54 protein-coding genes (2 of these 54 running past the window's edge) are annotated in these 54,813 nt (G+C 72.1%); 13 read left to right on the top strand and 41 right to left on the bottom strand.

Features of this window, described 5'->3' with window-relative positions:
* Positions 1-1,411, top strand: partial view of a signal peptide peptidase SppA gene (gene sppA / locus ACYU7H_RS10495; protein WP_460814534.1) — the 3' portion only. 467 nt of this gene lie to the left of the window's left edge; the window shows 1,411 of its 1,878 coding nt (coding positions 468-1,878); the start codon falls outside the window, past its left edge; the stop codon is at positions 1,409-1,411.
* Between the two features lie 136 nt (positions 1,412-1,547).
* Here the strand turns inward: sppA and ACYU7H_RS10490 are convergent, their stop codons facing one another.
* A complete protein-coding gene (locus ACYU7H_RS10490; RefSeq protein ID WP_460814532.1) occupies positions 1,548-1,820 on the bottom strand; it encodes a hypothetical protein in 273 nt (90 codons plus the stop codon).
* Positions 1,821-1,911: 91 nt separating this feature from the next.
* On the opposite strand from ACYU7H_RS10490, the gene ACYU7H_RS10485 reads away from it, so the two are divergent.
* Positions 1,912-2,688, top strand: a complete 777-nt coding sequence (locus ACYU7H_RS10485) for an SDR family oxidoreductase (protein ID WP_460814531.1) — start codon at positions 1,912-1,914, stop codon at positions 2,686-2,688.
* A gap of 19 nt (positions 2,689-2,707) precedes the next feature.
* On the opposite strand, the gene ACYU7H_RS10480 is transcribed toward ACYU7H_RS10485, so the two are convergent.
* From ACYU7H_RS10480 to ACYU7H_RS10470, 3 genes are read right to left on the bottom strand one after another with little or no spacing between them, the layout of a single operon-like run.
* Positions 2,708-3,202 carry a hypothetical protein gene (locus ACYU7H_RS10480; RefSeq protein WP_460814529.1) on the bottom strand — a complete coding sequence of 165 codons (495 nt, stop codon included), beginning with the start codon at positions 3,200-3,202 and terminating at the stop codon, positions 2,708-2,710.
* Positions 3,199-3,591, bottom strand: coding sequence for a YkvA family protein (locus ACYU7H_RS10475; protein WP_460814528.1), 393 nt, complete (start codon positions 3,589-3,591; stop codon positions 3,199-3,201). The genes ACYU7H_RS10480 and ACYU7H_RS10475 overlap by 4 nt, the downstream gene beginning before the upstream one ends.
* Before the next feature lie 5 nt (positions 3,592-3,596).
* Complete coding sequence (locus tag ACYU7H_RS10470; protein ID WP_460814526.1) at positions 3,597-4,217, bottom strand: DUF1294 domain-containing protein; 621 nt, start codon at positions 4,215-4,217, stop codon at positions 3,597-3,599.
* 271 nt (positions 4,218-4,488) lie between these two features.
* Here ACYU7H_RS10470 and ACYU7H_RS10465 point away from each other — a divergent pair, with 271 nt between their 5' ends.
* On the top strand, positions 4,489-4,875 hold the full coding sequence (locus ACYU7H_RS10465) for a VOC family protein (protein ID WP_460814525.1): 387 nt from the start codon (positions 4,489-4,491) through the stop codon (positions 4,873-4,875).
* A 31-nt stretch (positions 4,876-4,906) separates the two neighbouring features.
* On the opposite strand, the gene ACYU7H_RS10460 is transcribed toward ACYU7H_RS10465, so the two are convergent.
* The 12 genes from ACYU7H_RS10460 to ACYU7H_RS10405 form a co-directional block, all read right to left on the bottom strand.
* Complete coding sequence (locus tag ACYU7H_RS10460; protein WP_460815041.1) at positions 4,907-5,215, bottom strand: HNH endonuclease; 309 nt, start codon at positions 5,213-5,215, stop codon at positions 4,907-4,909.
* A 1,390-nt stretch (positions 5,216-6,605) separates the two neighbouring features.
* On the bottom strand, positions 6,606-7,151 hold the full coding sequence (locus tag ACYU7H_RS10455) for a hypothetical protein (protein ID WP_460814524.1): 546 nt from the start codon (positions 7,149-7,151) through the stop codon (positions 6,606-6,608).
* A 69-nt stretch (positions 7,152-7,220) separates the two neighbouring features.
* A complete protein-coding gene (locus ACYU7H_RS10450; RefSeq protein ID WP_460814522.1) occupies positions 7,221-7,772 on the bottom strand; it encodes a hypothetical protein in 552 nt (183 codons plus the stop codon).
* Positions 7,773-7,832: 60 nt separating this feature from the next.
* Positions 7,833-8,447 carry a hypothetical protein gene (locus ACYU7H_RS10445; protein WP_460814521.1) on the bottom strand — a complete coding sequence of 205 codons (615 nt, stop codon included), beginning with the start codon at positions 8,445-8,447 and terminating at the stop codon, positions 7,833-7,835.
* Positions 8,448-8,792: 345 nt separating this feature from the next.
* The gene (locus ACYU7H_RS10440; protein WP_460814519.1) at positions 8,793-9,446 is read right to left on the bottom strand and encodes a DUF4124 domain-containing protein; all 654 of its coding nucleotides are present in this window, start codon (positions 9,444-9,446) and stop codon (positions 8,793-8,795) included.
* Positions 9,443-10,102: a DUF4124 domain-containing protein gene (locus tag ACYU7H_RS10435; protein ID WP_460814517.1), complete on the bottom strand. Its 660-nt coding sequence runs from the start codon at positions 10,100-10,102 to the stop codon at positions 9,443-9,445. Before ACYU7H_RS10435 ends, ACYU7H_RS10440 begins: the two co-directional genes overlap by 4 nt.
* Before the next feature lie 109 nt (positions 10,103-10,211).
* Positions 10,212-10,913 (bottom strand): DUF1579 domain-containing protein, encoded by a 702-nt coding sequence (locus ACYU7H_RS10430; protein ID WP_460814515.1) that lies wholly within the window; start codon positions 10,911-10,913, stop codon positions 10,212-10,214.
* A gap of 76 nt (positions 10,914-10,989) precedes the next feature.
* The gene (locus ACYU7H_RS10425) at positions 10,990-11,553 is read right to left on the bottom strand and encodes an L-threonylcarbamoyladenylate synthase (protein WP_460814513.1); all 564 of its coding nucleotides are present in this window, start codon (positions 11,551-11,553) and stop codon (positions 10,990-10,992) included.
* Positions 11,554-11,571: 18 nt separating this feature from the next.
* A complete protein-coding gene (locus ACYU7H_RS10420; RefSeq protein WP_460814512.1) occupies positions 11,572-14,145 on the bottom strand; it encodes a DNA topoisomerase I in 2,574 nt (857 codons plus the stop codon).
* A 229-nt stretch (positions 14,146-14,374) separates the two neighbouring features.
* Positions 14,375-14,866: a DUF494 family protein gene (locus tag ACYU7H_RS10415; RefSeq protein ID WP_460814510.1), complete on the bottom strand. Its 492-nt coding sequence runs from the start codon at positions 14,864-14,866 to the stop codon at positions 14,375-14,377.
* Between the two features lie 36 nt (positions 14,867-14,902).
* Positions 14,903-16,087 carry a DNA-processing protein DprA gene (gene dprA, locus ACYU7H_RS10410; protein ID WP_460814508.1) on the bottom strand — a complete coding sequence of 395 codons (1,185 nt, stop codon included), beginning with the start codon at positions 16,085-16,087 and terminating at the stop codon, positions 14,903-14,905.
* 73 nt (positions 16,088-16,160) lie between these two features.
* Positions 16,161-17,321 carry a LysM peptidoglycan-binding domain-containing protein gene (locus tag ACYU7H_RS10405; protein WP_460815039.1) on the bottom strand — a complete coding sequence of 387 codons (1,161 nt, stop codon included), beginning with the start codon at positions 17,319-17,321 and terminating at the stop codon, positions 16,161-16,163.
* A gap of 202 nt (positions 17,322-17,523) precedes the next feature.
* On the opposite strand from ACYU7H_RS10405, the gene def reads away from it, so the two are divergent.
* From def to ACYU7H_RS10370, 7 genes are all read left to right on the top strand, one after another.
* Entirely contained in the window at positions 17,524-18,036 is a 513-nt protein-coding gene (gene def / locus ACYU7H_RS10400) for a peptide deformylase (RefSeq protein ID WP_460814506.1), read from the top strand.
* Positions 18,037-18,058: 22 nt separating this feature from the next.
* The gene (gene fmt / locus ACYU7H_RS10395; RefSeq protein WP_460814504.1) at positions 18,059-18,973 is read left to right on the top strand and encodes a methionyl-tRNA formyltransferase; all 915 of its coding nucleotides are present in this window, start codon (positions 18,059-18,061) and stop codon (positions 18,971-18,973) included.
* A gap of 557 nt (positions 18,974-19,530) precedes the next feature.
* A complete protein-coding gene (gene rsmB, locus ACYU7H_RS10390; protein WP_460814502.1) occupies positions 19,531-20,823 on the top strand; it encodes a 16S rRNA (cytosine(967)-C(5))-methyltransferase RsmB in 1,293 nt (430 codons plus the stop codon).
* Positions 20,816-22,507: a glycosyltransferase family 39 protein gene (locus tag ACYU7H_RS10385; RefSeq protein WP_460814500.1), complete on the top strand. Its 1,692-nt coding sequence runs from the start codon at positions 20,816-20,818 to the stop codon at positions 22,505-22,507. The genes rsmB and ACYU7H_RS10385 overlap by 8 nt, the downstream gene beginning before the upstream one ends.
* A gap of 31 nt (positions 22,508-22,538) precedes the next feature.
* A complete protein-coding gene (locus ACYU7H_RS10380) occupies positions 22,539-23,444 on the top strand; it encodes a polysaccharide pyruvyl transferase family protein (protein ID WP_460814498.1) in 906 nt (301 codons plus the stop codon).
* Between the two features lie 28 nt (positions 23,445-23,472).
* Positions 23,473-24,288: a glycosyltransferase family 2 protein gene (locus tag ACYU7H_RS10375; protein WP_460814496.1), complete on the top strand. Its 816-nt coding sequence runs from the start codon at positions 23,473-23,475 to the stop codon at positions 24,286-24,288.
* Positions 24,285-25,331: a CDP-glycerol glycerophosphotransferase family protein gene (locus ACYU7H_RS10370; protein WP_460814494.1), complete on the top strand. Its 1,047-nt coding sequence runs from the start codon at positions 24,285-24,287 to the stop codon at positions 25,329-25,331. The genes ACYU7H_RS10375 and ACYU7H_RS10370 overlap by 4 nt, the downstream gene beginning before the upstream one ends.
* A 12-nt stretch (positions 25,332-25,343) precedes the next feature.
* Here ACYU7H_RS10370 and ACYU7H_RS10365 read toward each other — a convergent pair whose 3' ends face one another.
* The 3 genes from ACYU7H_RS10365 to ACYU7H_RS10355 are packed head-to-tail and all read right to left on the bottom strand — an operon-like array spanning position 25,344 to position 28,328.
* Complete coding sequence (locus ACYU7H_RS10365) at positions 25,344-26,864, bottom strand: PH domain-containing protein (RefSeq protein WP_460814493.1); 1,521 nt, start codon at positions 26,862-26,864, stop codon at positions 25,344-25,346.
* Positions 26,848-27,384: a PH domain-containing protein gene (locus ACYU7H_RS10360; protein ID WP_460814491.1), complete on the bottom strand. Its 537-nt coding sequence runs from the start codon at positions 27,382-27,384 to the stop codon at positions 26,848-26,850. The genes ACYU7H_RS10365 and ACYU7H_RS10360 overlap by 17 nt, the downstream gene beginning before the upstream one ends.
* Entirely contained in the window at positions 27,381-28,328 is a 948-nt protein-coding gene (locus ACYU7H_RS10355; RefSeq protein WP_460814490.1) for a lauroyl acyltransferase, read from the bottom strand. The genes ACYU7H_RS10360 and ACYU7H_RS10355 overlap by 4 nt, the downstream gene beginning before the upstream one ends.
* A 539-nt stretch (positions 28,329-28,867) precedes the next feature.
* Between ACYU7H_RS10355 and dtd the strand changes: the two genes are divergently transcribed.
* Positions 28,868-29,305: a D-aminoacyl-tRNA deacylase gene (gene dtd / locus ACYU7H_RS10350; protein ID WP_460814488.1), complete on the top strand. Its 438-nt coding sequence runs from the start codon at positions 28,868-28,870 to the stop codon at positions 29,303-29,305.
* Between the two features lie 114 nt (positions 29,306-29,419).
* Complete coding sequence (rpoD, locus tag ACYU7H_RS10345; protein WP_460814486.1) at positions 29,420-31,300, top strand: RNA polymerase sigma factor RpoD; 1,881 nt, start codon at positions 29,420-29,422, stop codon at positions 31,298-31,300.
* A gap of 90 nt (positions 31,301-31,390) precedes the next feature.
* Here the strand turns inward: rpoD and ACYU7H_RS10340 are convergent, their stop codons facing one another.
* The 7 genes from ACYU7H_RS10340 to ACYU7H_RS10310 all read right to left on the bottom strand — a co-directional run bounded on the left by ACYU7H_RS10340 (position 31,391) and on the right by ACYU7H_RS10310 (position 41,069).
* Entirely contained in the window at positions 31,391-32,311 is a 921-nt protein-coding gene (locus tag ACYU7H_RS10340) for a sensor histidine kinase (protein ID WP_460814485.1), read from the bottom strand.
* 77 nt (positions 32,312-32,388) lie between these two features.
* Complete coding sequence (locus ACYU7H_RS10335; RefSeq protein ID WP_460814483.1) at positions 32,389-33,558, bottom strand: methyl-accepting chemotaxis protein; 1,170 nt, start codon at positions 33,556-33,558, stop codon at positions 32,389-32,391.
* A 54-nt stretch (positions 33,559-33,612) separates the two neighbouring features.
* Positions 33,613-34,674, bottom strand: coding sequence for a protein-glutamate methylesterase/protein-glutamine glutaminase (locus ACYU7H_RS10330; protein ID WP_460814482.1), 1,062 nt, complete (start codon positions 34,672-34,674; stop codon positions 33,613-33,615).
* A complete protein-coding gene (cheD, locus tag ACYU7H_RS10325) occupies positions 34,674-35,279 on the bottom strand; it encodes a chemoreceptor glutamine deamidase CheD (RefSeq protein ID WP_460814480.1) in 606 nt (201 codons plus the stop codon). Before cheD ends, ACYU7H_RS10330 begins: the two co-directional genes overlap by 1 nt.
* Positions 35,280-35,318: 39 nt before the next feature.
* Complete coding sequence (locus ACYU7H_RS10320) at positions 35,319-36,179, bottom strand: CheR family methyltransferase (RefSeq protein WP_460814479.1); 861 nt, start codon at positions 36,177-36,179, stop codon at positions 35,319-35,321.
* Complete coding sequence (locus ACYU7H_RS10315) at positions 36,172-38,313, bottom strand: putative bifunctional diguanylate cyclase/phosphodiesterase (protein WP_460814477.1); 2,142 nt, start codon at positions 38,311-38,313, stop codon at positions 36,172-36,174. Before ACYU7H_RS10315 ends, ACYU7H_RS10320 begins: the two co-directional genes overlap by 8 nt.
* A gap of 56 nt (positions 38,314-38,369) precedes the next feature.
* The gene (locus ACYU7H_RS10310) at positions 38,370-41,069 is read right to left on the bottom strand and encodes a methyl-accepting chemotaxis protein (RefSeq protein WP_460814475.1); all 2,700 of its coding nucleotides are present in this window, start codon (positions 41,067-41,069) and stop codon (positions 38,370-38,372) included.
* 210 nt (positions 41,070-41,279) lie between these two features.
* On the opposite strand from ACYU7H_RS10310, the gene ACYU7H_RS10305 reads away from it, so the two are divergent.
* Positions 41,280-41,588 carry an energy transducer TonB gene (locus tag ACYU7H_RS10305; protein WP_460814474.1) on the top strand — a complete coding sequence of 103 codons (309 nt, stop codon included), beginning with the start codon at positions 41,280-41,282 and terminating at the stop codon, positions 41,586-41,588.
* Positions 41,589-41,662: 74 nt separating this feature from the next.
* On the opposite strand, the gene ACYU7H_RS10300 is transcribed toward ACYU7H_RS10305, so the two are convergent.
* The 15 genes from ACYU7H_RS10300 to flhA form a co-directional block, all read right to left on the bottom strand.
* The gene (locus tag ACYU7H_RS10300) at positions 41,663-42,178 is read right to left on the bottom strand and encodes a chemotaxis protein CheW (protein WP_460814472.1); all 516 of its coding nucleotides are present in this window, start codon (positions 42,176-42,178) and stop codon (positions 41,663-41,665) included.
* Positions 42,179-42,197: 19 nt separating this feature from the next.
* Complete coding sequence (locus tag ACYU7H_RS10295; RefSeq protein WP_460814471.1) at positions 42,198-44,186, bottom strand: chemotaxis protein CheW; 1,989 nt, start codon at positions 44,184-44,186, stop codon at positions 42,198-42,200.
* Positions 44,187-44,199: 13 nt separating this feature from the next.
* Positions 44,200-44,565, bottom strand: coding sequence for a response regulator (locus tag ACYU7H_RS10290; RefSeq protein ID WP_460814469.1), 366 nt, complete (start codon positions 44,563-44,565; stop codon positions 44,200-44,202).
* Positions 44,562-44,852 carry an STAS domain-containing protein gene (locus ACYU7H_RS10285; RefSeq protein WP_460814467.1) on the bottom strand — a complete coding sequence of 97 codons (291 nt, stop codon included), beginning with the start codon at positions 44,850-44,852 and terminating at the stop codon, positions 44,562-44,564. The genes ACYU7H_RS10290 and ACYU7H_RS10285 overlap by 4 nt, the downstream gene beginning before the upstream one ends.
* Before the next feature lie 82 nt (positions 44,853-44,934).
* Positions 44,935-45,615, bottom strand: coding sequence for a chemotaxis protein CheW (locus ACYU7H_RS10280; protein ID WP_460814466.1), 681 nt, complete (start codon positions 45,613-45,615; stop codon positions 44,935-44,937).
* On the bottom strand, positions 45,612-46,388 hold the full coding sequence (locus ACYU7H_RS10275; RefSeq protein ID WP_460814464.1) for a ParA family protein: 777 nt from the start codon (positions 46,386-46,388) through the stop codon (positions 45,612-45,614). Before ACYU7H_RS10275 ends, ACYU7H_RS10280 begins: the two co-directional genes overlap by 4 nt.
* Positions 46,388-47,392, bottom strand: a complete 1,005-nt coding sequence (motD, locus tag ACYU7H_RS10270; protein WP_460814463.1) for a flagellar motor protein MotD — start codon at positions 47,390-47,392, stop codon at positions 46,388-46,390. Before motD ends, ACYU7H_RS10275 begins: the two co-directional genes overlap by 1 nt.
* 1 nt (position 47,393) lies before the next feature.
* A complete protein-coding gene (locus tag ACYU7H_RS10265; protein WP_460814462.1) occupies positions 47,394-48,134 on the bottom strand; it encodes a flagellar motor protein in 741 nt (246 codons plus the stop codon).
* 8 nt (positions 48,135-48,142) lie between these two features.
* The gene (locus ACYU7H_RS10260) at positions 48,143-49,948 is read right to left on the bottom strand and encodes a chemotaxis protein CheA (RefSeq protein WP_460814460.1); all 1,806 of its coding nucleotides are present in this window, start codon (positions 49,946-49,948) and stop codon (positions 48,143-48,145) included.
* Positions 49,949-49,950: 2 nt separating this feature from the next.
* A complete protein-coding gene (locus ACYU7H_RS10255; protein ID WP_460814459.1) occupies positions 49,951-50,553 on the bottom strand; it encodes a protein phosphatase CheZ in 603 nt (200 codons plus the stop codon).
* Positions 50,550-50,942, bottom strand: a complete 393-nt coding sequence (cheY, locus tag ACYU7H_RS10250) for a chemotaxis response regulator CheY (RefSeq protein ID WP_460814457.1) — start codon at positions 50,940-50,942, stop codon at positions 50,550-50,552. The genes ACYU7H_RS10255 and cheY overlap by 4 nt, the downstream gene beginning before the upstream one ends.
* Positions 50,943-51,016: 74 nt before the next feature.
* Positions 51,017-51,757, bottom strand: coding sequence for an RNA polymerase sigma factor FliA (locus tag ACYU7H_RS10245; RefSeq protein WP_460814456.1), 741 nt, complete (start codon positions 51,755-51,757; stop codon positions 51,017-51,019).
* Positions 51,754-52,641 carry a MinD/ParA family protein gene (locus ACYU7H_RS10240; RefSeq protein ID WP_460814454.1) on the bottom strand — a complete coding sequence of 296 codons (888 nt, stop codon included), beginning with the start codon at positions 52,639-52,641 and terminating at the stop codon, positions 51,754-51,756. The genes ACYU7H_RS10245 and ACYU7H_RS10240 overlap by 4 nt, the downstream gene beginning before the upstream one ends.
* Positions 52,628-54,310, bottom strand: coding sequence for a flagellar biosynthesis protein FlhF (flhF, locus tag ACYU7H_RS10235; protein WP_460814452.1), 1,683 nt, complete (start codon positions 54,308-54,310; stop codon positions 52,628-52,630). Before flhF ends, ACYU7H_RS10240 begins: the two co-directional genes overlap by 14 nt.
* A gap of 47 nt (positions 54,311-54,357) precedes the next feature.
* Positions 54,358-54,813: the 3' end of a flagellar biosynthesis protein FlhA gene (gene flhA, locus ACYU7H_RS10230; protein ID WP_460814451.1), read on the bottom strand. 1,629 nt of this gene lie beyond the right edge of the window; only the last 456 of its 2,085 coding nucleotides appear in the window; the start codon falls outside the window, past its right edge; its stop codon occupies positions 54,358-54,360.

Below are 54,813 nucleotides of genomic sequence, written 5' to 3'. Positions count from 1 at the left end.
CCTGCTCGCCGCGCAGGCCGACGAGGTCTACCTCGACCCGATGGGCGGCATGGTGCTCGAGGGCCTGTCGCGCTACCGCCAGTACTACCGCGAGGGGCTGGAGGACAAGCTCGGCGTGGACGTGCACCTGTTCAAGGTGGGCGAGTACAAGTCCGCCGCCGAGCCCTACGTGCTCGACGCCGCGTCCGACGAGGCAAAGGAAGCCGACCTGTTCTGGATGAACGACGTGTGGCAGCGGTACCTCGCCGACGTGGCCGCCGCGCGCGGGATCCGGCCGGCCGCGTTGCAGGCGGGCATCGCGAACATCGACCAGGGCGTGGCCGCGGCCGGCGGCGACCTGGCGAAGTTCGCGCTCGACCAGAAGCTGGTCGACGGGCTGAAGACGCTCGAGGAGATCGACGCGATGCTCGCCGAGCGTGGCACCGCCGACGAGGACGCGCCCGGCGGCTACCGCCAGGTCGACATGGGCGATTACCTGCTGCACCACGCGCGCCCGGTGGCGACCGACGTGCGCCCGCAGGTCGCGGTCGTCGTCGCCGAGGGCGCGATCACCTCCGGCGAGCAGCCGCCCGGCACCGTCGGCGGCGAGTCCACCTCGCAGCTGCTGCGCGAGGCGCGCGAGGACGAGCAGGTGAAGTCCGTCGTGCTGCGCGTGAACTCGCCCGGCGGCGAGGTGTTCCCGTCCGAGCAGATCCGCCGCGAGGTGGTCGCGCTGCAGGCGGCGGGCAAGCCCGTGGTCGTGTCGATGGGCGACGTCGCCGCGTCCGGCGGCTACTGGATCAGCATGGACGCCGACCGCATCTACGCCGACCCGTCGACGATCACCGGTTCGATCGGCATCTTCGGCCTGTTCCCGACCGTGCCGCGCGCGCTGGACAAGTTCGGCATCCACACCGACGGCGTGGGCACCACGCCCATTGCCGGCGCGTTCGACATCACCCGTCCGCTCGACCCGAAGGTGGGCAGCGTGGTGCAGAGCGCGATCGAGCATGGCTACCGCCAGTTCATCGGCAAGGTGGCGGACGCGCGCGAGCGCACGCCGGCGCAGGTGGACGAGGTCGGCCGCGGCCGCGTGTGGTCCGGTGCGCAGGCCGAGGAACGCGGGCTGGTCGACGCCATGGGCGGGCTGCGCACGGCGATCGCCGACGCCGCCGGCCGCGTGGAGCTGGAGGACGGCGACTACCGGGTGCGCTACATCGAGCGCGGCGGCACGCCGTTCGAGCGCTTCTTCATGCGCTTCGCCGAAAGCCGCGTGGGCGCGGCGTGGCTGCGCGAGTCGGGCCTCGCCCGCGGGCTGGTGGAAACGCTGGCGCCGCAGGCGCGCGACGACCTGAAGTTCCTCGAGCACGCGCTGTCGCGCGCGCCGGGCCGCCCGGTGACGTCGCTGGCGTACTGCTTCTGCGGGTTCTGAGGCGGCCGCTGGTCGCCTCCCGAATCGCGCGCGTAGGCGCGCTCCTGCAAACGGTTGTCGCTCCCCCCGTAGGAGCGCGCCTACGCGCGCGAAGCCCGCGAACCTCACCGCACCCGCGAACCACGCCCTCCGCGACTCACGGATCCGCCCCCGTCTGCGCCTCCACCTCGGCCCGCCGGCGCGCGGCCGCATCTTCCACCACGCCCTCGACGGCGCGGGCCCGGTCCTGCGGCGCCTGGATCGCATCGCGCAACCGCGTGTCGGGGTTCGGCCGCGCCGCCGCGTCCGTGGCCGCGTTGGCCACCGGTTCCGGCGGGTGTTCGGTCGGCGGCGGCTCCGGCTTGCGGCACCCCGCGAATCCCATCGCCACGACCACCAATACCGCCACGCCGGCACCGCGCCACGCCACGCCTGTCCGTCCGACCCGCATCACGCGCCTCCACGGCCCATGGGCACGGCGGCTATCCTACGCGCCGGACCGCACCGCACGCAGGCCACGCATGGATCCGCACCGCTGGCGACTCGACGGGCAACGGGCACTGGTGACCGGTGCCAGCGCCGGCATCGGCCGCGCCATCGCGCGCGAGCTGCTGGGCTTCGGCGCCGACGTCATGCTGGTGGCGCGCGAACCCAACGCGCTGGAATCCACCCGCGCCGAACTCGAGGACGAGTTCCCCGGTCGCACCGTCGCCGCGCTGGCCGCCGACGTGGCCGACGCCGAGGAGCGCCGGGAGATCCTCGACTGGGTGGAGGACCACGGCGACGGCCTGCACATCCTGGTCAACAACGCCGGCGGCAACCAGAGCAAGCCGGCGGTGGACTACACCGAGGACGAGTGGCGGTCGATCTTCGAGGTCAACCTGTTCAGTGCCTTCGAGCTCAGCCGCTACGCGCACCCGCTGCTCACCCGGCACCCGGCCTCGTGCGTGGTCAACGTGGGCAGCGTGTCCGGCCTCACCCACGTGCGCACCGGCGCGCCCTACGGCATGAGCAAGGCCGCGCTGCACCAGCTCACCCGCAACCTCGCCATCGAATGGGCCGAGGACGGCGTGCGCGTCAACGCGGTGGCGCCCTGGTACATCCGCACGCGCCGCACCTCCAGCAAGCTGGCCGACCCTGACTACCTGGACGAGGTGCTGCTGCGCACGCCGCTCGGCCGCGTGGGCGAGCCGGAGGAAGTGGCCGCGGCGGTGGCGTTCCTGTGCCTGCCGGCGTCGGGCTATGTCACCGGCGAGTGCATCGCCGTGGACGGCGGGTTCCTGCGCTACGGGTTCTGATACGCGACGCGCGCAAGGCTCAGCCGGCGAACGACAGCGCCGCCAGCACGATCGCCAGGCTCGCGCCGACGTAGGCCAGGTTCGACGCGGCGCGCACGGCCCACGGCCGGCCGGTGAGGTCGTGGCCGACCGCCTTGCCCAGCAACACGCCCAGGCCCATCACGAAGAACCACGGCGTGAACAGGAACGCGGGCGCACCGCGCGCGGCCATCGTCACCAGGTCGTGCAGCGCGCCGCAGGCGACGAACGTGGCGACCAGGGCCACCGGCGGGGGCATCCAGCGCTTGAGCGGCGCGAACACGTAGCGCCCCAGCGCATAACCGAACACCGGGTTCCAGTACCGCCAGAAACCGGCGAACGTGGGCGCGCCCAGCGACCGGTGCAGCATGTTGCGCAGGCTGCCCGGCGCGCCGGCCGGCAGCCCATTGCGCCGGCGGATGTACCGGCCCAGCGTGAGTTGGCGTTCCCCCTGTTGCATCGGTGCCCCGGTGTGGATCGTGCGCTGGAAGCTCACGCGCGGAACCAACCGTAGCCGACCCACGCCAGCCACGCGGCTGCCAGAAGCCACAGGACGACGATCACGACCGCGGCCGTGCGCGCCACCGGCAGGTCGACGGCTGCCGCCGCGCGCTCGCGTGATTCGCGGATCACCGCCTCGGGCAGCAACCGCACCACCAGCCACACGCCGAGCGGCACCAGCACCAGGTCGTCGAGGTAGCCGAGCACCGGGATGAAGTCGGGGATGAGGTCGATGGGGCTGATTGCGTAGGCGGCCACGCTCAGTGCCAGCACGCGCACGGCCCACGGCGTGCCTGGGTGGCGTGCGGCGTAGTAGACGGTGAGGGCGTCCTGCTTGAGGCGGCGGGCCCAGGTGCGGAGGTGGGTAACAGAAGCTCGCGGCACGCCAGTCAGCCGCCGAACACGTCTGCGAGACTCACCGCCTTGCCGGAAGCCACCAGATAGCCGACGGGGACGACATTCAAGATCACCGTGAACCAGAAGATCGTCTGGAAAGGCTGCTTGATGGTCTTGTGCCGGAATTGCTGCTGCGCGATGAGCGCGCCGGGCCAACCCGAGAGCAATGAGAGCAGGTGCAGGAAGTTCTCGGGCGTGCGCGACGCGCCGGTTCCTGCGGCAGCCTTGTCGGATCGATACGCGAGGAAAGTGACGGTGCTCATCGCGAAGTAGGCGACGGGTACGGGTGTCGGCAGCCAATCGCCTAGCCAGGCCACGACAAGCGCAGCAAGGGCCCCGATTCCAATGGCAGCCCGAGGGATGCGCGACGGCTCGCGACGAACCGCGATCTTCTGGCCGGCGTGCCGGATCTCCCGCGCTTGCAGTCGACCGCGCGCATCTGTCGCTGCAACGTAGGAGATCAGGTCGCCATCGACGGGGCGACGCGAGCCTCGTTGGAACGCATTGACGTGGACGAATGCGCGTGCGCCTCCTCCATTGGGAGTGACAAACCCAAATCCCTTCTCGTCATTCCAATCAACGACGCGGCCTGCGAGGCGAGTTGCAACTGTCATGGCTCCGAATCCGGCAAGATCGAGTACCAATTCCCATTCGGCAATGCCGCTGGACTCGCTGGCGAAACAACCTCAGGCGACATCAGCCCGACGGGGAGAATAGGGCAAGGCGGCACCTTGCGTGTCGGCTCAAGCGACGGGTCAGCATTGCCGAGGTACGACCCGCTGGTGGCGGCCGCCACCGCAGCCTAGACTGTGCGCCGGGCCCGAACGCTGGCCCGTTTGTCGCCGCCGGTCGCGACATGGCCGGTGTGAGTGGAGGACCGGAATCATGTTGTCCGACGCTTCGGTTACGACGATGCTTCCCGTGAAAGACATGGCGCGTGCTCGTGCCTTCTACGAAGGTGCACTCGGCCTGGAGCCACAGGGCTTCAAGCCTGATGGCAAGTTCGTGTACGTGGTGGGCGGATCGACATTGGCCTTGTTCCCAAGACCAGAGGGGACCAAGGCGGAGCACACTGCGATCAGCTTTCGTGTGCCCGACATTGAGGCAGCCATCCGCGTGCTTAAGGCGGCGGGCGTCACATTCGAGGACTACGACTTCCCCGACTTCAAGACGGTGAATCACGTCTGCGTGCTGGGGGCGGAGAAGGCGGCTTGGTTCAAGGATACGGAGGGGAACTTCCTCTGCATTCACGAGGACTTGCCGCAGGCTTGAGCTAGCGCGAGGGCGAGGCCTGCCGCCTGGGTCAAGTGGTGTCGCGAATCGGCGCCGGCTTGAAGGATTTGTTAGGCGTGCCTGCGGGTAAGCGCGAGTGCCATTTTCCGGCCCCGCAGCGCCGTCGCGCGTAAGCTCGAAACATGTCTGGGTCCGCAGGGACCCGAAGGCGGCCACGTCGCTGATTGCAGCACCAACACGCAGCGGCGATATTCTCCACGCGAAGGGTGCCCCCGAGCGACCGAGGCTGCAGGTGCTCAGCTGTGCATTGGAACTGGCGAGCTTGTTTTTCAGAAAGCAGATGACGTTGCGCGAACGCCGCGCAGTCGTCCTGCCACATGGGCTGGGCGCAGTAGCAACAGAGACCGCCTTGGGCCAGGAATGCGGCAGCGCGCTTCTTTGAAAGTCGAGTCATTGGCAGCTCCAAGTCATGAACGTGGAGCGCTCAGAAGCGACCCAAGACAGGAGCCAGCGACAACAATCGACTGGGCCGAGCCTCTAGAGAGGCTGGGCTTGCCCGGTGGCAACGAGGCAAATCTCGCATTGGGGCGGCACGCCGTCAAGCTTGGCTAAGCCTGCATTAAGGGTGCCGCGAAGCGGCATCCCCTTGAACGAATTGTTAGGTGGCGGCCGCGCCGCTACCGAAATGCAGCGGCTCAGCCGGATACTTTGCATGCTTCCAGATTGCCCTGCAAAGAAATTCAAGACTCCAACTGAACTGTGAAAGATCAACGAGGGGGTCTTGCCGCTGCTCAGATAGTGGTGTTTCGCTCAGAGGCTCCGCTAGCCTTATCTTGGATACGTTACCGAGAGAAGTCTGAGACTGTTCGATAATGAGTCCAGCTACCGACCTATTAGCACTCATGGGAATGCGATGCAGCATCTCATTACGAAGATGCCCCATCCTTCGTAACCATCGTGGAGCCGTCTTGGATCCAAGTGCATGGAGAAGGGCGTGAACCATGGGATTCGATCCATGACGCTGGTTCAGGGGCTTCTCAATCCACTCTTCAAGTCGCGACAAGCTGTCTATTCGATCCGGCGCTCCGATATGCATGGCAGCAATTACTGCAACGTGATCCCGAGCAGAGGAAAGCTCTGAAGCAAGGGAATGAAAGTCAGCATAGAGGTCTTGCAGAGCAGCATTGGAGAACCAGGTACCGGGAGCTCTTTTTTCAGCTAGCGCCCAGTTCAGTTGATCGTGGTAACCGTTGGAGACGTCTCGTAGGCGGAGCGCAGCTGCTTTTAAGCTCGCACTCACATATGACGCTGCTTCCGCGTATCTCGTGTCACCGGCTTTAGCCGCTTGATGTCCGATCGTCGCCCAAGAATCAGCTGCGCCCAATCCGTTCTGCGGGTCTCGCTGGCCAAACTCCCATACATCCATGGATGGCGAGTTGGTCCCTGATACGTACCTGATGCATGCACCTAAGTACCTGAGACCGCACTCTTTCGTGGCGAATGCAAGGTGATCCTGAGGCGTCTTAAAGACAATTGCATCTGAGTTCTTATTGTCAGATACGGGAAACAATGCCCATCCAAGACTGGTGGCTGTGCCTTTGAGGCCGCCCGAGAAGTGAACTTCCTCTGTTGCGTAAGACTTCCCAATTCTTACGCTTGAAATTTCTACGTCCATTACGCCTCTAGTCTGGCGAGCGCCCAAGATCTCACCCGCCATCTCACGGTTGAGTTAAGTAGTGCCGCGAAGCGGCTTCGGCTTGTATGGATTCTTAGAGGCCACTCCGCGGACTCTCCGCTCTGAGAGCAGCCTCCTTTGCTGATTTGATCGTGTAGTTTGGCAAGTTGACCTCGGGCAAGCCAAGAAGCTGCTGGAGATGAGTAAGAATCTGCCAAACAGCATCTACTGCTTGGGCGAGCCGCTTGCCGGTGATGTCGGCTTGGCGCCAGATTTCCTTAGGGTCAAGCACGCCGTCTGGATCAATGTGGAAATGCGTCTTGTCACGGATGAACTTTAGTTTTTGAGCAACGATCAGAAGCTCATCTAGATCAATGCCGGACTCCTTTGCGAAGTCCTTGACGCGCTTTTCGTGGGTCCGGTAGATGTACCAGAACGATGCTGACCCACTACTCAGGTCGAAAACCTTGAGGCAATGGGCGATGTAGTCGTTGAAAAGCCCGGTGTAAGCCGAGTGCAGAAAATAGTGATAGACCGGTTTGGCCTGCTCAATGCCTTGAAGTGACGTGCGGTGGATGATCGCCCATTGTAGTTCGGCAAGATTACGGCCAATGGCCTTCTTGTACTTGGGCGAATCCATTAGTCTCTCAGTGGCCTCTAACACCAGAAACTAAGTCGACCCGCGAAACGGGTCGGCTTGAATGATTCGTTAGATCTTAGCGACAGCATCGCGCAGCGGCTGCAGCGCCCTGAGGATCACGCGTGCAATGGCCATGAGTTGCCGGAGAGAGGCAGCATAACCGCCGATGGAGAGTGATGTCTCAAGATCATGAAGAGCCTTTTCCTTCTCTGATCGTGGCGCTCCAGCGTGAACGGCGCCGACAATGTTGGCCTCGAACAGAATGATATCTCGAACCGTTAGGGCATGGCCGTTAACAATTGTGACCAGCTTTTGGAAGAATTGGTCTCTTGAAAGGGTGACTCGTGGACGAAAAGGTGGCGAGGTTTCTGGGTCTAAGCCATCTTGTACGGACCAAACAACTGGCACCGCGCTATCAGCCCTTGGATCATCGTGATGGACTGTTTGGAAAAAGATCTTGATGCGGTGTTCTTTGTTAATACGATCCACTAATGGATGATCGTCAAGGAACAGCTTGCGTAGCAGGCCGGAGATTAGAAGGATCTCGTAAGGATCTGTCTCGCGTAGGCGGCGCTCGAGATCAGCGAGAGTTTTTAGAAACAGGGTCTCGTTGTCGATCATTCCAAGGGCTAGCGCCTGAGTTAAGGGTTGCCGCGAAGCGGCATCCCCTTGAACGAATTGTTAGCCCTTGCCGAGGTGTTCGCGCATCTCTGCTTCGATGCCCGCCGCAGCAAGAGCCATGCGATTACTGAAGTCGTTGTCCTTCGATTTGGGGGAAGCCGATACGGTGCTGCGTATCTGCTTGCCAAAAGCCGGGTCGGTGCGGAACGAGTCACCGCCGTGCGCCTTGTCATCTATAAGCTCACCGATTGCGACGAAAAGCTCCGTCACCATTTTGCGCAAGACATCCGTCTTGTTTCGAATATTTGCACCCCACAGCGCCTCAGCCTCCAACGCTTGGGTGTCGAACTCAAGTGCGGCGTCTTTCACCGGCTCCCAGCGATTCTGGTAGACGTGGGCCCAAGCCTTAGCTTTTTCTTGCGCGTCCGGGGTACGCGACTCGTTAAACCCATCAGGGAACTCATTGCCTGTCACCAACGGCGACCTGCAAGAAGCAATTTCGTCACGGAGTCGGTAAGTAGCCCTGGTGAGCGCGCGCGCAGCGTCAAATGCCGCTTTGCCGGTCAACTCCGTGTGCCACTTGTTGATGCCGCGGACTGCGACAAAAGCCGTCGCCGCTGCTGCCACGGCGAGAACAATGTCTTTGATTGCGGTGATGATCTGGCTGGAGTCCACAGGGGCTAACTACTTTTCGACCCCAGAGTTGGGGGTAAGGGCGGAGTCTGTTCGGTGGGCAGGGGTGGGTCAAGCCGCTGACCCATTGAGCGAAGGGCATTCGCTGCAGGCAACGCGTTGCCTCGGAAACCCGCCTAAGACGGTCGCATCGCCTCGATAACGATTGGCGCGGCAACCTTACTCTGGCTGCGGGGGGCCGGCGCCACACGCGGCGGTTGGGGCGACCGTCTTGTTTCCGGACTCGATTCCTTCGCGATCGGCGAAGTTGGCAGCGCAGGCCAATCACGCCACCCCGGTATCCGCCGGGCCGCATCGCAGCCCCACACCCCGCGTTATCGGGGCCACCTACCCCTTGTCGCAGGTGCTGTTCGCCAAAATCGCCGCCCATTTCTCGTACTCAACCCGGCGGTCGTCGTCGCGGGCGCCCGCGAACTTCCAGCGGAACTCCGCCTCGTCGACGCGGCGGCGCCATGAGCGGCAGAGGTTCTCTTCCGGGATGGCGGCGCAGGTGTCCACGCGCTTCTCGCAGGCGCCGGCACTGCCGCGGAGCGGGCGGCCGTCCAGGCCCACCAGCTGGAGCGGGGCGCAGCGTTCGGTGGGGGTGGTGCTGTCGGTGAGGTAGGTCTCGTCGTCCCAGGTGCGGCACTGGTACAGCGGCGGCGGGGGCGTGCGTTCGCCCTCGGGCACCGGGGCGGGCACCTCGTCCTCGAGGCGGGCTTCAAGCGCCGCGTCGCGCGCGGCCTGCTCGACGGCCACGATGTCGGGCATGCGTTCGATGCGCGGCACGTAGGCCGGCAGCGCGGGCGGCGGGTCGATCACCTGCACGGTCTGCCGCGCGCCCTTCGGGCAGGGCGTGTCGTTCTGGATCGTCACCGCGCCGGTGGCGTCGGTGCAGCGGTAGATGCGGATGCCGGCCTGCGCGTGGGGCGCACCGCCGGGGGCGAGCAACAACAGCAGGGCGAGCGTGGCGGCGGCGGCCGCGGCGGTCGGTCGGGTCATCGGCAGTCGTTGTCCCTGCGCGCCTCGAGTGCGCGGCGTTCGTCGCGCAGCACGTCGCGCTCGGACGGCATCGCGGCGATGAAGCGGCGGTTGATCTCCGCCAGGCGGTCGTCCAGCCGCGCGCACACCTCGGCCTGCGGCAGCCGGTAGCAGCGGTCGCGCACCCAGGTGCCGCCCGGCGCGCCATGCACCACGGCGATCGGCGGGTCGCCCGGGCGCGCGGGCGGGGCGCCCACGCGGTCGCCCAGTGGGTTGCGCGGAATCACCACCGGGTAGCCCAGCGTCCACCACGGCACCCAGCGCGGGTCGCCCTCGGGCGTTTCGCTGGCGTAGCGGGTGCCGTCGGGGCGCACGCATTCGTACATCGGGCGCGGCGGCGCGCGGTACACGACTTCGCGCTGCACGGTGGGCGGTGGCGTGTCGGTGGGTTCGACCGTCGCCGGCGGTTCGCGGCCGGGCGGCGGATCCTGCGGGCGCAGCATCTCCACCGTCGACTGCGTTTCGCCCTTTCGGCACGGCGAGTCGCGCAGCGTCAATCGCCCCTGCGCGTCGGTGCAGCGGTAGATGGTGATCTGGCCGGCATCCTGCGCGGGCGCGGCCGAAGCCGCGCCGACAAGCAGCACGACGACGCAGGCAAGGGCGGGGCACGTGCGCATCGCCGGCATTGTGCGCCGGCGGGCCATGCGCGGGAACCGCGGCGCCCGGTGGGGTGCTGAGCGGTTCAGGCGCGGGGGCGGGCGGTCCGCGCCGCGTGCGTGCCGCGCGTCAGTCGGCCGGCGGCGTTTCCACGCGCGTCTCGATCTCGATCTCCACGTCCTCGCCGGGCGCAGGCGCGGGCCCGGTGCGGGTGAACGTGATCTCCATCGTGCGCGCTTCCTGGCCCTCGCGGGTCTCGTACATCTCCATCACGTGGCGGTCGTTGCCCTCCACGCGGATCACCTCGCGGATCGGCACCGGCGCGCCGTCGGCCATCGGGTCGGGCATGATGCCGGTGAAGGTGTAGGTGCTTGTGGCGGCGTCGTAGGTGCCGGTGCTGTTGAACGTGCCGGTCGACATGTTGTCGATCCAGCTGTTCGTGTACTTGCCGGTGACGTTGTCGAAGCCGGTGTGCGCGATGCCCTCGAACGGCTGGCCCATGAAGGTGCCGTGGTAGGTCATCCGCACCTGGCGGCCGCCGAGGATGCCGGTGCTGACGGCGGTGGCGGTCTGCGCCATCGGCTCGGCGCCCGGTTCCATCCACATCTTCTGGTCCGCCCGCCAGGTGCCGGCGAACTGTTCGACCAGGCGCGCGTGTTCGGGGCCGGGGGTGGCCGACTTGCGCCAGGCCTCCATCATCGCCTGCATCTCGGCGCTCATCTCCGGCGGCGCGGCGTCCTGCGCGAAGGCGGCGGGCGCGGCCAGCAGGCAGGCCAGGGTGGCGGACAGGAGCGTGGCAGGCAGCAGCGTGGCGGACGGGGTCGTGCGCATGGCGGTCTCCTCGCGGGTCGGGGCGCCGATCCTACGCCCGCGCGGGGCCGTGTTCATGCCGCGCCGCGGCAGGCGCTCAGAGGCGGAGGGCCTCGCCAGTGGCGGCATCGCGGATGGAGGTCGGGCGCGGCTGGGTGCCGGTGCGGCCTTCCAGCACGCCGTCGAGGGCGGCGTGCAGCACCGGGTCGAGTTCGCCGAGCTCGCGGGCCGGCGGTTCGCCCGCGGCATTGGCGCTGGTCGAGACCAGCGGCCCGCCGAATGCGCGGCACAGCGCGGCCATGCCTTCGTGCGCGGTCACCCGCGCGGCCACGCCGGCATGCGCGCCGGTGATCCAGCGCGGCACCCTGGCGGTCGCCGGCACGATCCAGGTGTTGGGCCCGGGCCAGCTTTCGCGCACCGCCGCGACGCGGTCGCGCGGCAGCGCGGCCCAGTCGAGCACGCCGTCGAAGCACGTTGCGTCGTGGGCGACCAGGATCAGGCCCTTGTCCACCTCGCGCCGCTTGATTTCGAGCAGGCGCAACACCGCGTCCTCATTGAACGGATCGCACGACAGGCCCCACACCGCCTCGGTCGCGCAGGCGATGACGCCACCGCGGCGCAGGGCGGCGGTGGCGGCATCGAGGTCGATCGTGCGCGGCATGGCGGGGCGGGCGCTGGCCTAGAACGGGGCGTCCGCGTCGGCGTCGGCCTTCTTGACCACGCGCTTCTTGCCAATGGACGTTGTCGGCTTCGGAGTGAGCAGCGGCTTGGCGGGCTCGGGCGCGTCGCTTGCGGTGGCGCGCGTCGCCTTCTTCGCGGCCGCCTTCTTCGTGGCCTTCTTCGCGGCCTTCTTCGTCGCCTTCTTGGCCGTCTTCTTGGTCGCGGACTTCTTGGCGGCCGTCTTCTTCGCTGCGGACTTCGCCGGCGCCTTCTTCGCCGCGGCCTTCTTGCCGAAGCGCCCGCGCGCCGGCTTGCCCGTTTCCTCGAGGAACTTCAGCGCTTCCTCCAGCGTCAGCGACGCCGGCTCGCGGTCCTTCGGGATCTTGCCGTTGAGCTTGCCGTCCGACAGGTACGGGCCATAGCGGCCGTTGAGCACCTGCACGTCGTGGCCGTCCCATTCCTTGATGATGCGGTTGCGGACGATCTCTTCCTTTTCCTCGATCAGGAACACCGCGCGCGCCAGGTCGATGGTGTGCGGGTCGTCCTCCTTCTTCAGCGAGGCGTACGTCGCGCCGCGCTTGGCGAACGGCCCGAAGCGGCCGATGCCGACGGTGACGTCCTCGCCGTTCGACTCGCCCAGCGTGCGCGGCAGCTTGAACAGCTCCAGCGCGTCCTCGAGCGAGATCGTGTGCATGCTCTGCCCGGGGCGCAGCGAAGCGAACTGCGGCTTCTCCTCGTCCTCCACGCTGCCGATCGCGGCGTAAGGCCCGTAGCGGCCCAGGCGCACGCTGACCGGCTTGCCGGTCTTCGGGTCGGTGCCCAGCTCGCGCGCACCGGTCGCCTCGGAGCGGTCGACCGACTCGATCTTGTCCTCGACCAGTTCTTTGAACGGGGCCCAGAACTTCTCCATCAGCGGCACCCACTCCTCTTCGCCGCGCGAGACGGCGTCGAGCTCGTCCTCCATCTTCGCGGTGAAGTCGTAGTCCACGTACCGGGTGAAGTGGCTGGACAGGAAGTTGCTCACCGCGCGGCCGACGTCGGTCGGACGGAAGCTGCGGCCCTCCATCTCCGTGTACTTGCGGAACAGCAGGGTCTGGATGATCGACGCGTACGTCGACGGCCGGCCGATGCCGTACTCCTCGAGCGCCTTGACCAGCGCCGCTTCGGTGAAGCGCGGCGGCGGCTGGGTGAAGTGCTGGTCCGCGTGGATGCGGTCGAGCGGCACGCGCTCGCCCGGCTTCATCGCCGGAAGCTTGCGGCCCTCGTCGTCGGCGTCGGCGGCCTTGGCGTCCTTGCCTTCCTCGTACACGGCGAGGAAGCCCGGGTCGACCACGGTGGTGCCGCTGGCGCGGAACGCGTGGTCGTTGCCGGCGGCCAGTTCCACCGACACGGTGTTGAGCGTGGCCGGCACCATCTGCGAGGCGACGGCGCGCTTCCACACCAGTTCGTACAGGCGGCGCTCGTCGTCGGACAGGAAGCGCGACACCTGCTGCGGCGTGCGCAGCGCGGAGGTCGGGCGCACGGCCTCGTGGGCCTCCTGCGCGTTCTTGGATTTCGTCTGGTAGAAGTTCGGCTTGTCGGGCAGCGCCCTGGTGCCGAAGTCGCGCGCGATCACGTCGCGCATTTCACCCAGCGCATCCTGCGACAGGCTCACCGAGTCGGTACGCATGTAGGTGATCAGGCCGACGGTGCCCTCGTCGCCGATCGCCACGCCCTCGTACAGCTTCTGCGCCACCTGCATCGTGCGCCGCGTGGTGAAGCCGAGCTTGCGTGCCGCTTCCTGCTGCAGCGTGGAGGTCGTGAACGGCGGCGCGGGGCGACGCTTGCGTTCCTTGCTGGCGACGTCGGTGACCTGCAGCACGCCGTTGGCGGCCTGCACCAGGCGCTTGCGCGCGGCCTCGGCGGCCTCGCCGTCGGTGACGGTGAATTGCTCGAACTTCTTGCCGTCCAGCTTCACCAGCTTGGCGGTGAACGCCTGCTTCGGGTGCGCGCACTCGGCCTCGACCGTCCAGTACTCGCGCGCGACGAAGGCCTCGATCTCCTCCTCGCGCTCCACGATCATCCGCAGCGCCGGCGACTGCACGCGGCCGGCGGACAGCCCTCGCTGCACCTTGCGCCACAGCACCGGCGAGAGGTTGAAGCCGACCAGGTAGTCCAGCGCGCGCCGCGCCTGCTGCGCGTCGACCAAGTTGTCGGAGATCTTGCGCGGCTGCGCCATCGCCTCGCGGATCGCGCGCGGCGTGATCTCGGTGAACACCACGCGGTGCAGGTCCTTGTCCTTGAGCAGGCCGCGCTCGCGCAGGATCTCCACGATGTGCCAGCTGATCGCCTCGCCCTCGCGGTCCGGGTCGGTCGCCAGGAACACGGCCTCGGCCGACTTCACCGCCTTGGCGATCGCCGCGACGTGCTTCTCGTTCTTCTCGATCAGGTCGTAGCGCATGGCGAAGCCGCGCTCGGGATCGACCGCGCCCTCCTTCGGCACCAGGTCGCGCACGTGGCCGTAGGAGGCCAGGACGTTGAAGTCCTTGCCGAGGTACTTGTTGATCGTCTTGGCCTTGGCGGGCGACTCGACGATGAGGAGGTTCTTGGCCATGGGGGGCGGAGGTTCCGGGGCGGGGCCGAAGCGCCCCGTGAAGGGCGCCGGCGGGCGGCGGGCCGGGTGGCGCGCCGCGGACGCGGAGAAGGCGACGCCCGCGGCCTGGGGCCACGGGCGTCGGATGCGTTCCTATATTTAGTGGTGTCACGCCCCGGGCGGGGCTGTCAAGCGCCGCGACGGGTGGGCGTGGCGCGGGTCGCGGTCTGCGGCGCCGCGCCGGGGCCGGTCAGTGCACCGGCTCGGGCTCGTCCATGAACATCTGGGTTTCCATCCAGGCGTAGGCCGCCTCGCTGCCCGGCTGGTTGAACAGGACCATCAGCACCACCCACTTGAGGTCGTCCAGGTCCAGCTCGTCCTGGTCCAGCGCCAGCGCGCGGTCGAGCACCAGCTCGCGCTGGTGGGCGTCGAGCACGCCGTGCTGCTCCAGGTACAGCAGGAAGCCGCGGCAGTCGGTGTCGAGCTTGTCCAGCTCGGGCCCGAAGTACACGCGCATGGGGCCGTCGATCCGCGGCGCGGACGCGCTCGGGCGCTGCTCGGCGAGCGCGTCGAGCCAGTCGAAGGCCTTGTGGATCTCGGCGGTGCTGAAGCCGGCGCCGGTGAGTTCGTCGAACAGGGGGCCGGCCCGGAGGGCGTCTCGGTCGCCGACGGGCGGCGGGTCATCAACGGTGAAGTAGTGCTCGAACAGGTACAGCAGGACGTCCAGGATGCTCTCTTTCATGGCCCTCGGCCTGCGCCGCGATGGGCGCCGTGCGGGTCAGGATGCCTTCCGGGTCGCAACGCGGCTCCAGCGTCCGTGGTCGTTGGCGACCCGCCCCTCCAGCTCCATGGCCAGCAGCATGGAGGACACTTCGGCGGCCGTCAATCGGGTTCGTGAGACGAGTGCATCCATATCCGTTGGGTCGTGGCCGAGGGCGCGCCACAAGCGGTCGTGGTCGGGGTGGGGCGGCACCCGAACGGCGGCTGACGCACCATGCGCCGGCGTCCGGAGCGCGAAGGCCGGCGGCGCGTTGTCGTCGAGCCGGTCGCGCAGGGCCCCGGCCAGGGCCGCGGCGGCGGGGGCCAGGTGGTCGACGACCTCGCCCGGGGTTTCGACGAGGAGCGCCCCGTCGCGGATCAACCGGTGGCAACCGCGGGCCATTGGGTTGGCGATCGAACCGGGCAGGGCCATGACCTCGCGGCCGGCGTCCGCCGCCAGCCGGGCGGTGATCAGCGAGCCGGAGCGCCAGGCCGCCTCGACCACCAGCGTGCCCAGCGCCAGCCCGGCGAGGATCCGGTTGCGGGCCGGGAACTGCGCCGCCTGCGCGGGCGTGCCGGGCAGGTATTCGCTGGCCACCGCACCCTCGGCGGCGATCCGCTCGAGCAGCGCGGCGTTGGGGCGCGGATAGGCGATGTCCGGCCCGGTGCCGAGGACGGCGACGGTGGCGCCGCCGGCGTCCAGCGTGGCGAGGTGCGCCGCGGTGTCCACGCCCGCCGCGAGGCCGCTGGCCACGCCCAGGCCCGCTGTGGCGAACGCGCGGCTGAAGGCGGCCGCATGGTCGCGGCCGCCGGCCGTCGGATTGCGGGTGCCGACCACGGCGACCAGCGGGCGCCAGGCCAGCAGCGGGTCGCCGGCCACGAACAGGGCCAGCGGCGGGCGGACGCCGTTCGCCAGCAGCGGCGGGTAGTCGGCGGCGCCCCAGCCCACGACGTGGTGGCCCTCGGCGGACAGCCATCGCAGGGCATGCGCAATTACGCCCGCGTCCGGCCGCGCGAGCTGCCGCCGCTGCTTCGGGTCCAGGCCGTGGGCCCGCCACGCCCGCGGACCAGCGCGCAGGACCGCGGCGGGGTCGCCGTCGTGCGCGTCGAGCAGCGAACGGCGCGGCGCCAGTGGCCCGCCGGCGGCGACCAGGCGCACGAGCGCCTCGGGATCGGTGGATTCGCTCGGTGTCGGGACGGGCATCGCGCCAGCGTCCCCCGGAAACGGCGACGGCGCCCTCGGGCGCCGTCGCGGTGTCGCGTCAGGGTTCCCGCCGTCAGTAGGGCGCGTCGGGGTGCTTGAGCTCGTAGCCGACCTGGGTCTGCTTGACGCTGTCCATCACCAGGCCGTAGCTGACGCGGTCGAAGGTGCGGAAGACCATCACGTGTCCCGCGTACTCGTCCGGCAGGCGGACCTTGTCGCGCCAGTCGACCGAGTAGTTCGGGCGGTCGCGGCCGTACTCGACGGTGTCGACGACGTTGCTGCCGCGGCGCCAGATCGAGAACACGGTGCCGTTGTCGATGCCTTCGCGGGCGCCGCCGGAGATCGCCACCACGTCGCGCGGGCCGGCGGTCTTGAGCATGCCCGCCACCGCCATGACCTGCAGGCGGCCGTAGTCGAGCTGGCGCGCCGGCGGGTGCGGGAAGAACTGCAGGTCGTAGGGCTGCGCGTCGACCGGGATCAGGCGGTCGCCCACCCGCACCTCGACGTCGCGGCCGTCCAGCAGCAGGGTCGCGGCCTCGATGCCGCCGACTTCGCCGCGGGTGATCGTGCCGGCGTTCACCCGCACCATCTCGTAGCCGAGGAACTCCTGGCCCTTGTCGGGGAACACCACGTTCGACCAGTAGCGGCCCCAGTCGAGGTGGGCCTTGCCGCGGAAGTCCAGGTCGGTCTGCTGCATCAGGTCGCAGCACATGCCGGAGCGGTCGATGTGCGTGTAGCGCACCGTCGGCCGCACCACGAGGTAGCGCTGGCCGGGCTGCGCGTCGGGCAGGCCGCGGACGTAGGCGAACTCGTTGTCGGTGGTGCGCAGGCGGTCCTCCTCCAGGCCCACCACGTAGGGCAGGTGCTCGAAGGAATCGACCACGCGCAGGTCGCGCAGGAACTTCTCGATGTCCGAGAGCGGGATCGCGCCGATCGGCGCCGCCTCGCGCGGACCCTCCTCGACGACCAGCCGGTCGAGGTAGGCCAGCGAGATCACGTCGCCCGGGTAGATCAGGTGCGGGTTCGCGATCTGCGGGTTGGCCTGCCAGATCTCCGGCCACAACCACGGGCGCTGGAGGAACCGGCCGGCGATGTCCCAGAGGGTGTCGCCCTTCTGGACCACGTACGTGTCCGGATGCCCCTCCCGGAACTGCTGGGCGGCGGCATAGCTGGCGACGGTGAGCAAGGCGACCGCGCACACCGTGCGCAGCCCGTGAGAAAGGCGCTTAAACATGACGGCCATCTACCTGATTCCCCTGCAGGTGCGGGCACTATAGCCCAGAAAAGGCGGCCGCTTGCAAGCCGCCCGCGCTACAATCCTGCCCCTGAACCGGGGCGCGCCGCGCGCCCTGACGGGCCCCGCGACTTGCGGTTGTGACGGCCGCCACCATTTCGATGGTGCGCCCCCCGGACCGCCTTCGAACCGAGTCACCGCCATGGCACTGCTCGACATCCTCGAATTCCCCGATCCGCGCCTGCGCACCAAGGCGGTCGACGTCGACCCCGCCGAGGTGGCCGGTGCGGACTTCCAGCGCCTGCTCGACGACATGTTCGAGACCATGTACGCCGCCCCGGGCATCGGCCTGGCGGCGAGCCAGGTCGACGTGCACAGGCGCTTCATGGTCATCGACGTGACCGAGGAGAAGAACCGGCCGCTGGTCTTCGTGAACCCGGAGATCCTGGAGCGCGCCGGCGAGCAGGTCTGCCAGGAGGGCTGCCTCTCGGTCCCGGGCATCTTCGCCGACGTGACCCGCGCCGACAGCATCAAGGTGCGCGCGGTCGGCCGCGACGGCCAGCCGTTCGAGATGGAGGCCGACGGCCTGCTGGCGGTCTGCATCCAGCACGAGATGGACCATCTCGAGGGAAAGCTCTTCGTCGACTACCTCTCGCCGCTCAAGCGCGAGATGGTGCGCAAGAAGCTGGCCAAGGCGCGCAGGCACGCGGCCTGACGGCCGCGCCCGCGCTTCCCGCATGAGGATTGTCTTCGCCGGCACGCCGGAGTTCGCCGTGCCCTCGCTGCGCGCGGCCGCCAACAAGGCCGAGATCGTCGGCGTGTACACCCAGCCCGACCGCCCCGCCGGGCGCGGCCGCGGGCTGCAGCCCTCGCGGGTGAAGCAGGCCGCGCTCGAGCGCGGCTTCGAAGTCTTCCAGCCCGGGACGCTGCGCAACGACACCTCGCAGGCGGCGCTGCGCGCGCTGGCGCCGGACCTGATGGTGGTGGTCGCCTACGGCCTGCTGCTGCCGCAGGCGGTGCTCGACATCCCGACCTACGGCTGCTGGAACGTGCACGCCTCGCTGCTGCCGCGCTGGCGCGGCGCGGCGCCGATCCAGCGCGCGATCGAGGCCGGCGACACGCAGACCGGCGTGTGCCTGATGCGGATGGAGAAGGGCCTGGACACCGGCCCGGTGCTGCTGCGCCAGGCGATCGACATCGGGCCGCAGGAAACGGGCGGGCAGTTGCACGACCGGCTGGCCGACCTGGGCGCGCGGGTGCTTGCCGACGGCCTCGGCCTGCTGCGCGCCGGCATCGTGCCGGCGGCGGTGCCACAGCCGGCGGAGGGCGTGACCTACGCGCGCAAGATCGAGAAGGCCGAGGCGGCGCTCGACTGGACGCGCCCGGCCATCGAGCTGGCGAACAAAGTGCGCGCGTTCAATCCGTGGCCGGTGGCCGAAGCGCAGCTCGCCGGCGAGCGCGTGCGCATCCACGGCGCGATCGCGGTCGACGGGGTGCGCGCGGGTTCGCCTGGCACCGTGCTGCAGGCGGGCCGCGACGGCATCGACGTGGCCTGCGGCGACGGCGCGCTGCGCATCCGCGTCCTGCAACGCGAAGGCGGCCGCGCGATCACCGCCGCCGACTACCTCAACGCCCGCCGCGACCTGGCCTGACGCGGCAGTCCCCCTCCCCGTGGGAGCGCCTCTACAGGCGCGATGGGCGAGCGGCGGAACCACACGCGCACGCGCCAAGCCACACGTCCGCCACAATCCGGCGTCCGCGGTTCCCGGACCCGATCGCGCGCGTAGGCGCGCTCCTACAGGCGCATCGGGCATCCGGGTCGCGAACGTTCCGGCCACGACGCCGTCATTCCGGCGGAGGCCGGAATCCATTGTTCGCGGGCGCCGGATGCAATCGCGCGCGTAGGCGCGCTCCTACAGGGGGTATCGGGCATCGGGGTCGCGAACTTTCGGCCACTACGCCGTCATTCCGGCGCAGGCCGGAATCCATTGTTCGCGGGCGCCGGATGCAATCGCGCGCGTAGGCGCGCTCCTACAGGGGGCATTGGGCATCGGGGTCGCGAACCTTCGGCCATTACGCGGTCATTCCGGCGCAGGCCGGAATCCATTGTTGGCGGGCGCCGGATGCAATCGCGCGCGCAGGCGCGCTCCTGCATGGTGGCGGCGGGTGGGTGGTTCCGGGGGCGGGGGTCGCGGGCGACAATGCGCGGATGGAAGGCGTCCGTCCCCGGGTGATCGCCGCACAGGTGCTCGATGCCGTGCTGCATCGCGGCCGCTCGCTGCGCACCGAACTCGCCGCGAAGCTGCCGACGATCGCCGATGTCCGCGACCGCGCGCTGGTCGAGGCCATCTGCCATGCGGCGCTCCGCCACCACGCGCGCTACGCCGATGCGTTGGCGACGTGGATGCCGAAGCCACCCGGTCGGCGCGACGCTCCGCTGCGTGCGCTGCTGTACGCCGGATTCGCGCAGCTCGATCCGCTCGGGCTGCCGACGCACGCCGCGGTGTCGGCGACGGTGGACGCCGCGCGCCAGCTCGGCCGCGCGCACCAGTCGGGCCTGGTCAACGCCCTGCTGCGGCGCGCCGTGCGCGACGGCCTGCCGACGGTGGATCCCGCGGCGCAATGGCCGGCCTGGCTGCGCGACCTGCTCGCGGCCGACTGGCCCGGCGATGTCGAGGCGATCCTGGAGGCCAGCGCCACCGCCGCACCGATGTGGCTGAGGGTGAATGCCCGCGCGACCACCCGCGACGCGTACCTCGACCGCCTGCGTGAGGTGGGCATCGAAGCGGCCGCGGTGGCGGGCTTGCCCGACGCGATCCGCCTCGCCACGCCGGTGCCCGTCGCGGCGTTGCCCGGGTTCGACGACGGCCTGGCCTCGGTGCAGGACGGCGCGGCACAGGCGGTCGCCGATGCACTGGCCCCGGCGGCCGGCGCGCGCGTGCTCGACATGTGCGCGGCCCCGGGCGGCAAGGCGGCGCACCTGCTCGAACGCGATCCGTCGCTGCGCCTCGTCGCGCTCGACGTCGACGGTGGCCGCCTCGACCGCGTGCGCGCCACGCTCGCGCGCCTGCACCTCGATGGCACGGCCGACCTGCGTGTCGCCGATGGCGCGACGCCGGAGTCATGGTGGGACGGCACGCCGTTCGACGCCGTGCTGCTGGACGCGCCGTGCTCGGCGACCGGCATCGTCCGCCGGCAGCCCGACGTGCTGCTGCATCGCCGGCCGTCCGACCTCGATGCACTGCGCGACCTGCAGGCGCGGCTGCTCGATGCCGCGTGGCGCGTGCTGCGCCCGGGCGGCACGCTGCTGTACGCGACCTGCTCGATCCTCGCCGACGAGAACGCGCGCCAGGTCGACGCGTTCCTCGCGCGCACGCCGGACGCGCGTACCGACCCGCTGCCGGATGCGTTCGGTCGCGTCGCGGGCCCGGGCCGCCAGCGCCTGCCGGGCGAAGGCGGCATGGACGGGTTCTTCTATGCGAGGCTGCGACGCGATGGCTGACCCCGCGGCACCGCCGATGGCATCGCGCCGCGAGTGGCTGCTGTTCTGGATCGTCGCCTGCGTCGTGCTCACCGCCGGCCTGGGCCTGCGCGATCCGTGGCCGGCGGACGAACCCCGGTTCGCGCTGGTCGCCCGGCAGATGCTCGAGAGCGGCCAGTGGCTGTTCCCGATGCGCGGGGATGTCCTCTACCCGGACAAGCCGCCGCTGCTGATGTGGCTGCAGGCCATGGCGATGGCGTTGACCGGCGAACTGCGCGTCGCGTTCCGACTGCCGACGCTGCTGTCGGCGCTGGGCACGCTGTGGCTGGTGCGCGATCTCGGCGCGCGGCTCTGGACGCGCGAGGCCGGCGCGGCCGCGGGCTGGGCGCTGCTGTTCGCGTTCCAGTTCACCTACCAGGCGCAGCGCGCGCAGATCGATCCGCTGCTGGTCTTCTGCACCACGCTGTCGCTGTACGGGCTGCTGCGGCACCTGGTGCGCGGGCCGGACTGGCGGATGTGGATGCTGGGCTGGTTCGCCGCGGGACTGGGCGTGCTGGCGAAGGGCGTGGGCGTGGTCGCGCTGCTGGTGCTGCTGCCCGCGGCGTTCGTCGCGTGGCGCGGGTGGCCGGGCGTGTCGGCGATGCGGCCATCGGGCTGGCGGTTCTGGCTCGGTCCGCTCGCGCTGCTGTTGCCGGTGCTGGCGTGGCTGGTGCCGATGCTGCTGGCCGTGCATGCCAGCGGCGACCCCGCGCTGCAGGCCTACGCCGACAACCTGCTGTTCCGGCAGACGGCCACGCGCTACGCCGAACCCTGGCACCACCGGCAGCCGGCCTGGTACTTCGCATGGGTTGCCGCGACGCAGTGGCTGCCGGCCGTCGCGGCGGTGCCGTTCGCCTGGCCGGCGTGGCGCGAGTCCCTGCGCGCCCGTGATGCGCGGGTGCTGCTGCCGCTGGCCTGGATCGGCCTGGTGCTGCTGTTCTTCAGTGCCAGCGCGGGCAAGCGCGAGGTCTACATCCTGCCCGCGCTGCCGGCGCTGTGCCTGGTGCTCGGCCCGTGGCTGGCCGGCATCACGCGGCGCCCCGCCGCGCGCCGGCTCGCCCTCGGCATCGCCGGGTTGCTCGCGTTGCTGCTGCTGGCCGCGGGCGTGATGGCGCTGGGCGGTTCGCCTTCGTTCGAGGCGCGGTTCGCGGCCGAGCGGGGCGTCGATGTCGGGACCACCCATGCGCTCGGCCTCGTCCTGCTGGCCATCGCCACGTGGATCGCAGGTTGCCTCCTGTGGTTCGGTCGACGGCAGGCGGTCGCGGGCCTGCTGGCCGCGCTCGCCGGGCTCTGGGTGCTGGTCGGCTGGGGCGGTGCGCCTGTCCTCAACGACGCGTCCTCCTCGCGCGGGCTGATGCGCGAGGTGGGCCGGATCATCGGGCCCGGCGCGGAACTCGGCCTGGTCGCCTGGAAGGAGCAGACCCTGCTGATGGCCGACCGGCCGGCGCGCACCTTCGGTTTCACCGTGCCGCTGCCGGTGCAGTGGCGCGCGGCGCGCGCATGGCAGGCCGAAGCGCCCGCGCGGCGCTGGCTGCTGCTGGAGGACGATGCGCTCGGCGGCTGCGTCGACCTCGACCGCGCGCGCCACGCCGGCCGCGCCAACCGGCGCGACTGGTGGCTGGTGCCCGCGGCCGCGGTGCGCCCGGACTGCGCGCCGGCGCCTTGATCACGGCGCGCGGCGCGGCGAGCATCCCCGCATGCAACTTCACTACTGCCGGATCGAAGGCGGCAACTTCGGCGACGACCTGAACCTGTCGCTGTGGCCCGCGCTCTTCCCCGACATCGCCGGATCCCATCCCGAGGTGCGCCTGTACGGCGTCGGCACGGTGCTCGGCGGCGACCAGCCGGCGGGCCCGAAGGTCGTGCTCGGTTCGGGTTGCGGCTATCGGGACGCGCGCGCGCTCGGCGACGACTGGCGGGTGTACTGGGTCCGCGGACCGGGCACCGCGCGACGGCTCGGGCTGGACCCGGGGCTCGGCCTCGGGGATCCGGCCGTGCTGTGGGCGGGGCTGCGCGATCACGTGCCCACGCCGGGCCGCGTCGGCTTCATCCCGCACTTCCGCAGCCTCCAGCGGTTCGAATGGCAGGCCGTGGCGGACGCGGCTGGCGTCGCGCTGGTGGATCCGCGCGGCGCGCCCGACGCGGTGGCCGCCGGGCTCGCCGGGTGCGAGCGGGTGCTGTGCGAGTCGCTGCACGGCGCGATCTTCTGCGACGCGATGGGGATCCCGTGGCGCGCGGTGGTGCTGGCGCGTCGCTTCAACGACTTCAAGTGGCGCGACTGGCTCGACACCCTCGGCATGCCGCTGCGGCCGGTGGAGATGCCGGTGGAACTGCTCGAGCGCCTGTCGACGGCGAAGGCGCTCGGCAACCGGCTCGCCCGCCTGGCCGACCGCGGCGGGCCCGCCGCGCGCAACCACCTGCGCCCGACCCGCGCCGCGACCGCGGCGGACCGCGACGCGGCGGCCGCGACGTTGCGGGCCTGGGCCGCGGACGCCGCCGCGTTCACCCGCAGCGACGCCGGCGTGCGCGCCCGGCGGCGCGACGCGATGCGCGACCGCTGCGCCGCGTTCGCCGACGACTTCGGCCTGCGCTTCGCGGGCTGAGCCCCGCCTGCCGGTTACCATCGCCGCCATGCCGACCCTGCCGATCAGCCTCGTGGTGATCACCCACAACGAGGCCGCCAACATCGCCCGCTGCCTGGACAGCGTGCCGTTCGCGGCGGACAAGGTGGTGGTCGACAGCGGCAGCACCGACGACACCGTCGCGATCGCGGCGGCGCACGGCGCGCGCGTGGTGCACCAGGACTGGCTCGGCTTCGGGCCGCAGCGCAACGCGGCCTCGGAACACGCCGCGCACGACTGGATCCTGGCGCTCGACGCCGACGAGTTCCTCGAGCCGCCGCTGGTGGCCGAATTCGAACGCCGGCTGCCGGAGCTCCTCGAAGGCGACGCCGCGGTCGGTATCCTGCGGCGCAGCACCTGGTACATGGGCGCGCCGATGCGCTGGTACCGGCCGATGGTCGGCGAGAAGCTCGCGCGCCTGTACCACCGCGGCCGCGCGCGCTGGACCGACGCACGCGTGCACGAGTCGCTGCGCTGGGACGGTCGCGCGGAAGACTTCGCCGCGCCGTTCCACCACCTGCACAACCCGACCCTGCCGCACAAGCAGCTGAAGGTGCTGCGCTACGCGGAGCTCAAGTGCCGCGACTGGCACGCGAAGGGCCGGCCGCCGCGGGTCTGGATGGCGCCCTTGGTCTACCTGGCGGCGTTCCTGAAGGACTGGCTGCTGCGGCTGGCCATCCTCGACGGCTGGCGCGGTTTCGTCGTCGCCCACGTCGCCGCCAGCTACGCGATGTACAAGCGGCTGCGCTACTACGAGATGCACCGCAACCCGGAATCGATCGCGCAGGGTCGCGACATCCTGGTGCGGCACGGACTGGACCGATGAACGACGCCAAAGAGGGCAGGCCCCGCTACCTGATGTACGGCTCGGAGCGCTACGCGCTGGCGATCCTGCGCCCGCTGCAGGCGGCGATCCGCGCGCGCGGCGGCGAGACGGCCTGGTTCTTCGACGGCCCCGGCGCGGCCGACCTCGCCGCCGACGAGCGGCTGCTCGACGTCGAGGGCGTACGCCGCTGGAAACCGCGCGCCGTGGTGACGCCGGGCAACCACCTGCCGCACTTCTTCCCCGGGGTGAAGGTCGAGGTGTTCCACGGCTTCGACGCCGGCAAGCCGCGCCACATCCACGTGCGCGGCTTCTTCGACCTCTACTGCACGACCGGCCCCAGCGACACCGCGAAGTTCCAGGCGTTGGCCGACGAGCTCGGGCACTTCAGCGTCGCCGAGACGGGCTGGCCCAAGCTCGATCCGTTCGCGGCGCAGTTCGGCGCGGTCGAACCGGTGCGCACGCCGCCGGTGATCCTCTACCACTCGACGTTCTCGCCCTCGTGGAGCGCCGCCGAGACCCTGCACGACGAGGTGCGCCGCCTCTCGCGCGACGGACGCTTCAAGTGGATCGTCACCTTCCACCCGAAGATGAACCCGGAAACGGTGGCGAAGTTCCGTGCGCTGGAGAACGCGCACCTGCGCTTCGCCGACGACGACAACATCCTCGACCTGTTCGGCCGGGTGGACATGATGTGTTCGGACACGTCCTCGGCGCTCAACGAATTCCTGCTCACCGGCAAGCCGGTGGTGACGTTCCGGAACCGCCGCCCCGGCCCGCAGTTGATCGACATCGACGACCCGGCGGCGTTCGAGCCGGCGATCGAGCGCGCGCTGTCGCGGCCGCCGGAGCTCATGCAGGCGATCCGCGACTACGCGGACGCGATCCATCCGTACCGCGACGGCCGGTCGAGCGAGCGGGTGATCGACGCGATCGAGGCGTTCATCGCCGCGGGCGGGCGCAACCGCCGCGCGAAGCCGGCGAACGCGTGGCGCAAGTTCCGGCTGCGGCGGCGGATCGGGTACTGGGGGCCGGCGCGCTGGTAGCGCGCCGCGGCCTCACCAGCGCAGCGGCCGGCGCGCGAGTTCCGCGGCCAGCCGGTCGTGCAGCGTCCGCGCCTCCGCGACCGGCAGGAACCGCACCTGCAGGGGCGGCGCCAGCGCACCGGCGCCGGCGGTATCGAACGCCAGCGTGGCGGTGCCGCAGCGCCGGTCGAGCGGGGAGCGCCGCAGCTGGAGCGCCTGCAGCTTGTCGAGTTCGGCGAACCGCCAGTGGCGCGACCACCACCCGCCGCGCACCGCGACCAGCGCGTCGTTGACCGACCAGGCCAGGCGCCGCGCATGCTGGCGCGAGGTCCACGCCGACCACGCCAGCCACCCCAGCGCGAGCAGGCCCCAGGGCCCGAAGCGCCAGCACAGCGCGGCGGTCGCGGCGAGCACGAAGGGCACGCCCGGCAGCCAGAGCCGCCACCAGTGTTGTTCGCCCACCGGCGTCCACGCGAGCAAGCCCCAGCCCGAGCGCGGCAGCAGGTGCGCCACCAGGGCGTCGCAGGCGGCCGGCGGCGCGATCGGCGCGACCTCGCGCAACGCGCGCTGCTCGTGCTGCTGCTCCTCCGACACCGCGGTGTCGACCTCCAGGCTGCGACGCGCGAACAGCCGGTGCAGCACGCCCTCGCGCAGCGTCCAGGCCTGGATCCGGCGGCGCGACGCGCTGGTGCGCCAACGCTGGAGCAGGCCGCGCTCCACGGTCAGGCGACGGCCCTGCTCGCGCAGGGTGAAGCCGTGGTACTGCAGCAGCGCCAGTGCGATCGACAGCAGGCGCAGGACGGCCACGAACAGCAGCGCCAGGCTGGCCCCGGCCACGACGTACTCGACCGGGCCGAAGGCGCGCGCGTCGGCCCAGCCGAACAGCGCCTGGCCCCAGGACTCGAAGAGATCCGGCAGCAGCTCGGGACTGACCTGCCACGAGGCGCCGAACGCGGCGGCGAGCAGGATCATGCCGCGGTTGGACACCAGGCCCAGCTTCACCACCTCCGCCGTGGTCAGCGCCAGCAGCGGCACGCCCGCGTCTTCCGCCGGCGCGGCGTCCCCGGTCGCCGCGACCGCGCCGCGGCTGCGCACCAGCCGCTCGAGCGCGAGCGCGTCGCCGAGCCGCAGAACGCGCATCTCCGCCTCGGGCTTCTTTCCGCCCGCCGACTCGAGCCGGACCTCCGCCACGTCGAACAGCCGGTGGAGCAGCGACTGCTGCAGGGCCACGTTGTGGATCCGGGCGAACGGGATGACCCGCACGCTGCGTTCGAGCACGCCCTGGCGCACCACCAGTGCGTCGCCGGCCACGCCGTAGCGGTACGTGACGTACTGCCACGCCGAGTACGCCGCCAGCGCGGCCACGCCCACCAGCGACCACCACTCGTAGCTGTTGCCCCGGCCGAGGAACACCAAGGCCAGCAGCGGGACGATGAACTGCCGCAGCTGCGCGATCAGCACGAACAGCCACGACATGGGATGCAGCCGGCGGTCGGCCGCGGTCGCGTCGGGCGGTGCGGGCACGGGCGCGCCCGGGTCAGTCGTCGTCGCCATGCTCGACCTGTCGGGACAGGGCTTCGCGCAGGCGCGCGGCGTCGCCGTCGTCCATGTTCGGCACGGTCACCGAGCTCTGGCTCGTGCCGGCGGTGTGCACCACCAGGGTCGCGAGCCGGCGCTGGCGCTGCAGCGGGCCGCGCTTCACGTCCAGGTGCTGCACCCGCGACGCGGGCACGCGCGTCTCCTTCTGCCAGAAGCGGCCCTTGCGCAGCGCCAGCCCGTGGCGGTCGTGCCGCCATGCGGTGTAGCGGTACTGCTTGCGGCCGAGCCAGGCGCCCACCAGCGCGCCGGCGAGCAGGCCCGCCAGCGCGGCGGGCCACCGCGCCGGCAGCCAGCCGGCGTCCACCAGCCAGAGGTGCGCGTGGAAGAAACCGAAGGCCGTGGCGGGCAGCGCGAAGGCGGCGGTCGGCCCGAGCAGGAACAGCAGCCGCGCGCGCGCGGGCAGGGCCTGCCAGCCGGTGTCTTCCACGGCGGTCGGATCGACGGGGGGTGCGGGAACGGGTGCGGTGTCGCTCATCGGCGGCGTCGGGCCTCGAGGTCGCGGTAGGGATTGTCCTGGCCACGGCCGGACGGCCGCAGGGTGTAGCGCTTGTAGGTCCACTGGTACTGCGACGGGTCGCGCCGGGCGATGGCCTCGACCGCGGCGTTGAGCGCGGTCGCGGCGACCACCGGGTCCGGGTCGGCGACCGCCGCCGGCGCGGGCGCGACGTGGACGGCGAAGCGCGGGCCGTCGCCGTCATCGCCCGTCCGTTCGCACCAGGCGAACAGCACCGTCGCGCCCGTGCGCGCGGCCAGCCGCGACAGCAGGGTCATGGTGAGCGCCGGCACGCCGAAGAACGGGGCGAACACGCCGTCGCCGCGCTTGGGCTGCTGGTCGGGGAGGATGCCCACCACGCCGCCGGCCTGCAGCCGCTTGAACAACTGCCGCATCGCCGGGCCCTCGGCGCGGACCTGCACCACCCGCCCGGCGATGTCCGCGCGTGCCCGGCGCAGGAACGCCTCGCCCAGCGCGGACTCCGGCGGCCGGTACAGCACCGCGATCTCGGTGCGCGCGGCCAGCCAGCGGTTCAGGAGTTCCCAGTTGCCGAAATGCGGCGCGGCCACGATCACGCCCGGCCCGCCGTCGCGGGCGCGGGCCAGCGCGGCATCGAAGGCGTCCGCGCCATGCGCCTCGCGGACGAGCGCGAGGGCGTCGGCGGCCGGCCGCGTCCACGCCTGCAGGGTGTCGAGCGCCTGGCGGGCGGTGCCGAGCAGGATCGCGTCGCGCAGGGCGTCGCGTTCGGCCGCCTGCAGGGCGGGATAGGCGAGCGCCAGGTTGCGCTCCGCCACCCGCGCCTCGCGTGCGCCGAGCACCCGCCACAGTCGCGCCACCCCGCGCGCCACCCCGCGCTGCACCGCCCACGGCAGGCGCGCGGCCAGGGCGGCGGACGCGTGGAGCAACCGGGCGGCGGCATCGGGCATCGCGCCAGTGTAGCGACGCCCCCCGCGCGGGCGCCCCCCGTCGTTCGCGCACCGCCGGGGTGACCCCTGTCGATCGCGCACCGCCGAAGTGACCCCTGTCGTTCGCGCACCGCCGGGGAGTCCCTGTCGATCGCGCACCGCCGAAGTGACCCTTGTCGTTCCGAACGGAGTGAGGAACCTGCTTCTGCCTTGCCGGGCGAGGTCCGGTGCACGGGGGAAAAGCAGGTCCCTCGCTGCGCTCGGCACGACAGGCCGCGGGGGGTCTGCGCGGGTGGCCGAGAGGCACCTGTCGTTCCGTAGAGGCACCTGTCCTTCCGAAGAAGCACCCTTCGTTCCGAAGAGGCACCTGTCCTTCCGAAGAAGCACCCTTCTTCCTAGGAAGCACCTGTCGTTCCGAACGGAGTGAGGAACCTGCTGCTGCTTTGCCGGGCGAGATCCGGTGCACCGGGGAAAAGCAGGTCCCTCGCTGCGCTCGGCACGACAAGGGGGGCGTGGGCGCGCCGGATGGCTTAGGCTGGCCCGCCGCCACGGAGGTGCCGATGCTCGCCCTGGTCCAGCGTGTCAGCGAGGCGGGCGTGCGGGTGGATGGCGAGCCCGTCGGGGCGATCGGTCCGGGCATGCTCGCGCTGGTCGCGGTCGAGCCCGGCGACGACGACGCCACCGTCGCGCGCATGGCCACCCGCCTGCTCGGCTACCGGATGTTCGCCGACGACGTCGGCCGGATGAACCGCTCGCTGGCGGACGCCGGCGGCGGGCTGCTGCTGGTCAGCCAGTTCACCCTCGCGGCGGACACCCGGTCGGGCATGCGCCCGGGCTTCAGCACCGCCGCCGCGCCCGACGAGGCTGAACGCCGCTTCAACCAGTTGGCCGCGGCGTGCCGGGAACGGCACGCCCCCGTGGAAACCGGCCGCTTCGGCGCCCATATGCAGGTGGCGCTGGTCAACGACGGCCCGGTCACCTTCCTCCTGCGTGCCTGAGACGGCCCGGGAGGGCGGCTTGCGGACCCGCCGTCGGCCGTCCCGCGACGGCGCTCCCGTGCCCCGCTGGTATAATGCACGGTTCACTTCTACCCCAAACCGGTGGCGCAGCCCATGGCCAACGAACGTCAGGCCCCGCAGTCCGACATCAAGCAGCTGATCAGCAAGGGCCTGGAGCAGGGCTACCTGACCTATGCCGAGGTCAACGACCACCTCCCCGACGACGTCGTCGATCCGGAGCAGATCGAAGACATCATCGGCATGATCAACGGCATGGGCATCGAGGTGCACGAGGTCGCGCCCGATGCCGAGACCCTGCTGCTCTCCGATTCCTCCAGCAGCCGCGACAACGACGACACCGCCGCCGAGGAGGCCGCCGCGGCCCTGACCGCGCTCGACACCGAGGGTGGCCGGACCACCGACCCGGTGCGCATGTACATGCGCGAGATGGGCACGGTCGAGCTGCTGACCCGCGAGGGCGAGATCGCGATCGCCAAGCGCATCGAGGAGGGCCTGCTGCAGGTCCAGGCCTCGCTGGCCGCGTTCCCGTGGTCGATCCAGCTGTACCTGGAGGAGTTCGAGCAGCACAAGGCCGGCAAGCGCCGCCTCAACGAGATCCTGACCGGCTTCAACGACTTCAGCGAGGAGATCGCCGAGCCGACCCCGCCGCCGGCCGCCAAGGCCGCCGCCGCGAAGAAGGACGACAAGGACGACGAGGACTCGGACGACGACTCCGACGACGAAGATGACGACGACAGCAGCGAGGAGACCGGCCCGACCGGACCCGATCCCGTCGAGGTCGCCGAGCGCTTCGAACAGCTGGCCACGGACTACGCGAAGTTCCAGAAGGCGCACGCCAAGCACGGCCAGGACCACAAGTCGGTGGTGAAGCTGCGCGAGCAGATGGCCGAGCAGTTCATGGCCTTCAAGATGCCGCTGCCGATGACCGAGAACCTCGTGCGCAAGCTGCGCGAGGTGGTCGGCGAGATCAAGGAGCACGAGCGCCGCATCCTCGACCTGGCCACGCGCGTGGCGCGCATGCCGCGCAAGGACTTCATCCGCGCGTGGGACGGCAACCAGACCAACCTCGAGTGGGTCGACGAGCTGCTCAAGCGCAAGCAGAAATGGGGCTCGGGCCTGCGCGACGTGCGCGACCAGATCATCGCCGAGCAGGAAGCGACCATCGCGGTCGAGGAAGCGCTGTACCTGAAGCTGCCGGACATCAAGGAGATCAGCCGGCAGATGGCCTACGGCGAGGCCAAGGCGCGCAAGGCCAAGAAGGAGATGGTCGAGGCCAACCTGCGCCTGGTGATCTCGATCGCCAAGAAGTACACCAACCGCGGCCTGCAGTTCCTGGACCTGATCCAGGAGGGCAACATCGGCCTGATGAAGGCGGTCGACAAGTTCGAGTACCGCCGCGGCTACAAGTTCTCGACGTACGCCACCTGGTGGATCCGCCAGGCGATCACCCGCTCGATCGCCGACCAGGCGCGCACCATCCGCATCCCGGTGCACATGATCGAGACGATCAACAAGCTCAACCGCATCTCCCGCCAGATGCTCCAGCAGTACGGCCGCGAGGCCACGCCGGAGGAACTGGCCAAGGAGATGGACATGCCCGAGGACAAGATCCGCAAGGTCATGAAGATCGCCAAGGAGCCGATCTCCATGGAGACCCCGATCGGCGACGACGAGGACTCGCACCTGGGCGACTTCATCGAGGACACCAACGCCGAGTCCCCGATCGACAACACCACCAACATCAACCTGTCGGAGACCGTCCGCGACGTCCTGGCCGGCCTGACCCCGCGCGAGGCCAAGGTGCTGCGCATGCGCTTCGGCATCGACATGAACACCGACCACACCCTCGAGGAGGTCGGCAAGCAGTTCGACGTGACCCGCGAGCGCATCCGCCAGATCGAGGCCAAGGCCCTGCGCAAGCTGCGCCACCCGAGCCGGTCGGAGATGCTGCGGAGCTTCCTCGACATCGAGTGACGCCGGGCGGCGGCTGCCGCGCCCACGCGACCGCGACCGGAGCCCGCCGCAAGGCGGGCTTCGTGTTTCCGGACGTCGGTGTGCGTGGCGTCAGTGCGCCGTGGCGGCCGCGGGCCGGGCGGCGTGGTTGGTGGTCATCGGCAGGCGGACCGCCAGCCGCGTGCCCACCCGGGCCTTGGCGAACTCGAGCGACCCGCCGACCAGGTGCGCGCGCTCGCGCATCGTGACCAGGCCGAGCCCGGTGACCGTGCCGGTGGTCGCCGCGAAGCCGCGGCCGTCGTCGTGCACGTCCAGCGCGAGCGCGCCCGCCGCGTCCTGGCGCAGCCGCACCGAGACGGACGTCGCCTGCGCGTGCCGCGCCACGTTGGTGAGCGCCTCCTGCGCGATGCGGAAGCAGGCCAGCTCCACCGCCGGATCCGGCCGCCAGGCGAGCGGTTCGAGTTCCAGTTCGAGTTTCGGGTGGCCACTGCGGAACAGGCGGCCGGCCTGCCAGCGCAGGGCCGCCTCGAGGCCGAGGGCGTCGAGCTGCGGCGGGCGCAGCAGCATCGAGAGGTCGCGGAGCTTGGCGATCGTCTGGTCCGAGATCGCCACGATCTCGTCGATCGTTTCCCGGTGGCCGTCGCCGACCGCCGGCGGCAGCGCCAGCGCGCCGAGCTTGATCGCGGTGATCTGCTGGCCGATGTCGTCGTGCAGTTCGCGGGACAGCGAGCGCCGCTCCTCCTCCTGCACCACCAGCAGCCGGCGGGCGACCGCCTTGAGTTCGGCGTCGAGGCGGGCGGACCGGGCGTCGTGGCGACGGACCCAGCGCGCGCCCAGGCCCCCGGCCACCGTCGCGGGCAGCAGCAGCGCGAGCCAGGGCGCCGCGCCGCCGAGCCACGGGGCGAGGGCCGCCTCCAGGCCCGGGCCGGCCCAGCGTTGCCAGGCCAGCAGGCCCAGTGCCACCGCCAGGCAGGCCAGCAGGCGGGTCGCCCGGCGTACGGCGGGGGCGTCGGGCAACGGGGGGCGGCGCATGCGCGCCATTGTCGCGGGGGCGGCGTCGCCGCGTCCGCGACCGGGTCACACTCCGCCGATCGCGTGGGGCCCCGGGTTCAGAAAAGTTCGACGCTGCCGGCGTCCATCGACTGCTGCATGACCGGCTTGTGCGGGGGGCGCTCCCACTCCCCGCGCATCTGGCCGATCCGTTCCACGATCCGGGCGAGCGCGCGCTGGCGCTCGGCGCAGGTCGTGTCGCCCCGGTGGAGCAGGGACTGCAGGGTCGTGGCCTCCTGGTTGATCGCCCCGAGGCGGTCCAAGTGCACGCGCGCCGCGCCCAGCGCCTGGGTGGCGATGTCCTCGAACTGCAGCGAGCGCACCGCCTCGGCCACCGACCCGTCGATGGCGCGGCCGCAGTCGGCGATCTCGCGCATGCCGCGGCCCAGGCCCTGGTTCATGCCTTCCACGCGGTCGAGCATCGCGGCGGCCTCTGCGCGCGCGCCGCGGGACCGGTCCAGGTCACGCGAGGCCATCTGGCTGACCGTGTCGCGGACGCGGGCGATGGCGTCCTTGGAGCTGTGCGCGAGCTTGCGGATCTGTTCGTTGAAGGCGGTCGAGCGCTCGGACAGGTTGCGCACCTCGTCGGCGACCACCGCGAAGCCGCGGCCCGCCTCGCCGGCGCGCGCCGCCTCGATCGCGGCGTTGAGCGCGAGCAGGTTGGTCTGGTCGGCGATCGACTTGACGTCCTCGAGCAGGGCGAAGATGCCGTCCAGGTGCTCGGCCATCGCGTCGATGTGGGTCACGGTCGCGGTGCTCTGGCCGCTGACCTCCTCCAGCGCCTCCACCAGCTGGCCCATCTGCTGGCTGGCCTGCTGGGCGAAGCGCGAGACGTCCATGCCGCCCTGCTCGCCGTCGCCGGTGCGGTCGATGATCCGGCCGACCAGCTCGCTCTGCTGGCGGGACTTGCGATTGACCGCATCGAAGCTGCCGCCGAGCTTGGCGACCGCCTCGCGGATCAGTTCGCGGGTGCGCTCGATCTCCTGCCGCGACCCCTCGACCTCGGCGCCGACGAAGGTGCGCAGTTCGTCCAGCAGGCGGGTCTGCTCGCCGAGCGCCTCGCGCCCGCCGGGCCGCAGCACCTGCCAGGCGAACGCGCCCCAGGCCAGCAGCATCGCCACGAGCGCGCCCCAGCGCACGGCCGCCGGCCAGGCGAACGCTTCGGCCAGGACCAGCAGCAGCGCCAGCACCAGGGGGGCGGCCAGGCGGAACAGGGTGCTCTTGTGCATCGTCGATCTCGTTGCGGCGTCTGGTTGCGGTAACGGCCCGCGGCCGCCGCTTCTTTAGCCGCGCGCCGCGCCCTCGAGCAGGCGGCCGGCGATCTGCGACAGCGGCAGCACTTCGCGAGCGCCCCCCAGGGCCACGGCCGCGCCCGGCATGCCCCAGACCACGCTGGTGGCCGCGTCCTGCGCGATCGTGAAGCCGCCGGCGTCGCGGAGCGCCCGCAGGCCGCGGGCGCCGTCGTCGCCCATCCCCGTGAGCAGGGCCGCGCAGGCGTTGGCGCCGGCGTGCCGGGCCACGGACTCGAACAGCACGTCGACGCTCGGCCGGTGGCGGCGGACGGGCTCGCCGTCGCCGAGCACGCAGCGCCAGCGCGCGCCGTCGCGCTCCACCCGCAGGTGGCGGCCGCCCGGCGCGACGTAGGCGTGGCCGGCCAGCAGCGGCTGGTCCTCGCCGACCTCGACCACGGTCATCCGGCTGTTGCGGTCCAGGCGGCGCGCGAAGGCGCCGCTGAAGGCCCCGGGGATGTGCTGCGCGATGACCGTGGCCGGGGCGTCCGCGGGCATCCGCGCCAGGATCGCGCGCAGCGCCTCGGTGCCTCCGGTCGAGGCGCCGATCGCCAGCAGCCGGTCCGTCGTCCGGTAGGCGACCGGGGGCACCGCGCCGGCCGCGTCGTCCGGCGGGGCGAGCGCGGCGACCCGCGCGAGCGCCGCCTGCTTCACCTTCTCCACCAGCACCGCGGCGTCGTCGGCCAGCCCGCGCGCGATGTCGAGCGTGGGCTTGGCGACGAAGTCGACCGCGCCCAGTGCCAGGGCGTCGAGCGTCACCTGCGCGCCGGCGGCGGTCAGCGTCGACACCATCACCACCGGCATCGGCCGCAGGCGCATCAGGTTGCGCAGGAAGGTCAGCCCGTCCATCCGAGGCATCTCGACGTCGAGCGTCAGCACGTCGGGCGAGAGCTGCTTGATCTTCTGGCGCGCGATGAAGGGATCGGCGGCCGTGCCGACGACCTCGATGCCCGGGTCGGCGCCCAGCAGTTCGGTCAGCAGCCTGCGGACCAGCGCGGAGTCGTCGACCACCAGCACGCGCACCGGCCGGGTCCGCGTCGCGGCGGCGGCCTGCATCAGAACAGCTCCACGCTGCCGGTGGCGGGCGCCCGCGACAGCCGGGCGCGGTAGGCGCGCTCCTCGTCGGCCAGCGCACGCTCCCGCGTGGCCGGCAGGCGGCGCACCAGCGTGCGCCCGGTCTGCACGAAGAACGCCACCTTGCGCGGGTGGATGTCGCCCAGGTCCTGGGCGAGCACCGGGATCCGCTCCGCATCGAGGTAGTCGAGCACGAAGCGCGCGTTGCGCGATCCGATCGGATCCTGGAAACCGCGCAGCACGTTCCCGCCGCCGAACACCTTCGCCTGCAGCCGGGCGCGACGCGCTCCGCGCTTGAGCAGGTCGTTGACCAGCAGCTCCATGGCATGCGCGCCGTAGCGCGCGCTGCCGTCGCCGGCGCCGGCCTCGCCGTCGGGCAGCATGAAGTGGTTCATGCCGCCGACGCGCAGCAGCGGGTCGTAGAGGCAGGCGGCGACGCAGGAGCCGAGCAGGGTCACCAGCGCCACCGGCTCGGCGCTCGTCCGGTACTCGGCCGGCAGCAGGCGGAAGGCGCGCGTCTGCAGCGCGGCGTCGAAATAGCTGCCGTCCGCCGGGGCGGGGGCGACGGGCGCGGCGAGCGCATTCATTCGGCGGGCCTCACTCGGTGGCACTCATCCGGGGCGCACTCATGCGGGCGGCCGCGAGGCGGCCGCGCGGTACGTCGTGCGGCCGCAGGGGGCGACCACGTCCAGCGCGTGATTGAAGCTTTCCGAGTGGCCCGCGAACAGCAGGCCGCCCGGCGCGAGCAGCGGCACGATCCGGCGCAGCACCTCGTGCTGGGTCGGCTTGTCGAAATAGATCATCACGTTGCGGCAGAACACCGCGGCGAACCCGCCGCGCAGGCCCGGGTCGCCGCCCAGCAGGTTGATGGGCCGGAACGACACCAGCGACCGCAGGGCCGGCTTCACCCGGCACAGGCCGGCGTTCGGCCCCGTGCCGCGCTGGAAGTAGCGGTGCCGGCGCTCGGGCGACAGGTCGGCGATGCGGTCGACCGGATAGACGCCGCGCGCCGCGGTCTCGAGCACGGCGGTGTCGATGTCGGAGGCGAGGATCCGCACCGGCGGGGCGGTGGTGCCGAACGCCTCGCAGGCGGTGATCGCCAGCGACCAGGGCTCCTCCCCCGTCGACGCCGCGCAGCACCAGAGCGTGTGCGGCCCGCGGCCGGCGGCACGCAGGTGGTCGGCCAGTGCGTCGAAATGGTGCGCCTCGCGGAAGAACGCGGTGAGGTTGGTGGTCAGCGCGTTGACGAACTCCTGGTGCTCGTCCGGGTCGCCGGACTCCACCAGGTCCAGGTACTCGTCGAACCGGTCCATCGCCAGGGCGCGCAGGCGGCGCGACAGCCGGCTGTAGGCCATGTCGCGCTTGTGTTCGCCCAGGTGGATGCCCGCGCGCGCGCGGATCATTGCGGTGACGCGCGCGAAGTCGCGGTCGTCGAAGGCGAACTCGCGCACCGTGCGCGTCGCGGCGGCGGGCGCGCCGTCAGGCATGGCCGGCCACCTCCATGTCGCGCAGCGCGGTGGCCTGGCGCAGGCGCGCGTCGAGCCAGTGGCCGAACTCCGCCGGCGGCAGCGCCGGCGAGTACAGGAAGCCCTGCGCCTCCTGGCAGCCGAGTTCGTGCAGCAGCTGCGCCTGCTCGGGCGTCTCCACGCCCTCGGCGATGACGCGCAGGTCGAAGTTGCGCGCGATGAGCAGGATCGAGCGCACGATCGCCGCGTTGCCGCGGTTGGCGATCACGTCGCGCACGAACGAGCGGTCGATCTTGACCCGGTCCACCGGCAGCCGCTGCAGCACGGACAGCGAGGCGTAGCCGGTGCCGAAATCGTCGTAGGCCACGCTGATGCCGCGGGCCCGGATGTTGGCGAGCGCGCCGGCGGTGTCGCCGTCGTCGCGCAGGGCGATCGTCTCGGTGAGTTCCAGTTCCAGGTGCGCCGGCAGCAGGCCGCTGCGCGCCAGCGCCTCGTCGACCTCGCCCGGCAGCCGCTCGGCGTCCAGCTGCACCGGGAACAGGTTGACGCCGACCATCATCCGGCGGCCGCGCACCGGCGGCCAGCTTGCCGCGTCCTGGCAGGCGCGCTCGAGGATCCAGCGACCGACCACCGGCCCGACCGGACTGTCGGCCAGCGCGTCGATGAACTTGTCCGGCGACAGCAGGCCGCGCTTCGGGTGGCGCCAGCGCAGCAGCGCCTCCGCGCCGGTCGGCAGCCCCGAGGTCAGGCAGACCTGCGGCTGGTAATGGAGCTCGAACTCGCCCGCCTCGCAGGCGCGGCGCAGTTCGATGTCCAGCAGCCGGCGGTGGTGGGCCTCGATGCGCATGCCCGGTTCGAAATGGCGCCGGGTGTGCCCGCCGGCGCGCTTCGCGCGCTGCAGCGCGAGATCCGCGCGCGCGGCGAGTTCGCCGCCACCGACCGCGGGGTCGGCCATCGCCACGCCGACGCTCGCCTCGATGTGCACGAGGTGTGTGTCGACGCGGCACGGCCGGGTCAGTGCGTGCAGGACCGCATCGATGTGCGCGTCGACCTGCGCGCGGACCGAATGCGGGAAGACCAGCGCGAACTCGTCGCCACCGAAGCGCGCGAGCCGCGCGCCGTCCGGCAGTGCCGCCTGCAGCCGGCTGGCGGCCAGCTGCAGCACCGCGTCGCCCACCGCGTGGCCGAGCGTGTCGTTGATGGCCCGGAACCGGTCCAGGCCGAGCAGCGCGACGCCGAGCGGCGCGTTGCCGCCGGCGAGCATCTCGTCGAGGTCGGCCAGCAGCGCCGCGCGCTGCGGCAGGCCGGTCAGCCCGTCGCGCTGCGCGGGGGCACGACGTCGCTCGCGACGCGGCCGGCGCATCGCGATGTCGCGCAGCACCAGGCCGGTGCCGCCGGGTTCACCGGCCAGCCACGCGCACCGCGTGGCCTCCAGCGTGCGCGGGCCGCCACCGGCGTCCGCGACGCGCAGGTCGTAGGCGGTGCGGGCGCCCCGCGAAGGCGACAGCGCGCCGTCCCGGAGCCAGCGCGCCGCCTCGTCGGCGTCGACCTGGAGGCCGGGCGGGAACAGGGCGGCGGCGTCCGCGCCGGGCCGCACGCCGCCGGCGAACAGCGCCTCGGCGGCCGCGTTGGCGAAGCGCACCGCGCCATCGGCACCGAACACCAGCACCGCGTCGGTGTCGCCGGCGGCGTCCGCCGCGCGGGCCGGGCCGGCCGGCGCCTCGTGCGGGCGCTCGAGCAGGCGCGCGGCGATGCGCGCCACGCGCGCCAGCGCATCCTTCGCGGCGGCGTCGAGCCCTTCGCGAGGCTGGTGGTCGGCGACGACCAGCATGCCGATGCGCGCGCCCGCCGCGTCGGTGACCGGCAGCTCGAGCATGAAACCCGTGCCGGCGTCCTCGCCGGTGCCGGGCGCGCCGTGCTGGACCGGGCGCACGGCGGGGAGCATCGGGCGCGGCGCGTGCAGCCGGGCGCGCATGGCCTCGTCCAGGCCGCGCGCGGCGAGGATGCGCAGGCGGTCGCCGTCCACGCCGCAGATCGCGACGACGGGCAGCGCGCTCAGCGCCGCCGCCATCGCCACCAGTTCGTCGAATGCGTCGCCACCGTCCGTGCCGGGGGCGACCTGCGCGTCAATCGTCGCGCCGGGCGTCAGGTCCATGGATCGTCCTTGCATGGGGGGGGCGCGGCGCCGCCGGGAGGGGCGGCGCCGTCGGCTCAGAACTCCTGCCAGTGGCTGTCGCCCGCCGCCGGACCACCGGCGGCGGTGTTGCGTGCCGCGCCGTTGCCCTGCTTGCGGGCCGGGACACGCGACCGGGCCGGCGCCGCCGCCGGCTTCTGCGCGCGCGGTGCACGCGACAGTTCGATCACCGCGGCGGCGTGCGTCTCCTGCGGCGCGGCCGCGGCCAGCTCGAGGCGGAAGGTGGACACCGTGTGCACCAGCTGCTCGGCCTGCTGCTCGAGGCTGCGCGCGGACGCCGAGGCCTCCTCGACCAGCGCCGCGTTCTGCTGCGTGCCCTCGTCCATCTGCACGATGGCCTGGTTCACCTGTTCGATGCCGGTGCTCTGCTCGACCGACGCGGCGGCGATGTCGGCGATGATGTCGGTCACGCGCTTCACGCTGGTGACGATCTCGCCCATCGTGCGGCCGGCGTGGTCGACCAGCTGCGAGCCCTCCTCGACCTTCAGCACCGAATCGGTGATCAGCTGCTTGATCTCCTTGGCCGCGCCGGCCGAGCGCTGGGCCAGTGAGCGGACCTCGGCGGCGACCACCGCGAAGCCGCGGCCCTGCTCGCCCGCGCGCGCCGCCTCGACGGCGGCGTTGAGCGCCAGGATGTTGGTCTGGAACGCGATGCCGTCGATCACGCCGATGATGTCGGCGATCTTCTTCGACGCGCTGGTGATCGCGCTCATCGTGTCCACGACCTGGCCGACCACCTCGCCGCCCTGCGCGGCGACGTCGGCCGCGCCTTGCGCCAGCTGGTTGGCCTGGCGCGCGTTGTCGGCGTTCTGCTTGACCGTGGAGGTGAGCTCCTCCATCGAGGAAGCGGTCTCCTCGAGCGAGGCGGCCTGCTGCTCGGTGCGCTGCGACAGGTCGTTGTTGCCCGCGGCGATCTCGCCGGCGGCGGAGTTGATCGCGTCGCTGCCCTCGCGGATGCGGCTGACGATGCCGGTCAGCGTGTCGACGGTGCGGTTGGCGTCGTCGGCCAGGCGGCCGAACTGGCCGGGCAGGTCGGTTTCCACGCGGCGCGACAGGTCGCCGTCGGCGACCGCCGAGAGCAGCGAGCCCACTTCCGCCAGCCCGCCTTCGGCCGTCGCCATCAGCGCGTTGAGGCTTTCGACCATCTCGCGGTAGACGTGCTCGAAGCGCGCCGCGTCGCCGCGGTGGCTGAAGTCGCCGGCCACGGCGGCATCGACCAGGCCCTTGATCTCGGCGGTGACCGCCATCGTGCCGGCCTTGACGGCGTCCACGGCTTCGGTGATCTGCGCCTTCTCGCCCGGGTAGCGGTCCACCTCGCGCGACAGGTCGCCGCGGGCGTAGCCGCTGACCACGTCGATCACGTGCATCTGCACCGCGATGTGCGCGTCGACCAGCGCGTTGACGCCCTCGGCCATCCGCGCGAACGCGCCGCGGAAGTCCTCCGCGGGCATGCGGTGGTCGATGTCGCCCGCGTCGTGGCGCTCGCCCATCTCCGCCTGCGCGGCGGCGAAGCCGCGCAGCGTGCCGACGGCATGCTCGAGGCTGTCGGCGATGCCGCGCAGTTCGTCGCGGGTCTCGACGCGGACGTGGTCGGGGAAGTCGCCGCGCGCCACGCGCTCGGCCGCGCCCTGGATCACCTGCAGCGACTGCCGCGTGTTGCGGCTGAAGCCGAAGAACAGGTAGCCCGACAGCAGCAGCACCAGCAGCACGACCAGCAGCGTGGAGGCGCGTCGCGCCTCCGCCTGCGCGATTTCCGCCCCCGCCGCGTGGGAGAGGGAGAGTTCCGACGCGGTCATCGCCGCGGCCATCGCCAGCCGGGTCGCGGTGGTGCGCGCGGCCATCGCCGCCACCGACACCGACGGCTCGTCGGCGTCGAGGATGCGTTCCTGCATCAACGCGTTCTGGCGATCCATCGCCTCCAGCGCCGCCTGCATCGGCTTGCCGAAGCTCGCGCCGAGCGACGCCATCGCGCGCCGCGCGCTGGCCTGCTCGAGCTCGATGCGGTTGCGCACGTACGCCTGCATGTTGCGCGAGACGGCGAGGTTGGTGCGGTCCTCGACCCAGATCGCGCCCTCGCCCGCGACGCGCACGCCCACCAGGCCCTGCTGGCCGGTGTACTCGGCGAGCGTCGGCACCCATTCGGTGGCGGCGCGGCCCATGTAGAAGACGCCCTGGTCGCTGGCGAGGGTGAGGCCGGCGGCTTCCGCCAGGTGGCCCATGAGCTCGCCCACGCGGCGCACGGCCGCGTCGTGTGCCTCGACCGCCGCGGCGGGATCCTCGTGCCCGCCGGTCGCCGTGGCCCATGCGGCCTGCGCCGCCTGCAGCGGTGCCGAGAGCTCGTCGCCCTCGATCGCGCCCTGTCGCCAGGCGTCGAACGCGGCCAGCGCCTCGTCGGCGCGCCGGGCGGCCTGGCCGAAGGCCGCGTCGGGGAGCGTCGGGTCCTTGGCGTCGCGGCGCACCACCAGCTCGGCGTGCTCCTGCATCCCCAGCATCGCGTGGTGCAGGTGGCGGATGCCGGCGACGGCGTCGCCCTGCAGGCGCGCCGCGGCGATCTCCCCGTTGGCCCGTACCAGGATGATCCCGGCCAGCACCGCGCAGGTGAGCATGAACGTGGCGCCGATCACCATCGCCTTCTGGCCGAAGCGCAGACGCGCCATCAGCCGGGTGGCGGGCGCCAGCAGCCGGTCGAGCAGGGACGGGGGTTGACGGTTGGACATGCGGACCTCGCGGACGGCAGGGCCCGATGCGGGCCGGTTCCCACACGGGATCGGCGCTCGACGGCGAAACTTTAGGTGGGCCGCGTCGCACGGGCGGCCCGTGCCGGGCGCTGCGTCACGGTTCCGCGCGCGCGTTGCGCGCGGGACTCAAGATCGCGCGCCACGCGCCGATGTCCCGGGTGTCTTCCCACCACACCCAGGAGCACCCCAATGCGCCACACCCTTCTCGCCGCGGCGCTCGCCGTCGTGGCGGCCGCGGTCGCGATGCCCGCCTTCGCCGGCCTGACCCCGACCAAGCGCGTCGAGCCCGAGTACCCGCGCGAAGCCGCGAAGGACGGCACCGAGGGCTTCGTCGAGGTCGAGTTCAACGTCGACCCCGCCGGCAAGGTCACCAGCGTCTCGGTCCTCAACGCCAAGCCGTCCCGCACCTTCGAGCAGGCCGCCGTGCGCGCGGTCAAGCAGTGGGAATTCGCCCCGGGCGGCGGCAAGGGCCGGGTGCGGCTCGACTTCGCGCTCTGAGCCGGTACCCCCGGAACGAAGAACGCGCCGCGATGCGGCGCGTTTTTTTTGCGTCGGCGTCGCCGGGCGACGGATCAGTGCGCCGTCGCGGCGGCCACCAGGCCCATCTCGGCGCTGCCCATCAGCCGCTCGATGTCGAGCAGGATGAGCATGCGTTCGTCGAGCGTGCCGATGCCGGTCAGGAACTGGCGGTCGATCGCCGCGCCCAGCTCCGGCACCTCGCGCACCTGGGCCGCGTCCAGGCGGACCACGTCGGAGACGCTGTCCACGACCATGCCCACCACGCGGCCGCCCACGTGCAGCACGATCATCACCGTGGTCGGCCCGCACGCCGCCTCGGCGAGGCGGAACTTCAGGCGCATGTCGACCACCGGGACGATGGTTCCGCGCAGGTTGACCACGCCGCGGATGTAGTCCGGCGCGTCGGGCAGCCGGGTCGGCGCGTCGTAGCCGCGGATCTCCTGCACCTTCAGGATCTCCACGCCGTATTCCTCGCCGCCGAGCGCGAAGGTCAGGAACTCGCCGGCCGCGCCGGTCGTGGTGGCGGCGGCCGGCTGGGCGTTCGGGGCGGGCTGGGGCGAGGCGTTCATCGAATTGCTCCGGAAGGTGTCAGGCGGCCGCCGGCAGGCGGCCGGCGTGGCCCAGGCCCGCGGCGTCGACGATCAGTGCGACGCGGCCGTCGCCGAGGATCGTCGCGCCCGAGACGCCGGGCACGCGGCGGTAGTTGTGTTCCAGGTTCTTGACCACGACCTGCTGCTGGCCCAGCAGGGCGTCGACCTCGAGCGCCAGGCGCCGGCCGTCGCTTTCCACCACCACCGCGATCGGCGCGGGAGTCGCGTTGTTCGCGGCCGCGGGCAGGCCGTAGAACGCGGCCAGGTCGAGCAGCGGCAGGTAGTCTTCGCGCACCCGCAGCACGCGCGCGTCGCCGGCGATGGTGCGCACGTCGCCCGCCACCGGTTGAAGCGATTCCACCACCGCGTTCAGCGGCAGGATGAAGACCTCGCCGCCGACCGCCACGCTCATCCCGTCGAGGATGGCCAGGGTCAGCGGCAGTCGGATGGTGACGGTGGTGCCGGCGCCGGCGCGGCTGGCCAGTTCGACCTGCCCGCCGAGCGCGGCGATGTTCTTGCGCACGACGTCCATGCCGACGCCGCGGCCGGACAGGTCGGTGAGCTGTTCGGCGGTGGAGAAGCCCGGGGCGAACACCAGGTCCCAGACCTGCGCGTCGCTGGGATCGGCGGGCACCGCGATGCCGCGTTCGGCGGCCTTGCGCAGGATCCGCTCGCGGTCGAGGCCGCGGCCGTCGTCGACGATCGAGATCACGATGTGGCCGCCCTGGTGCGCGGCGTCGAGGGTCAGCGTGCCGGCCTCCGGCTTGCCGGCGGCGACGCGCTCGGCCGGCGTCTCCAGCCCGTGGTCGATCGCGTTGCGCACCAGATGCACCAGCGGGTCGACGATCTTCTCGATCACGCCCTTGTCCAGTTCCGTGGCCTCGCCCTGGGTGCGCAGCTGGACCTGCTTGCCCAGGCGCGCGGCGAGGTCGCGCACCATGCGCGGAAAGCGGCTGAAGGCGAACTCGACCGGCAGCATGCGCACGCCCATCACTGCTTCCTGCAGGTCGCGGGTGTTGCGGTCGAGCTGCTCCAGGCCGGCGAGCAGGGCCTCGTGGGCGGCCGGATCGAGCGCGTCCGAGCGCTGGCGCAGCATCGACTGGGTGATGACCAGTTCGCCGACCAGGTTGATCAGCGCGTCCACCTTGGTGACGGCCACGCGGATCGAGCTGTCGCCGGTGTCGCCTGCGCGGAAGCGGGGCGTATCGCCGGCCGGCGGCGCCGCGGGCGCGGCGTCGGCCGCGGGGGTGTCCGGCGTGCCGGCGGCCGGCGCGTCCGGCGCGGGCACGGCACGGATGTCCAGCTTGCAGTCGTCCTCGACCCAGGCGAAGGCCTCGTCGATCGCCGCGCGCGGCACGTCGCCCGGCAGGGTCAGGTCCCAGGCGAGGTAGGCCTGGAACGGGTCGACCTGCGCGAACGGCGGCAGGCCATCGTCGCGGCAGGCGACGGCGAGCGGGTCGAGCGCGTGCAGTTCGCGCAGGATCCGCAGCGGATCGTTGCCGCCAAGGAACAGGTTGGGATGCGGCTGGAAACCGACCTGCCAGGTGCCGGTCGCCGGCGGCGGCGCCGAGGGCGCGCCGGCAGCGTCGGCGGTGGCGGGCGTGGCCGACGCCAGCAGGCGCTCCAGGCCCCCGCGCGCGCCCGCCAGCGCCGCTTCGTCGACCGCGTCGCCGTGCTCGGCCGCCGACAACAGCCCGCGCAGCACGTCGACCGCGTCGAGCAGCCCGGTGACCGCCGCGCTGTCGAGCGCGCGGTGTCCCGCGCGGGCCTCGTCCAGCAGCGTTTCGAGCAGGTGGGTCAGGCCGGTGACCGCGGTGAAGCCGAAGGTCGCCGCGCCGCCCTTGATCGAATGGGCCGCGCGGAACACGACGTGGATGGTCTCGCCGTCCGCGTCGCCGGCCTCCAGCGCCAGCAGGCCCTGCTCCATCGCCACGAGGCCTTCGCGGCTCTCCTCGAAGAAGGCGGCGTGGAACTGGCGGATGTCCATCGCGGCGGCGGCCTCAGCCCAGGACCTTGCGCACGGTCGCGACCAGCTGGTCGGGATCGAACGGCTTGACCAGCCAGCCGGTCGCGCCGGCCGCCTTGCCTTCCTGCTTCTTGTCGCCGCCGGACTCGGTGGTGAGCATCAGCAGCGGGGTGAAGCGGTACTCGGCCAGCTGGCGCAGTTCGCGGATCAGCTGGATGCCGTCCATGCGCGGCATGTTGACGTCGGTCACCACCGCGTCGAAGCGCTTGCCGCGCGCCAGGTCGAGCGCGGCCTGGCCGTCCTCGGCCTCGCTGACCGCGAAGCCCGCGGACGACAGCGCGTAGGCGACCATCTGCCGCATGGAGGTGGAGTCGTCGACGATGAGGAGTTGCGCGCTCACGCGTGGGTGTCTCCGTTGGGTTCGAGGCCCAGGCTGGCCGACAGCGCGAGCATCCGCGCCGCGTTCGCCAGGGCCGGCGAGGGAAGGGTGATGCGGGTGGACTGGCCGCGCGCGGCGCGGTCGCGGACGAACGCGTGCAGCACCTGCAGGCCGGCGCAGTGCACGCGCTCGACGCGGTCGCCCGCCAGGGTGACGGTCGCCTCGTCGTCCAGGTGCGGCAGCAGCGCGTCGTGCAGCGCAGCGACGTGCTCGATGCCGAGATCCGCTTGCAGGGACAGTTCGATCATCGCGGGCGTTCCCGTCGCCCCATCCGGATGGGGTCCGTCCGGGTTATCGGCGCGCGCCGCGGCGACTTGAGCGCCGCGGGCCTCACTCGAACAGCGCGTTGGCGTCGAGCAGCACGGTCGGCACCCGGCCCGGGCGGGCGATGCCGAGCAGGGCGCGGTCCATCGCCCGGCGCTTGCGCGGGCCGGCGTCGTAGGGCGGCTCGGCGTCCTCCGGGGCGAGCGTGAACACGTCGTCCACCCGCGACACCAGCAGGCCCACCAGTTCGTCGTCGCGCTCGACCACCACGATCCGGGAATGCTCGTCGGCGGCGATCGCGCCAACGTCGAGCCATCGGCCGAAGTCGAACACCGGCACGATCCGCCCGCGCAGGTTCATCACCCCGAGCACCGAGGGCGCCGCGCCGCGCACCGCCATCACCGGCGCCACGCGCACCACCTCCTGCACGCGCAGCAGTTCGATGGCGTAGTGGTCGCGGTCGATCGACAGCCGCAGCCAGCGGCCGGGGGGGGCGGGGCGGGCCGCGTCGGCCGCGGCCTCGGCGGGGGGCGACGGGTTCGCCCGGGGCACCGCGGCCACGGCGGCCACGTGGGCGGGCGCGGGTCCGGGCGCGGGAACGACCGGCGCGGGGGCCGGCAAGGGCAGCGCGACCACGCTCGCCGCGGGCGGGGGCGCGGCGGCGGGCGACGGCGTCGCGGGCGCCGGCGCGAGCAGCTCGTCGAGATAGGCGTCCACGGCCAGGGACGCGTCGCCGGCCGGGCTCACGCGGCCTCCCGTGGCGCGTCGGCGTCGACCTGGCGCAGCAGCCAGGCCAGCGCCCGGCCGTAGGCCTCGAGCCCGCGGCAGTCGCCGGTGCGGTCGGCGGCGAGCGCGACGGCATCGCGCAGGCGCGTGTCCACCGGCACGTAGCCCGGCCAGACGTCGCCGCCGTGCCGCTCCCGCAGGGTCTCCAGGCTCTGCTGGCCCGCGCGCGTGCGCCGGTCGTGGAGCGTGGGCAGGATGTGCCGCGGCAGCGGCCGCCGCCGCGAGCGTTCCACCATCGTGGCCGTGCGCAGCATGTCGGCGAGCCCGTGCAGCGCCAGCGGGTCGGTCTGGGTGGGGATGACCAGGCGGTCGGCGCAGGCGAGCGCGTTGACCATCAGCAGGCCCAGCGTCGGCGGGCAGTCGAGCAGCACGTGGTCGAAGCGGTGGCGCAGGCCGTGCAGCGCGCGGCCGAGCGCCAGCCCGAGCCCGGGCTGGGTCGCGCCGCGTCGCTCGAGCGTGGCCAGCGCGGGCTGCGCGGCGATGAGTTGCAGGCCGGGCAGCGACGTGTCGCGCAGCAGGGTGGCCGGGTCGGCGCCGCGCGCGTCGAACAGGTCGTGCGCGCCGGCGGGCACGGGGTCGGACGGCACCGCGAACGCGCGGGTGAGCGAGGCGTGCGGATCGAGGTCCAGCATCAGCACGCGACCGCCGCGCGCCGCCAGCCCGCGGGCCAGGCACAACGACGTCGTGGTCTTGCCGACGCCCCCCTTCTGGTTGGCGATCGCCCAGGTCTGCATCAGTGGATTCCCCGCTTGAGCATGGCCGCGCGGGTGGCGATGCCGCCCCCGACGCCGCGTTTGTCCGGTGTGTCGCCGCCCCCGGCGGCCGGTGGGTCGGCGACCGGCGGCGCGGGCGCGGCGATCGCGTCGCCGCCCGGGGCCGCGAGGATCACCAGCTGCACCCGCCGGTTGGCGTTGCGGCCCGCGTCCGTGCGGTTGTCGGCGATCGGCCGCTGCTCGCCGAAGCCGACCACCGCCAGCCGCGCGGGTTCGATGCCGCCACCGATCATCGCGTGCACCACGCTCGCCGCGCGTGCCGCCGAGAGTTCCCAGTTGGAGCGGAACTGCGGCGTGCTGATCGGCCGGTCGTCGGTGTAGCCCTCCACCCGCACCGCGTTGGGCTCGCCGCGCAGCGCTTCGGCGAGCAGCGCGATCGTGCGCCGCGCGGTGGCGTTCGGCACCGCGACGCCGCTGGCGAACAGCACGTCGCTGCGGATCTCGACTTCCAGGTAGGTGTACTCACGGCGCACGACGACCAGGCGCTTGGCCACCAGGTCGGACAGCGCGTGCTCCACGCGCAGCCCGACGGAATGCAGTTGGCGCGCGGCGGCGTCGGCGGGATCCTCCGGACTGCTGTCGGCCTCGCCCCCGCCGGCCTGCCGTCGCGCGCGCACGTCCTTGCCGAAGGTCGGCAGTTCCACCGCCTGCCGCACCATCTGCACCTCCACGGGCATCGCCGCCGACGGCCCGTCGGCACGCGAGGCGGGCGTGGCGATCGTCGGCCGGTCGAACGACGAGCCGCGCAATTGCGACTGGCCGAGCTGGATCGGGGAAATCACCTTCGGGCGGCCGCTGAACGCCGCCTCGAGCGCGTCGGCCATCACCCGGTACTTGCCCTCGTTGATCGAGGACACCGCGTACATCACCACGAAGAAGGCCAGCAGCAGGGTCACCAGGTCGCCGTACGGGATCGCCCAGGCCTCGTGGTTCACGTGATCTTCGTGGACCTCGCGCCGGCGCATGTCAGCTGATGAAACCGCTCAGCCGGGCCTCGATGTTGCGCGGGTTCTCGCCCTGCGCGATCGCGATCAGGCCCTCGACGATCATTTCCCGCGACTGCGTCTGCGCGTTGACGTGGCCCTTGAGCTTGGATGCCATCGGCAGCAGCGCCAGGTTGGCCGCGCCGATGCCGTAGATGGTCGCGGTGAACGCCGCGGCGATGCCCTGGCCGAGCTTGCTCGGGTCGGCGAGGTTCTTCATCACCGCGATCAGGCCGAGCACCGCGCCGATGATGCCCAGCGTCGGCGCGTAGATGCCCATGCCCTCGAACACCTTGGCCGCGGCGAGGTCGCGCTGCCCCTGGCCGTGCAGTTCGATGTCGAGCATCTGGCGGATGGCTTCGGGCTCCACGCCGTCGACCACCATCTGCAGGCCCTTCTTCAGGAAGGGGTCGGTCTGCTGCTGCACCTGCGCCTCGAGGGCGAGCAGGCCCTGCTTGCGTGCCATCGTGCTCCACTCGACCAGTTGCGCCACCAGCGCGGCCCCGTCGCTCGACGGCGGCTGGAACACCCAGCGCACGATCTGCAGCGCGCGGCGGAAGGTCGCCATCGGCGTCTGCACCAGGATCGCCGCGATCGTGCCCACGATGACGATGACGAACGCGGCCGGCGACCAGAGGCTCGCAAGGCCCGCGCCCTTGAGCACGCTGCCGCCGATGAGCGCGCCGACCGCGAGCACGACGCCGATGACGCTGAGCCTGTCCATTGCCGTCGTTAACGGTTCGCGGGCGGCGGACTTGAGCCGCGCAGACCGGTGCGCAGCAGCGCGTCGACGTCGAGGATCAGGGCCATGCGCCCGTCGCCGACCAGGCTCGCGCCGGCGTAGCCGGGCAGGCCGCGCAGCGTGCGCGGCAGGGCCTTGATCACGACTTCCTCGCGCCCCCGCACGCGGTCCACCGCCAGGCAGTAGCGCTGCTCGCCGGCCTGCAGGACCACGCAGGTCTGCTCGGACAGCGGGCGCTCGGGCAGGCCGAGCCAGGCGCGCAGCGACAGCAGCGGCACGGGCGCCTCGCGCAGGTCGAGCACGGGCTGGCCGTCCACCTGCAGGGTCGCGGCGCGCATCGCGCGCGGATCCTGCGCCAGCACCTCGACCACCCGCACCAGCGGCAGCGCGTACACGTCGCCGTCCAGTTCCACCAGCAGCGTGGGCAGGATCGCGAGGGTGAGCGGGACCCGGATCGCGAAGCGCGTGCCGTGGCCGACCTCGGAGTGGATCTGCACCTGCCCGCTGAGCTCGCGGATCTTCGACTGCACCACGTCCATGCCGACGCCACGCCCTGACAGGTCGCTGACCTGGTCGCGGGTGGAGAAGCCGGCGAGGAAGATCAGCTGCAGGCACTCGTCCGGCGTGAGCCGCGCCGCCGCGTCGGGTTCGATCAGGCCCTTGCCGATCGCGCTGCGGCGGATCTTCTCCGGGTCGATGCCGCCGCCGTCGTCGCGCACCTCGATGGCGACGTGGTCGCCCTCCTGCTGCGCCGACAGGCGGACATGGCCGCATTCGGGCTTGCCGGCGGCCACGCGCTGCGCGGGCGGTTCGATGCCGTGGTCGATGGCGTTGCGCACCAGGTGCACGAGCGGGTCGGCGAGCGCCTCGACGAGGTTGCGGTCCAGTTCGGTCTCCGCGCCGACGACCTCCAGTTCCACCGTCTTGTCCAGCTGCCGCGCGACGTCGCGGGCCAGCTTGGGGAAGCGCGCGAACACGCGGCCGACCGGCTGCATGCGCGCGGTCATCACCGCCGACTGCAGGCGCGAGGTGGCCGCGTCCAGCGCGGCGACCGCGCGGTCGAGGTCCTCGTCGCCCAGCCGCGGGCGCAGGGTCTTGATCCGGTTGCGCGCCAGCACCAGTTCGCCGACCAGGTTGATCATCGTGTCGAGCCGGCGCACGTCCACGCGCACGGTGGTCTCCGGCTCGGCCACGGCGACCGGCCGCGACGCGCGCTTCGGCGGGGCCGGCGCCGGCTTGGGGGCCGGCTTCGGGGCCGGCGCGGGCGCGGGCGGGACGGCGGGTGCCGCGGCACCCGGCGCGCCGCCGTCGCCGTGCAGGCTGTCGAGCAGCGCTTCGAAATCCAGGTCGTCGAGGTCGCCCTCCGGCAGCGCCGTGGCGGCCGGCGTGGACGCGGCGCGTACCGGCGCGGCGGTCGGGGCCTCGGGGAGGCGGAGCGCGTCGAGCACCGGCTGCGGCGGCGGCACCGGCGGCTCGCCGGCCGCCACCGCGTCGAGCATGTCCGCGAGCAGGTCGATCGCCTGCTGGGTCGCGTCGAAGGCCGCGGCGTCGAGCGCGCAGCCCTGGCGCGCGGCGCCCAACCGCTCCTCGACCGCGTGGCACAGCACCACCATCGCGCCGAGATCCAGGAACCCGGCGCCACCCTTGACCGTGTGGAACCCGCGGAACACCGCGTTGAGGCCCTCGCGGTCGTCGGGATCGTTCTCCAGCGTGACCATCTCGCCGCCGAGGCGGTCGACGATCTCGCGCGCCTCGACCAGGAAGTCGGCGCAGATCTCCGACGTGACGGCGGCCATGGCTACAGCCCCAGCGAGGACAGCAGCTGGTTGGCGTCGTCCTGCGTCGCGGGCGCGGCGTCCACGCCGGCCACCGCCGGGCCGTGGCCGTGCGCGGGCGACAGCTGCAGCGGGCGCTCGTCCGGCTGCGCGCCGCCCAGGCCCGCGTGCACGCAGCGCACCAGGTCGACCACGCGCAGGATGATCTGCCCGGTGAGGTCCTGCACGCCCTGCGCGGCGGTCATCTCCGACAGGTTAGTGCGCAGGGTGGCGATGGCCTCGGCGCGACCGGCCCCGTCGAGCGCCGGCAGGCCCGCCAGCACGCCGCGGCACTGCTCGATCATGTCCAGCGTCGAGTGGCTGGCATCCTCGCCCAGGCGCACGACGTGTTCCAGCCGGGTGCAGGCCTCGGCCAGCGAATCCGCACCGGTCTCCCCGTCGCCCAGCGCGTGGCCCACCTCGCGCGCCAGGCGCACGAGGCCCTGCACCAGCGGCTGGCTGCGCCATTCGATCAGCGCGTCGATCTGCGCGCGCCAGCCGGCCTCGTCGCCATGCTCGATCGCCCACAGCGCCGCGCGCATGCGGCGCAACACCTGGTCGCGCACCGGGTCCGCGGGACGGATCACGCCGCCTGCCCCAGCCGCTCGAAGATCTTGTCCAGCTTGTCGTTGAGCGTGGCGGCGGTGAACGGCTTGATGACGTAGCCGTTCACGCCGGACTGCGCGGCCTCGATGATCTGCTCGCGCTTGGCCTCGGCGGTGACCATCAGCACCGGGATCTTCGCCAGCGACGCGTCGGCGCGGATCGCCTTGAGCAGGTCGATGCCCGGCATGCCGGGCATGTTCCAGTCGGTGATGACCAGGTCGTACGGGCCCTTGTGCAGCTCGGCCAGCGCGCTGGCGCCGTCGTCGGCCTCGGCCGTGTTGAAGAACCCCAGGTCGTTGAGCAGGTTCTTGACGATGCGGCGCATCGTCGAGAAGTCGTCGACGATCAGGATGCGGATGGTCTTGTCCATGGGCGTGGTGGTCGCTCGGGTGGGGCTTTCGCTGGCCTTATCGGCCGGCGGGCGGATGTCTTGAGGGTCGGCGGTCAGGCGTCGTCGCCGCCGCGCCATTCGCCCAGGCGCGCGCGCAGCCGCAGCATCGCCTGGCCGTGGATCTGGCAGACGCGCGATTCGCTGACCTCCAGCACCGCGCCGATCTCGCGCAGGTTCAGTTCCTGCTCGTAATAGAGCGAGAGGACGAGCTGCTCGCGCTCGGGCAGCTGGCCGATGGCGTCGCCCAGCGCGCCGCGGAAGGCGACGTCCTCGAACGCGCGCGCCGGGGTGGCATCGGGCCCGGAGGACAGGCGCGGCTCGCCGTCGTGGTGCTCGGCGTGCTCCTCCAGGCTGAGCAGCTGGCCGCGCGCGGCGTCTTCGAGCATCGCGTGGTACTCGGGCAGCGGCACGCCCAGCTCCGCCGCGATCTCCGTGGCCGTGGCCGCGCGGCCCTCGCGCTGTTCCACCGCGCGTGTCGCCGCGACGACGTCTCGGTACTTGCGATGCACCGAGCGCGGCACCCAGTCGCCGCGGCGGATCTCGTCGATCATCGCCCCGCGGATGCGGATCGAGGCATAGGTCTCGAAGCTCGCGCCCTGGTCGGACTGGAAGTTGCGCGCCGCCTCGAGCAGGCCGAGCATCCCGGCCTGCACGAGGTCGTCGACCTCCACGCTGGCGGGCAGGCGCGCGGCGAGGTGGTGGGCGATGCGGCGCACCAGTTCTGCGTGCGCCTCGACGATCCGCGCGGCGTCGCTCGCGTGCCCGGCGCGGTAGAGGGCGGCGGCCTGGTTCATGCGACGGCGCTCCTGGGTGGCGTCGCCACCATCCGCTCGAGGAAGAATTCGACGTGCCCGCGCGGTCCGCTCGGCGCCTGCCACTGCGCGGCGCGGCGCGCGATGTCGCGGAAGGCCAGCGCCGACGGGCTGGAGGGGAACGCCTCCACCACCGCCTCCTGGCGCTGGATGGCGCGGCGCAGCCATTCGTCGCGCGGGATCGCTCCCAGGTACGAGAGGGTCACGTCGAGGAATCGCGAGGTGACCCGCTCGAGCTTCTCGAACAGCTGCCGGCCCTCGGCCGGATGCGCCACCTGGTTGGCCAGCACCTGCACGCGGGCGACGTTGCGCTCGCGGCTCAGCACCTTGACCAGCGCGTAGGCGTCGGTGACGGAGGCCGGTTCGTCGCAGACCACGACGATCACGTCCTGCGCGGCCTGGCAGAAGGTCAGCACGCCGTCGGCGATGCCCGCCGCGGTGTCGACCACCATCGTGTCGATCGGCAGGTCGAGCTGCGAGAACGCGTGCACCAGGCCCACGTGCTCGCGCGGGCTGAGCTCGGCCATGTGCCGCTTGCCCGAGGCCGACGGCACCACGAACAGGCCGCCCGGCCCCTCCATGATCGTGTCGGCCAGCTCGCAGCGGCCGGCCATCACGTCGGCGAGCGTGAAGCGCGGCGACAGGCCGAGCATCACGTCGACGTTGGCCAGGCCCAGGTCGGTGTCGAGCAGCAGCGGGCGGCGCCCGGCGTTGGCCAGCGCCAGCGCGAGGTTCACCGACACCGACGTCTTGCCGACGCCGCCCTTGCCGCTGGTGACGGCGATGACGCGCACGAACCCGGTGGCCGCGGCGGCCGGCGGCGTCGCCACGATGGGCGTGGGGAGGGCGTGGTCAGGCGACGGCATGGCGGTCCTCGATGGCGAGCGGGTTGGCGGCGGCGCGGTGCAGCGCGTCGATCGCGTCGACGAGCCGCGACGGATCGGCGGCGGCGATGTCGGACGGCCCCTGGCCGTCGCTGGTGTAGGCGAGCGACAGGTCGTTGCGCACCAGCACCGACAGCGCGGCGCCCAGCTGGCCGGTCTCGTCCACCTTGGTCAGCACGACGCCCTCCGGGTTGGCCGGGCGGTAGCGGCGGACGATGTCGCCGAGGTCCGCGGGATTGCCGTTGGCGGGCAGCACCAGCAGGCTGCGCACGCGGCGGGCGGTGCGCAGCCACAGCACCTGGCCCAGCAGCGCGCGGTCGCGCGTGGCGTAGCCGGCGGTGTCCACCAGCACCAGCGGGTAGTCGGCGAGCTGCTCGAGCGTGCGGCCCAGGGCCTCCGGGCCTTCGGCCTCGCACACCGTCACGCCGAGTCGGCGGCCGTGCGCGTGCAGCTGCTCGCGCGCGCCGGCGCGCGCCGCGTCGGTGGTGACCAGGGCCACGTCGCGGGCGCGGTGGCGCTCGGCGAAGCGCGCGGCCAGGCGCGCGGCGGTGGTGGTCTTGCCGGCGCCGGTGGGACCGACCAGCGCGATCACGCCGCCGTCGTCGAGCGGCTCGGCGCGGTGCACGGTGAGCGTGCGCGCCAGTTCCAGGCGCATCGCGGCACGCGCCGCGTCCACGTCCAGGCGCGGATCGATCCGGCCGGCGACGGCCTGCGACAGCGCCTCGTCGCAACCGTAGCCCTGCAGCGCGTCGAGCACGGCGGCACGCGCGGGCGAGCCGCGCAGCCGCTCCACCGCCAGCTCGCCGAGCTGGCGTTCCATCAGGTGGCGCATCGCCTCGAGTTCGGCGCGCATCGCGCGCAGCGCCGGATCCTCGGTGGCGACGATCGACAGCGCCGGCGTCGCGGAGGCCGGCGCGGCGATGGCGTCGACCGGTGCATCGGACGCCTCGACCGGCGTGGCCACCGGGTCGCACGGCGCCCGGGCCGTGTCGTCGCTGTCGGCGTGTTCGTCGTTCGCCTGCGGCGCGGTGGCCGTGGCCGCCACGCGCGCCGCCGACACCGGCGCGTCGACGGGACCCTCGCCGACCATGCGCGCGAGCATGGCGCGGAATTCGTCGCCCGGGGCCGGGCCCTGCATGTCGGCGGGTGCGGGCGTGGCCGGCGCGGCAGGCGCGGCAGGCGCGGGCATGGACTGCACCCGGGTCGCCGGCGTGGGCGCCGGCGGCGCGACGTCGCGGACCTGTGCCTCCGCCACGGGCGCGGCGGCGATCGCGGGTGCCGGCGTGGCGACGGGTTCCGGCGCCGGCGCGGGCTGCCCGGTCAGCGCGGCGATCATCGCTTCCGCGCGGCCGGTCGGCCGCGGTGGCGCGGCCGCGGGTTGCACGGCCACGGAGTGCACGGCCGCCGCGGGCGCGACCGGCGCGGGCGGCGCGACGGCGACCGGCTTCGGTGCGACCGCGAGTTCGATGCCGGGCACGGCGCTGCGCAGCGCGTGCTGCACCAGGGCTTCGTCGTAATCGGTGGCGGCGACGACCTCGATGCCGTCGGCGGTCGGCCGGTTGGACAGGATGACCGCGTCGGGCCCCTGCTCCTCGCGCACCATCCGCAGGGCGGTGCGCATGTCCGGCGCGATGAAACGCTTGATCCTCACTGCCTCGTCCTCCCGCGCGTGCGCCCTCGGCGCCGCGCCTCAATGGTTCAACCCACCGCACCCACCAGGCGGAGGCGCTTGTCCTCCGGCACCTCGCCGTAGGCCAGCACCGCCAGTTGCGGGACGCTGTGCCGCACCAGCCGCGCGAGCGATGCGCGGATCTGGCCCGGCACCAGCAGCACCGCGGGTTCGCCGCTGGCCTGCTGTCGCGCCACGCACTCGCTGAGGTTCTGGTGCAACCGCTCGGCGAGCCCGGGTTCCAGCGCGGCCGACTGGCCGCCGACCGAGTCCTGCAAGACGCGTTCCAGCGCCGGCGCCAGGGTGTAGACGGGCAGTTCGGGGTCCATGCCGTTGAGGTCCTGGACGATGAAGCGGCCCAGCGCGGTGCGGACCGCCGCGGTCAGCACCGCCGGGTCCTGGGTGTGCGCGCCGTGCTCGAGCAGGGCCTCCACGATCTGGCGCACCTGGCGGACCGGCACGCGCTCGGCCAGCAGCGACTGCAG

The sequence above is a fragment of the Luteimonas pelagia genome, from assembly GCF_054776035.1.
The sequence above is the reverse complement of the archived record's forward strand: the minus strand, read 5'-3'. Positions and strand labels throughout refer to the sequence as shown.

What these genes read in the sequence shown, in the direction of transcription:
- ACYU7H_RS10485 (WP_460814531.1), top strand. Translation starts at nt 1,912, where the DNA reads ATGGATCCGCACCGCTGGCGACTCGACGGGCAACGGGCACTGGTGACC.
- ACYU7H_RS10470 (WP_460814526.1), bottom strand. Translation starts at nt 4,217, where the DNA reads ATGACAGTTGCAACTCGCCTCGCAGGCCGCGTCGTTGATTGGAATGAC.
- ACYU7H_RS10465 (WP_460814525.1), top strand. Translation starts at nt 4,489, where the DNA reads ATGTTGTCCGACGCTTCGGTTACGACGATGCTTCCCGTGAAAGACATG.
- ACYU7H_RS10460 (WP_460815041.1), bottom strand. Translation starts at nt 5,215, where the DNA reads ATGTGGCAGGACGACTGCGCGGCGTTCGCGCAACGTCATCTGCTTTCT.
- ACYU7H_RS10455 (WP_460814524.1), bottom strand. Translation starts at nt 7,151, where the DNA reads ATGGATTCGCCCAAGTACAAGAAGGCCATTGGCCGTAATCTTGCCGAA.
- ACYU7H_RS10450 (WP_460814522.1), bottom strand. Translation starts at nt 7,772, where the DNA reads ATGATCGACAACGAGACCCTGTTTCTAAAAACTCTCGCTGATCTCGAG.
- ACYU7H_RS10440 (WP_460814519.1), bottom strand. Translation starts at nt 9,446, where the DNA reads ATGACCCGACCGACCGCCGCGGCCGCCGCCGCCACGCTCGCCCTGCTG.
- ACYU7H_RS10435 (WP_460814517.1), bottom strand. Translation starts at nt 10,102, where the DNA reads ATGCGCACGTGCCCCGCCCTTGCCTGCGTCGTCGTGCTGCTTGTCGGC.
- ACYU7H_RS10430 (WP_460814515.1), bottom strand. Translation starts at nt 10,913, where the DNA reads ATGCGCACGACCCCGTCCGCCACGCTGCTGCCTGCCACGCTCCTGTCC.
- ACYU7H_RS10425 (WP_460814513.1), bottom strand. Translation starts at nt 11,553, where the DNA reads ATGCCGCGCACGATCGACCTCGATGCCGCCACCGCCGCCCTGCGCCGC.
- ACYU7H_RS10420 (WP_460814512.1), bottom strand. Translation starts at nt 14,145, where the DNA reads ATGGCCAAGAACCTCCTCATCGTCGAGTCGCCCGCCAAGGCCAAGACG.
- ACYU7H_RS10415 (WP_460814510.1), bottom strand. Translation starts at nt 14,866, where the DNA reads ATGAAAGAGAGCATCCTGGACGTCCTGCTGTACCTGTTCGAGCACTAC.
- dprA (WP_460814508.1), bottom strand. Translation starts at nt 16,087, where the DNA reads ATGCCCGTCCCGACACCGAGCGAATCCACCGATCCCGAGGCGCTCGTG.
- ACYU7H_RS10405 (WP_460815039.1), bottom strand. Translation starts at nt 17,321, where the DNA reads ATGTTTAAGCGCCTTTCTCACGGGCTGCGCACGGTGTGCGCGGTCGCC.
- def (WP_460814506.1), top strand. Translation starts at nt 17,524, where the DNA reads ATGGCACTGCTCGACATCCTCGAATTCCCCGATCCGCGCCTGCGCACC.
- fmt (WP_460814504.1), top strand. Translation starts at nt 18,059, where the DNA reads ATGAGGATTGTCTTCGCCGGCACGCCGGAGTTCGCCGTGCCCTCGCTG.
- rsmB (WP_460814502.1), top strand. Translation starts at nt 19,531, where the DNA reads ATGGAAGGCGTCCGTCCCCGGGTGATCGCCGCACAGGTGCTCGATGCC.
- ACYU7H_RS10385 (WP_460814500.1), top strand. Translation starts at nt 20,816, where the DNA reads ATGGCTGACCCCGCGGCACCGCCGATGGCATCGCGCCGCGAGTGGCTG.
- ACYU7H_RS10380 (WP_460814498.1), top strand. Translation starts at nt 22,539, where the DNA reads ATGCAACTTCACTACTGCCGGATCGAAGGCGGCAACTTCGGCGACGAC.
- ACYU7H_RS10375 (WP_460814496.1), top strand. Translation starts at nt 23,473, where the DNA reads ATGCCGACCCTGCCGATCAGCCTCGTGGTGATCACCCACAACGAGGCC.
- ACYU7H_RS10370 (WP_460814494.1), top strand. Translation starts at nt 24,285, where the DNA reads ATGAACGACGCCAAAGAGGGCAGGCCCCGCTACCTGATGTACGGCTCG.
- ACYU7H_RS10365 (WP_460814493.1), bottom strand. Translation starts at nt 26,864, where the DNA reads ATGGCGACGACGACTGACCCGGGCGCGCCCGTGCCCGCACCGCCCGAC.
- ACYU7H_RS10360 (WP_460814491.1), bottom strand. Translation starts at nt 27,384, where the DNA reads ATGAGCGACACCGCACCCGTTCCCGCACCCCCCGTCGATCCGACCGCC.
- ACYU7H_RS10355 (WP_460814490.1), bottom strand. Translation starts at nt 28,328, where the DNA reads ATGCCCGATGCCGCCGCCCGGTTGCTCCACGCGTCCGCCGCCCTGGCC.
- dtd (WP_460814488.1), top strand. Translation starts at nt 28,868, where the DNA reads ATGCTCGCCCTGGTCCAGCGTGTCAGCGAGGCGGGCGTGCGGGTGGAT.
- rpoD (WP_460814486.1), top strand. Translation starts at nt 29,420, where the DNA reads ATGGCCAACGAACGTCAGGCCCCGCAGTCCGACATCAAGCAGCTGATC.
- ACYU7H_RS10340 (WP_460814485.1), bottom strand. Translation starts at nt 32,311, where the DNA reads ATGCGCCGCCCCCCGTTGCCCGACGCCCCCGCCGTACGCCGGGCGACC.
- ACYU7H_RS10335 (WP_460814483.1), bottom strand. Translation starts at nt 33,558, where the DNA reads ATGCACAAGAGCACCCTGTTCCGCCTGGCCGCCCCCCTGGTGCTGGCG.
- ACYU7H_RS10330 (WP_460814482.1), bottom strand. Translation starts at nt 34,674, where the DNA reads ATGCAGGCCGCCGCCGCGACGCGGACCCGGCCGGTGCGCGTGCTGGTG.
- cheD (WP_460814480.1), bottom strand. Translation starts at nt 35,279, where the DNA reads ATGAATGCGCTCGCCGCGCCCGTCGCCCCCGCCCCGGCGGACGGCAGC.
- ACYU7H_RS10320 (WP_460814479.1), bottom strand. Translation starts at nt 36,179, where the DNA reads ATGCCTGACGGCGCGCCCGCCGCCGCGACGCGCACGGTGCGCGAGTTC.
- ACYU7H_RS10315 (WP_460814477.1), bottom strand. Translation starts at nt 38,313, where the DNA reads ATGGACCTGACGCCCGGCGCGACGATTGACGCGCAGGTCGCCCCCGGC.
- ACYU7H_RS10310 (WP_460814475.1), bottom strand. Translation starts at nt 41,069, where the DNA reads ATGTCCAACCGTCAACCCCCGTCCCTGCTCGACCGGCTGCTGGCGCCC.
- ACYU7H_RS10305 (WP_460814474.1), top strand. Translation starts at nt 41,280, where the DNA reads ATGCGCCACACCCTTCTCGCCGCGGCGCTCGCCGTCGTGGCGGCCGCG.
- ACYU7H_RS10300 (WP_460814472.1), bottom strand. Translation starts at nt 42,178, where the DNA reads ATGAACGCCTCGCCCCAGCCCGCCCCGAACGCCCAGCCGGCCGCCGCC.
- ACYU7H_RS10295 (WP_460814471.1), bottom strand. Translation starts at nt 44,186, where the DNA reads ATGGACATCCGCCAGTTCCACGCCGCCTTCTTCGAGGAGAGCCGCGAA.
- ACYU7H_RS10285 (WP_460814467.1), bottom strand. Translation starts at nt 44,852, where the DNA reads ATGATCGAACTGTCCCTGCAAGCGGATCTCGGCATCGAGCACGTCGCT.
- ACYU7H_RS10275 (WP_460814464.1), bottom strand. Translation starts at nt 46,388, where the DNA reads ATGCAGACCTGGGCGATCGCCAACCAGAAGGGGGGCGTCGGCAAGACC.
- motD (WP_460814463.1), bottom strand. Translation starts at nt 47,392, where the DNA reads ATGCGCCGGCGCGAGGTCCACGAAGATCACGTGAACCACGAGGCCTGG.
- ACYU7H_RS10265 (WP_460814462.1), bottom strand. Translation starts at nt 48,134, where the DNA reads ATGGACAGGCTCAGCGTCATCGGCGTCGTGCTCGCGGTCGGCGCGCTC.
- ACYU7H_RS10260 (WP_460814460.1), bottom strand. Translation starts at nt 49,948, where the DNA reads ATGGCCGCCGTCACGTCGGAGATCTGCGCCGACTTCCTGGTCGAGGCG.
- cheY (WP_460814457.1), bottom strand. Translation starts at nt 50,942, where the DNA reads ATGGACAAGACCATCCGCATCCTGATCGTCGACGACTTCTCGACGATG.
- ACYU7H_RS10245 (WP_460814456.1), bottom strand. Translation starts at nt 51,757, where the DNA reads ATGAACCAGGCCGCCGCCCTCTACCGCGCCGGGCACGCGAGCGACGCC.
- ACYU7H_RS10240 (WP_460814454.1), bottom strand. Translation starts at nt 52,641, where the DNA reads ATGCCGTCGCCTGACCACGCCCTCCCCACGCCCATCGTGGCGACGCCG.